At 63.1% G+C, this 55,272-nt stretch carries 49 protein-coding genes, 4 tRNA genes and 6 pseudogenes (1 of these 59 cut by a window edge); 37 read left to right on the top strand and 22 right to left on the bottom strand.

The annotated features are described in order from the left end of the window. On the top strand, positions 1-580 hold the 3' portion of the coding sequence (gene umuC, locus ACIP1G_RS11600) for a translesion error-prone DNA polymerase V subunit UmuC (protein WP_400736761.1). 692 nt of this gene lie to the left of the window's left edge; 580 of the gene's 1,272 nt are visible here — the last part of the coding sequence; its start codon lies off the left edge, out of view; its stop codon occupies positions 578-580. A 76-nt stretch (positions 581-656) separates the two neighbouring features. On the opposite strand, the pseudogene ACIP1G_RS11595 reads toward umuC, so the two are convergent. Both ACIP1G_RS11595 and ACIP1G_RS11590 read right to left on the bottom strand, forming a co-directional pair. Beyond that, positions 657-849 (bottom strand): annotated as a pseudogene (locus tag ACIP1G_RS11595) (helix-turn-helix domain-containing protein). A gap of 163 nt (positions 850-1,012) precedes the next feature. After that, positions 1,013-2,296 carry an arsenic transporter gene (locus tag ACIP1G_RS11590; protein WP_400736758.1) on the bottom strand — a complete coding sequence of 428 codons (1,284 nt, stop codon included), beginning with the start codon at positions 2,294-2,296 and terminating at the stop codon, positions 1,013-1,015. A 310-nt stretch (positions 2,297-2,606) separates the two neighbouring features. On the opposite strand from ACIP1G_RS11590, the gene ACIP1G_RS11585 reads away from it, so the two are divergent. The 5 genes from ACIP1G_RS11585 (at position 2,607) to ACIP1G_RS11565 (ending at position 7,708) form a co-directional block, all read left to right on the top strand. Next, complete coding sequence (locus tag ACIP1G_RS11585; protein ID WP_400736755.1) at positions 2,607-4,841, top strand: TonB-dependent siderophore receptor; 2,235 nt, start codon at positions 2,607-2,609, stop codon at positions 4,839-4,841. A gap of 144 nt (positions 4,842-4,985) precedes the next feature. Next, positions 4,986-5,273 (top strand): iron transporter, encoded by a 288-nt coding sequence (locus tag ACIP1G_RS11580; RefSeq protein ID WP_400736752.1) that lies wholly within the window; start codon positions 4,986-4,988, stop codon positions 5,271-5,273. Next, positions 5,270-6,790, top strand: a complete 1,521-nt coding sequence (locus ACIP1G_RS11575) for a PepSY-associated TM helix domain-containing protein (RefSeq protein WP_400736749.1) — start codon at positions 5,270-5,272, stop codon at positions 6,788-6,790. Before ACIP1G_RS11580 ends, ACIP1G_RS11575 begins: the two co-directional genes overlap by 4 nt. Beyond that, positions 6,787-7,119 (top strand): DUF3325 domain-containing protein, encoded by a 333-nt coding sequence (locus ACIP1G_RS11570; RefSeq protein ID WP_400736746.1) that lies wholly within the window; start codon positions 6,787-6,789, stop codon positions 7,117-7,119. The genes ACIP1G_RS11575 and ACIP1G_RS11570 overlap by 4 nt, the downstream gene beginning before the upstream one ends. Positions 7,120-7,168: 49 nt before the next feature. After that, positions 7,169-7,708, top strand: coding sequence for a histidine phosphatase family protein (locus ACIP1G_RS11565; RefSeq protein WP_400736743.1), 540 nt, complete (start codon positions 7,169-7,171; stop codon positions 7,706-7,708). Positions 7,709-7,711: 3 nt separating this feature from the next. Here ACIP1G_RS11565 and ACIP1G_RS11560 read toward each other — a convergent pair whose 3' ends face one another. Together ACIP1G_RS11560 and ACIP1G_RS11555 are read right to left on the bottom strand one after the other, a co-directional pair. Next, the gene (locus ACIP1G_RS11560) at positions 7,712-8,497 is read right to left on the bottom strand and encodes a sulfite exporter TauE/SafE family protein (protein WP_400736740.1); all 786 of its coding nucleotides are present in this window, start codon (positions 8,495-8,497) and stop codon (positions 7,712-7,714) included. A gap of 124 nt (positions 8,498-8,621) precedes the next feature. Continuing rightward, a complete protein-coding gene (locus ACIP1G_RS11555; protein ID WP_400736737.1) occupies positions 8,622-9,215 on the bottom strand; it encodes a helix-turn-helix domain-containing protein in 594 nt (197 codons plus the stop codon). A 115-nt stretch (positions 9,216-9,330) separates the two neighbouring features. Here ACIP1G_RS11555 and ACIP1G_RS11550 point away from each other — a divergent pair, with 115 nt between their 5' ends. The 3 genes from ACIP1G_RS11550 to ACIP1G_RS11540 all read left to right on the top strand — a co-directional run bounded on the left by ACIP1G_RS11550 (position 9,331) and on the right by ACIP1G_RS11540 (position 12,103). After that, a complete protein-coding gene (locus ACIP1G_RS11550; protein ID WP_400736734.1) occupies positions 9,331-10,467 on the top strand; it encodes an NAD(P)/FAD-dependent oxidoreductase in 1,137 nt (378 codons plus the stop codon). 12 nt (positions 10,468-10,479) lie between these two features. Then, positions 10,480-10,857, top strand: coding sequence for a RidA family protein (locus tag ACIP1G_RS11545; RefSeq protein ID WP_400736732.1), 378 nt, complete (start codon positions 10,480-10,482; stop codon positions 10,855-10,857). Positions 10,858-11,038: 181 nt separating this feature from the next. After that, the gene (locus ACIP1G_RS11540; RefSeq protein WP_400736729.1) at positions 11,039-12,103 is read left to right on the top strand and encodes a hypothetical protein; all 1,065 of its coding nucleotides are present in this window, start codon (positions 11,039-11,041) and stop codon (positions 12,101-12,103) included. A 72-nt stretch (positions 12,104-12,175) separates the two neighbouring features. Here the strand turns inward: ACIP1G_RS11540 and ACIP1G_RS11535 are convergent, their stop codons facing one another. The 3 genes and pseudogenes from ACIP1G_RS11535 to ACIP1G_RS11525 all read right to left on the bottom strand — a co-directional run. Then, on the bottom strand, positions 12,176-12,916 hold the full coding sequence (locus ACIP1G_RS11535) for a methyl-accepting chemotaxis protein (protein ID WP_370290711.1): 741 nt from the start codon (positions 12,914-12,916) through the stop codon (positions 12,176-12,178). Between the two features lie 114 nt (positions 12,917-13,030). Further along, positions 13,031-14,062 (bottom strand): annotated as a pseudogene (gene mcpA, locus ACIP1G_RS11530) (methyl-accepting chemotaxis protein McpA); the annotation flags it as partial. Positions 14,063-14,204: 142 nt separating this feature from the next. Continuing rightward, positions 14,205-14,822: pseudogene (locus tag ACIP1G_RS11525) on the bottom strand (substrate-binding domain-containing protein); the annotation flags it as partial. Here ACIP1G_RS11525 and ACIP1G_RS11520 point away from each other — a divergent pair. After that, positions 14,813-15,142 (top strand): annotated as a pseudogene (locus ACIP1G_RS11520) (PACE efflux transporter); the annotation flags it as partial. The pseudogenes ACIP1G_RS11525 and ACIP1G_RS11520 overlap by 10 nt on opposite strands. 103 nt (positions 15,143-15,245) lie before the next feature. Here ACIP1G_RS11520 and ACIP1G_RS11515 read toward each other — a convergent pair. The 7 genes and pseudogenes from ACIP1G_RS11515 to ACIP1G_RS11485 form a co-directional block, all read right to left on the bottom strand. After that, positions 15,246-16,307, bottom strand: a complete 1,062-nt coding sequence (locus ACIP1G_RS11515; protein WP_400736726.1) for a hypothetical protein — start codon at positions 16,305-16,307, stop codon at positions 15,246-15,248. A gap of 241 nt (positions 16,308-16,548) precedes the next feature. Continuing rightward, positions 16,549-17,217: a GntR family transcriptional regulator gene (locus tag ACIP1G_RS11510; protein ID WP_400736723.1), complete on the bottom strand. Its 669-nt coding sequence runs from the start codon at positions 17,215-17,217 to the stop codon at positions 16,549-16,551. Continuing rightward, complete coding sequence (locus tag ACIP1G_RS11505) at positions 17,214-17,927, bottom strand: FadR/GntR family transcriptional regulator (protein WP_400736720.1); 714 nt, start codon at positions 17,925-17,927, stop codon at positions 17,214-17,216. The genes ACIP1G_RS11510 and ACIP1G_RS11505 overlap by 4 nt, the downstream gene beginning before the upstream one ends. Before the next feature lie 44 nt (positions 17,928-17,971). Then, positions 17,972-19,282, bottom strand: a complete 1,311-nt coding sequence (locus ACIP1G_RS11500; protein WP_400736718.1) for a C4-dicarboxylate transporter DctA — start codon at positions 19,280-19,282, stop codon at positions 17,972-17,974. 337 nt (positions 19,283-19,619) lie between these two features. Next, a pseudogene (locus ACIP1G_RS11495) lies at positions 19,620-19,961 on the bottom strand (Lrp/AsnC family transcriptional regulator); the annotation flags it as partial. Next, a pseudogene (locus ACIP1G_RS11490) lies at positions 19,962-20,243 on the bottom strand (ornithine cyclodeaminase); the annotation flags it as partial. 164 nt (positions 20,244-20,407) lie between these two features. Then, positions 20,408-22,156 carry a sigma-54-dependent Fis family transcriptional regulator gene (locus ACIP1G_RS11485; protein ID WP_400736715.1) on the bottom strand — a complete coding sequence of 583 codons (1,749 nt, stop codon included), beginning with the start codon at positions 22,154-22,156 and terminating at the stop codon, positions 20,408-20,410. A 223-nt stretch (positions 22,157-22,379) separates the two neighbouring features. Between ACIP1G_RS11485 and ACIP1G_RS11480 the strand changes: the two genes are divergently transcribed. The 6 genes from ACIP1G_RS11480 to ACIP1G_RS11455 are packed head-to-tail and all read left to right on the top strand — an operon-like array spanning position 22,380 to position 28,299. Next, the gene (locus tag ACIP1G_RS11480; RefSeq protein WP_400736712.1) at positions 22,380-23,474 is read left to right on the top strand and encodes an ABC transporter ATP-binding protein; all 1,095 of its coding nucleotides are present in this window, start codon (positions 22,380-22,382) and stop codon (positions 23,472-23,474) included. Further along, the gene (locus ACIP1G_RS11475) at positions 23,474-24,571 is read left to right on the top strand and encodes an ABC transporter ATP-binding protein (RefSeq protein WP_400736709.1); all 1,098 of its coding nucleotides are present in this window, start codon (positions 23,474-23,476) and stop codon (positions 24,569-24,571) included. Before ACIP1G_RS11480 ends, ACIP1G_RS11475 begins: the two co-directional genes overlap by 1 nt. Beyond that, positions 24,568-25,431: a carbohydrate ABC transporter permease gene (locus tag ACIP1G_RS11470; protein WP_016714776.1), complete on the top strand. Its 864-nt coding sequence runs from the start codon at positions 24,568-24,570 to the stop codon at positions 25,429-25,431. Before ACIP1G_RS11475 ends, ACIP1G_RS11470 begins: the two co-directional genes overlap by 4 nt. A gap of 3 nt (positions 25,432-25,434) precedes the next feature. Then, positions 25,435-26,235 carry a carbohydrate ABC transporter permease gene (locus ACIP1G_RS11465; RefSeq protein ID WP_039603433.1) on the top strand — a complete coding sequence of 267 codons (801 nt, stop codon included), beginning with the start codon at positions 25,435-25,437 and terminating at the stop codon, positions 26,233-26,235. Between the two features lie 12 nt (positions 26,236-26,247). Further along, on the top strand, positions 26,248-26,520 hold the full coding sequence (locus tag ACIP1G_RS11460; RefSeq protein ID WP_400736705.1) for a DUF2160 domain-containing protein: 273 nt from the start codon (positions 26,248-26,250) through the stop codon (positions 26,518-26,520). A 39-nt stretch (positions 26,521-26,559) separates the two neighbouring features. After that, complete coding sequence (locus tag ACIP1G_RS11455; RefSeq protein WP_400736702.1) at positions 26,560-28,299, top strand: carbohydrate ABC transporter substrate-binding protein; 1,740 nt, start codon at positions 26,560-26,562, stop codon at positions 28,297-28,299. 185 nt (positions 28,300-28,484) lie between these two features. On the opposite strand, the gene folD is transcribed toward ACIP1G_RS11455, so the two are convergent. Then, complete coding sequence (gene folD, locus ACIP1G_RS11450; protein ID WP_400736699.1) at positions 28,485-29,339, bottom strand: bifunctional methylenetetrahydrofolate dehydrogenase/methenyltetrahydrofolate cyclohydrolase FolD; 855 nt, start codon at positions 29,337-29,339, stop codon at positions 28,485-28,487. Between the two features lie 270 nt (positions 29,340-29,609). Between folD and ACIP1G_RS11445 the strand changes: the two genes are divergently transcribed. The 11 genes from ACIP1G_RS11445 (at position 29,610) to ACIP1G_RS11395 (ending at position 39,663) form a co-directional block, all read left to right on the top strand. Next, positions 29,610-29,686, top strand: a tRNA-Arg gene (locus ACIP1G_RS11445). 41 nt (positions 29,687-29,727) lie between these two features. After that, a tRNA-His gene (locus ACIP1G_RS11440) sits at positions 29,728-29,803 on the top strand. Positions 29,804-29,855: 52 nt separating this feature from the next. Next, a tRNA-Leu gene (locus ACIP1G_RS11435) sits at positions 29,856-29,940 on the top strand. A gap of 36 nt (positions 29,941-29,976) precedes the next feature. Further along, positions 29,977-30,052, top strand: a tRNA-His gene (locus ACIP1G_RS11430). A 583-nt stretch (positions 30,053-30,635) separates the two neighbouring features. After that, positions 30,636-30,935: a DUF6388 family protein gene (locus tag ACIP1G_RS11425; protein WP_025338418.1), complete on the top strand. Its 300-nt coding sequence runs from the start codon at positions 30,636-30,638 to the stop codon at positions 30,933-30,935. Positions 30,936-31,182: 247 nt separating this feature from the next. Further along, positions 31,183-32,496, top strand: coding sequence for a trigger factor (gene tig / locus ACIP1G_RS11420; protein ID WP_346642938.1), 1,314 nt, complete (start codon positions 31,183-31,185; stop codon positions 32,494-32,496). 91 nt (positions 32,497-32,587) lie between these two features. Continuing rightward, complete coding sequence (clpP, locus tag ACIP1G_RS11415) at positions 32,588-33,229, top strand: ATP-dependent Clp endopeptidase proteolytic subunit ClpP (protein WP_012271562.1); 642 nt, start codon at positions 32,588-32,590, stop codon at positions 33,227-33,229. 108 nt (positions 33,230-33,337) lie between these two features. Then, positions 33,338-34,621, top strand: a complete 1,284-nt coding sequence (clpX, locus tag ACIP1G_RS11410; RefSeq protein ID WP_167069594.1) for an ATP-dependent Clp protease ATP-binding subunit ClpX — start codon at positions 33,338-33,340, stop codon at positions 34,619-34,621. A gap of 164 nt (positions 34,622-34,785) precedes the next feature. Continuing rightward, positions 34,786-37,182, top strand: a complete 2,397-nt coding sequence (gene lon, locus ACIP1G_RS11405; protein WP_400736695.1) for an endopeptidase La — start codon at positions 34,786-34,788, stop codon at positions 37,180-37,182. A gap of 153 nt (positions 37,183-37,335) precedes the next feature. Next, positions 37,336-37,608 (top strand): HU family DNA-binding protein, encoded by a 273-nt coding sequence (locus ACIP1G_RS11400; protein ID WP_346642940.1) that lies wholly within the window; start codon positions 37,336-37,338, stop codon positions 37,606-37,608. Between the two features lie 183 nt (positions 37,609-37,791). Then, on the top strand, positions 37,792-39,663 hold the full coding sequence (locus ACIP1G_RS11395; protein WP_400736692.1) for a SurA N-terminal domain-containing protein: 1,872 nt from the start codon (positions 37,792-37,794) through the stop codon (positions 39,661-39,663). A 177-nt stretch (positions 39,664-39,840) separates the two neighbouring features. On the opposite strand, the gene ACIP1G_RS11390 is transcribed toward ACIP1G_RS11395, so the two are convergent. Next, positions 39,841-40,881: a patatin-like phospholipase family protein gene (locus ACIP1G_RS11390; RefSeq protein WP_400736689.1), complete on the bottom strand. Its 1,041-nt coding sequence runs from the start codon at positions 40,879-40,881 to the stop codon at positions 39,841-39,843. 178 nt (positions 40,882-41,059) lie between these two features. Between ACIP1G_RS11390 and ACIP1G_RS11385 the strand changes: the two genes are divergently transcribed. The 3 genes from ACIP1G_RS11385 to ACIP1G_RS11375 all read left to right on the top strand — a co-directional run bounded on the left by ACIP1G_RS11385 (position 41,060) and on the right by ACIP1G_RS11375 (position 43,007). Continuing rightward, positions 41,060-41,338: a hypothetical protein gene (locus ACIP1G_RS11385; protein WP_346642943.1), complete on the top strand. Its 279-nt coding sequence runs from the start codon at positions 41,060-41,062 to the stop codon at positions 41,336-41,338. Positions 41,339-41,352: 14 nt separating this feature from the next. Continuing rightward, complete coding sequence (locus ACIP1G_RS11380; protein WP_400736686.1) at positions 41,353-42,132, top strand: CHAD domain-containing protein; 780 nt, start codon at positions 41,353-41,355, stop codon at positions 42,130-42,132. A 77-nt stretch (positions 42,133-42,209) separates the two neighbouring features. Next, the gene (locus ACIP1G_RS11375; protein ID WP_400736683.1) at positions 42,210-43,007 is read left to right on the top strand and encodes an acyl-CoA thioesterase; all 798 of its coding nucleotides are present in this window, start codon (positions 42,210-42,212) and stop codon (positions 43,005-43,007) included. Positions 43,008-43,164: 157 nt separating this feature from the next. Here the strand turns inward: ACIP1G_RS11375 and ACIP1G_RS11370 are convergent, their stop codons facing one another. The 3 genes from ACIP1G_RS11370 to ACIP1G_RS11360 form a co-directional block, all read right to left on the bottom strand. Next, entirely contained in the window at positions 43,165-43,533 is a 369-nt protein-coding gene (locus tag ACIP1G_RS11370; protein WP_400736681.1) for an Mpo1-like protein, read from the bottom strand. Positions 43,534-43,608: 75 nt separating this feature from the next. Further along, positions 43,609-45,087 (bottom strand): methyl-accepting chemotaxis protein, encoded by a 1,479-nt coding sequence (locus tag ACIP1G_RS11365; protein WP_400736678.1) that lies wholly within the window; start codon positions 45,085-45,087, stop codon positions 43,609-43,611. Positions 45,088-45,330: 243 nt separating this feature from the next. Continuing rightward, positions 45,331-46,125 (bottom strand): TatD family hydrolase, encoded by a 795-nt coding sequence (locus tag ACIP1G_RS11360; protein ID WP_400736676.1) that lies wholly within the window; start codon positions 46,123-46,125, stop codon positions 45,331-45,333. Positions 46,126-46,283: 158 nt separating this feature from the next. Between ACIP1G_RS11360 and ACIP1G_RS11355 the strand changes: the two genes are divergently transcribed. From ACIP1G_RS11355 to greB, 4 genes are all read left to right on the top strand, one after another. Then, entirely contained in the window at positions 46,284-47,690 is a 1,407-nt protein-coding gene (locus ACIP1G_RS11355) for a transglycosylase SLT domain-containing protein (protein ID WP_400736674.1), read from the top strand. A 113-nt stretch (positions 47,691-47,803) separates the two neighbouring features. Continuing rightward, a complete protein-coding gene (locus ACIP1G_RS11350) occupies positions 47,804-48,241 on the top strand; it encodes a DoxX family protein (protein ID WP_019097176.1) in 438 nt (145 codons plus the stop codon). A 213-nt stretch (positions 48,242-48,454) separates the two neighbouring features. Continuing rightward, a complete protein-coding gene (locus ACIP1G_RS11345; protein ID WP_400736671.1) occupies positions 48,455-48,763 on the top strand; it encodes a hypothetical protein in 309 nt (102 codons plus the stop codon). 9 nt (positions 48,764-48,772) lie between these two features. Then, positions 48,773-49,246, top strand: a complete 474-nt coding sequence (gene greB / locus ACIP1G_RS11340; RefSeq protein ID WP_400736668.1) for a transcription elongation factor GreB — start codon at positions 48,773-48,775, stop codon at positions 49,244-49,246. Positions 49,247-49,385: 139 nt separating this feature from the next. Here the strand turns inward: greB and ACIP1G_RS11335 are convergent, their stop codons facing one another. Further along, the gene (locus ACIP1G_RS11335; RefSeq protein ID WP_400736666.1) at positions 49,386-51,893 is read right to left on the bottom strand and encodes an ABC transporter permease; all 2,508 of its coding nucleotides are present in this window, start codon (positions 51,891-51,893) and stop codon (positions 49,386-49,388) included. Then, entirely contained in the window at positions 51,893-52,576 is a 684-nt protein-coding gene (locus tag ACIP1G_RS11330) for an ABC transporter ATP-binding protein (protein WP_400736664.1), read from the bottom strand. The genes ACIP1G_RS11335 and ACIP1G_RS11330 overlap by 1 nt, the downstream gene beginning before the upstream one ends. Positions 52,577-52,586: 10 nt before the next feature. On the opposite strand from ACIP1G_RS11330, the gene ACIP1G_RS11325 reads away from it, so the two are divergent. From ACIP1G_RS11325 to ACIP1G_RS11315, 3 genes are all read left to right on the top strand, one after another. Continuing rightward, on the top strand, positions 52,587-53,192 hold the full coding sequence (locus tag ACIP1G_RS11325; RefSeq protein ID WP_400736661.1) for an arylesterase: 606 nt from the start codon (positions 52,587-52,589) through the stop codon (positions 53,190-53,192). A 58-nt stretch (positions 53,193-53,250) separates the two neighbouring features. After that, positions 53,251-53,541 (top strand): hypothetical protein, encoded by a 291-nt coding sequence (locus ACIP1G_RS11320; RefSeq protein ID WP_110745001.1) that lies wholly within the window; start codon positions 53,251-53,253, stop codon positions 53,539-53,541. Positions 53,542-53,654: 113 nt separating this feature from the next. Continuing rightward, a complete protein-coding gene (locus ACIP1G_RS11315; RefSeq protein ID WP_400736658.1) occupies positions 53,655-54,632 on the top strand; it encodes a L,D-transpeptidase family protein in 978 nt (325 codons plus the stop codon). 132 nt (positions 54,633-54,764) lie between these two features. Here the strand turns inward: ACIP1G_RS11315 and oprI are convergent, their stop codons facing one another. Next, entirely contained in the window at positions 54,765-55,016 is a 252-nt protein-coding gene (gene oprI, locus ACIP1G_RS11310; protein WP_003259780.1) for an outer membrane lipoprotei OprI, read from the bottom strand. Between the last annotated feature and the right edge of the window lie 256 nt (positions 55,017-55,272).

Raw genomic sequence — 55,272 nt, 5'->3', positions numbered from 1 at the left:
GGCCGGCACGCCGTGCCTGCAACTGGAGGAGGTTGACCCGCCCCGCCAGGAAATCTGCTGCAGCCGAATGTTCGGCCAACGCCTGACCGAACTTGCTCCACTCAAGGAGGCGGTGGCCACCTATGTGATGCGTGCCTCGGAAAAGCTGCGCCAGCAGCGCTCGCTGGCCCGGCGCATGCGCGTGAGCATCCGTACCGGCATGTTCAACCCGGACGAGCCTCGCTACGCCAATGGCGTGTTGGTGCAGTTGCCATACCCCACCGATGACCTGCGCCTGCTCACGCGCATGGCCCTGGAGGCACTGGAACGGGTGTATCGGCAAGGGTTTCGCTACAGCAAGGCGGAGGTGTTGCTGCTGGACCTGTGCCAGCGTGGCGAGTACACCGGGGATCTGTTCAGCGCACAGCAAACGCAAAGCGCGGAGCGGGTCATGGCGGTGATCGATGGCGTCAACGCGCGCTGGGGTAGGGGCACATTACGCAGCGCGGCAGTGCCGGCGGCAGCGGAGTGGGCGATGCGCCGGGCGTTGATGAGCGACGGCTTCACCACCCAGGTCGCGGGGTTGTGGCGGGTAGGCTGAGCGCAGCGACACGCGCCGAAATTGCCGGGGCCTATCGCAACGAGTGGTCGCCACGACAAGCCAACCCGAGTCGCTATTACCGGTTCTGAAGCACTTCGCGAAACAGGTCTGGACGAGAAGCAGCAATGTGCAGGAGGGATCGAGCGGCACCCGATGGTGTGTGCCGACCTTGCTCCCACTCTTGAACCGTACGTTATGGATTCCAGCAATTCTTCGGCGACATTTCGGCTGGCATCACGCAACATCAGCTCTTTTTCAGTCAGGGGCATGGTTCAGCTCCTTCGCCATCTTGCACAGAATGTGCGCAGGTATATTTTCGGAAGGGATTTTGCTTCGCTCGTCTGGGATCAAAAAGAGTGAGGTTGTATCGAGCGGTTGCTGATCAGTCCATTCGGAGCGTCCTGCCTTGAAGGCAGCGTTGGCCCGGCAATCTCAAACACTCAACCGCAAGGCCAGCGCCGCCAAGGTCACCAACAACACCGGCACAGTCAGCAACACCCCAACCTTGAAGTAATACCCCCACCCAATCACTACCCCCTTGCGCGCCAGTACATGCAGCCACAGCAAGGTGGCCAGGCTGCCGATCGGGGTGATTTTCGGCCCCAGGTCGCAGCCGATCACGTTGGCGTAGATCATCGCTTCGCGCACCACGCCTTGCGCGTCGCTGGCATGAATCGACAATGCTCCGATCAGTACGCTGGGCAGGTTGTTCATTACCGAGGAAAGCAGCGCCGCCACAAACCCGGTACCGAGCGCGGCGGCCCACAGGCCTTGCTCGGCCAGCCCATTCAGCAAGCGGGTTAGCGAGTCGGTCAGGCCGGCATTGCGCAAGCCGTAGACCACCAGGTACATCCCCAGCGAAAACACCACGATGTGCCAGGGTGCTTCGCGCAGCACGCGGCGGGTCATGATCACCTGGCCGCGCGCAGCCACTGCGAAAAGCACCAGCGCGCCGGCAGCGGACACTGCACTTACCGGGATGCCCAGCGGCTCCAGTACGAACAAGCCGGCCAGCAACCCCAGTAGCACCACCCAGCCCACGCGAAAAGTGGCGCGGTCACGCACGGCCAGGGCGGGTAGCTTGAGCGCCTCGGTGGCGTAGCGGGCCGGGATATCACGGCGAAAGTACAACCACAGCACCAGCAGCGTGGCTGTTACTGCCACCAGGTTCACCGGCACCATCACGCTGGCGTAGGTGTTGAAGCCAAGCCGGAAATAGTCCGCCGAAACGATGTTGACCAGGTTCGACACCACCAGCGGCAGGCTAGCGGTGTCGGCGATAAAGCCGGCGCCCATCACGAAGGCGAGGGTTGCGCCAGGGGAGAAGCGCAGCGCCAGCAGCATCGACATGACGATCGGGGTGAGGATAAGCGCTGCGCCGTCATTGGCAAACAGTGCCGACACTGCTGCACCCAACAGCACCATGAAGGCGAACAGCCGGCGCCCATCACCCTGCGCCCAACGTGCCACATGCAGGGCAGCCCATTCGAAGAAGCCGGCCTCGTCCAACAGCAGGCTGATGACGATCAGGGCGATGAAGGTGGCGGTAGCGTTCCAGATAATGGCCCAGACGGCGGGGATGTCGTGTAGCGATACCACCCCAAACAGCAGGGCCAGGATCGCGCCAAGGGTGGCGCTCCAGCCAACGCCCAGGCCTTTGGGTTGCCAGATGACCAAGGTAAGAGTGAGCAGGAAGATCAACGCGGCTGGCAGCATGAAGACTCGGCTCAAGGCATGGAGGGAGGGCAAGTGATCACTGTAGACAGCGCAGAAACCCATTACCTCCGGATCGAGCGATCGTGCAACATTTTTGCATCATGCGAACGGCAACTGCTCTATCCCGGCTTCTGCAAAGTTCCGTTACAAACATGTAAACTTCGTAAATAAGATTTAAACTCATTTGCGAATCCCTATATTTACCACCCCTGTTGGCCGCCAAACTGTGTTTGCGGGGCCGGTGGGCGAGGGCTCCCGGTTTCCGACAGGGATGTGCCTTTTTCGCTCATGAATCGCAGGAGATGTACCCATGCAGTGCAGAACTTCACCCAACAGCCTGGCCCTGGCGTTTGTCGCGCTGGCGTCACCGGCCATGCTGGCCAGCGCGGCCCAGGCCGAAGAAAAGCGCACGGGTGAGGTACTGGAAGTGCCGGTCGCCGATAACGCACTGGTGATTCAGGACACCCTGATCACTGCCGAGCGCGAAGCGCGCCAAGCCCTGGGCTCGTCGATCATCACCGCCGAAGACATCAAGCGCCACCCACCAGCCAATGACCTGTCCGACATCATCCGTCGCGAGCCTGGGGTCAACCTGACCGGCAACAGCGCCAGTGGGGCACGTGGCAACAACCGCCAGATCGACCTGCGCGGCATGGGCCCGGAAAACACCCTGATCCTCATCGATGGCAAGCCTTCCAGCGCCCGTAACGCCGTGCGCTACGGCTGGAACGGCGACCGCGATACCCGTGGCGAAACCAACTGGGTACCGGCCGAAGCGGTCGAGCGTATCGAGATCCTGCGTGGCCCAGCGGCCGCACGCTACGGCTCCGGAGCCATGGGCGGGGTGGTCAACATCATCACCAAACGGCCAACCGATGAGCTCAAGGGCAGCGTCAGCCTGTACACCCAGTTGCCTGAAGACAACGCCGAAGGCGCTAGCCGCCGCGCCAACTTCAACCTGGGCGGTGGCCTTACCGACAACCTCGGCTTGCGCCTGTACGGCGGCCTGGCCAAGACCGACGCCGACGACCTGGACATCAACGCCGGGCATGCCACCAGTGCGCTGGTGGCGGGTCGCGAAGGGGTGCGCAACAAGGATATCAACGGCCTGTTGAGCTGGAAGCTGAACGACGAACACCGCCTTGAAGCCAGCGCCGGCTATAGCCGCCAAGGCAACATCTTTGCTGGCGACACCATGAACAGCAACGGCGGTGGCGATGTCGAGTTCGTTTCCAGCCTGTACGGCCACGAAACCAACGTGATGCAGCGCAGCACCTATGACCTGACCCACCTGGGCGATTTCACCTGGGGTACCAGCAAGACCACGCTGGCTTACGAGTACGTGCGCAACTGGCGCCTCAACGAGGGCCTGGCAGGCCGTACCGAAGGCGCGCCCAGCGACGAAGGTGGGGCCATGTCGCGCCTGCGCAACACGCGTTTGAGCAGTGAAGTGAACCTGCCGTTTGCCATGGGCAGCACCGAGCATGTGCTGACCCTGGGCGGCGAGTACCTGTACGAAGCCCTCAACGACCAGGGTTCGTTGCGCCCGCAAAGTTCCGACCCCACCAGCAATGGCGGGCTGATCGGCTTCGATCGCAGCAGCTCGAAGATGACCGCGCGCAGCTACGCGCTGTTCGTCGAGGACAACATCATTCTCGGCGATACCACCATTACTCCGGGGCTGCGTTTCGATCACCACGAAACCTTTGGCGACAACTTCAGCCCCAGCCTCAACCTGTCGCACAAGCTGACCGAAGCGCTGTCGGTAAAAGGTGGCATCGCGCGCGCTTACAAGGTGCCGAACCTGTACCAGTCCAACCCCAACTACCTGCTGTACAGCCGCGGTAACGGCTGCAGCGTGCAGCAGACCAACAACGGTGGTTGCTACCTGCAGGGCAACGCCGACCTCAAGCCTGAGATCAGCGTCAACAAGGAAATCGGCCTGCTGTACGACCGTGGCACCTGGCGCACCAGTGCCACCTACTTCCGCAACGACTACAAGAACAAGATCATCGGTGATACCGATGTGCTGTACACCATCGGCACCGGCAGCCGCGTGACCCAGTGGGACAACGCCGGCAAGGCGCGGGTGGAAGGTATCGAGGGCAACTTCTTCATCGAGCTGACGCCAACCCTGGACTGGAACACCAACCTGACCTGGATGCTCGACAACGACAACCGCGAGACCGGCGAGCCGCTGTCGGTGATCCCTGAATACACCGTCAACACCACCCTCGACTGGCGCGCTACCGAGCAGCTGTCGTTCCAGGTGGCGGGTACTTACTTCGGCAAGCAGAAATCGCCGACCTACAACTACCGCACCCAGCAGGACTACGACAAAACCGCGCAAGAGGATGTCGAGGCCTATGGCCTGGTGGACGTGAGCGCCGGGTACAAGTTCAACGCCAACTATGACGTGCGGGTGGGGCTGAACAACGTGTTCGACAAGCAGATCCTGCGGGGTGGTAACGCCAGCACCTCGGGGGCCAATACCTATAACCAGCCGGGCAGGGCGGTGTTTGCTGCGCTGAATATCAACTTCTGACAGCGGGGGCCGCTTTGCGGCCCGATCGCGACACAAGGCCGCTCCTACAGGCGATTCGCGTCTCCCTGTAGGAGCGGCCTTGTGTCGCGATCGGGCTGCAAAGCAGCCCCAGATGCCCTCCCTGTACATGCCAAGGAGCCCCTAATGGTCAAAGCCCCCGCCTGGCTACAGATCCTCTCCCGCAGCAGCGCCGCGCTGCTCGGCGGCTATGCCCTCAGCTACGCCGCCAGTGCCTGCCTGGCGCGTATCCTGCCGCTGGCTGCCAGCGACGCGGTCATTGTCGCGACCCTGCCGGCCTTCATCTTCTACACCGCCGCCATCCTGTGGGCCTTCGCCAGCCGTGATGCCCTGCGCGCCTGGGCGCCGCTAGCGCTGGCCGTGCCTCTTGCCTTGATCGGTTTCTGGTCGCAGGCACTGGAGTGGCTGCCATGAAGAACACCTTCACCCAATCAATGGCCTGGCTGCACACCTGGGCCGGGCTGATCTTCGGCTGGCTGCTGTTTGCCATCTTCGTCACCGGCACCCTGGCGGTGTTCGACAAGGAACTAAACCACTGGATGCAACCGGAAATCCCGGCCAACCAGGTGACCCAGGCCGAGGCCGCCCAGCGTGCTATCGCCTACCTGCAGGCCCATGAGCCGCAGGCGGGCAACTGGGGTATCAGCCTGCCGAGCGAGCGCTCGCCTGGGCTGCGCGTGTCTACCGGCGACCGGCGCCACGGCGCAGGCGTACAGCTCGACCCGCGTACCGGCGAAGCCATCGAGGTGCGCGACAGTGTCGGCGGCAACTTCTTCTTCCGCTTCCACTTCACCCTCGACCTGCCGCGTAACTGGGGTATCTTCGTGGTCGGCGCACTGGCGCTGGTGATGCTTGCTGCGCTGGTCACCGGCATCGTCGTCCACAAGAAGATCTTCAAGGAGTTCTTCACCTTCCGGCCGAACAAAGGCCAGCGCTCGTGGCTGGACTTTCACAACGCCAGCGCGGTGCTATTGCTGCCATTCCACCTGATGATCACCTACACCGGCCTGGTGATTTTCATGCTCATCTACATCCCCGCCGGGGTCGATGCGCTGTTCGCTGGCGACACGCGCGCCTACTTCCAGGCCCAGGGCAACGCTCGCCTGGAACAGCCCCGTGGCCTGGTCAGGCAGCCGGCCACGCTGGTCGATGTGGTGCCGCTGCTAGCCCAGGCCGAAGCACGCCTGGGGCCGATTGGCGGCTTGAACATCCGCAACCCCAATACCGCGGCGGCGCGTGTCGAAATCCGTCCGGAGCTGGGCAACCGCATCGCTCTGGCCAAGGGCCAGGCGATGGTCTTCGATGGCGTTAGCGGGCAATTGCTCAGCGACGCACCCGAATGGCGCGCGGCACCTTTGACCCAGCGGGTCATGGTTGGCCTGCACTTCGCCCAGTTTGGTGGCTACCCGATGCGCTGGCTGTACTTCATCTGCGGGCTGGTCAGTTGCCTGATGATCGCCAGCGGGCTGGTGCTGTTCTGCGTGAAGCGTGGGCGCAAGTATGCCAGCGCCACCACCGAGGTTTCGGCGCGGCGCTGGTACCGGGTGGCCGAGGTATGCAACGTGGGCTTCATCAGCGGCCTGCTGTTGGCCTGTGTCGGGCTTTTGTGGGCCAGCCGCCTGCTGCCGGTGGAGCTGGTGCAGCGGGAGAGCTGGGAAATACGTGCGTTCTTTGGCGTATGGCTGCTGGCGCTGTTGCATGCCGGCATCAGGCCGGCGCGCCGGGCCTGGGTCGAGCAACTGCTGCTGACGGCATTGCTGTGCATCGGCCTGGGTGCGTTTGGTGGCCTTGAAGACGCGATGCGCCTGGGGGTGGCGGCCAGTGCGCTGGTGTTGGGTGTACTGCTCGGGCTGGCGGCATGGCGGGTGCGCCAGGCGCAGCCGGTAGCGCAGAAGGCCAGGGCAGGGCGGCACATGGAGGCTGGGGCATGATGATGTGGATCACGGGCGGCGTGTTGTTCGCCTACGCCGGCATGCTCGGGCTGTGCCAAGGGCTGGAGCGGCATTACAAGCAGGTGTGGAACCGGCCCTGCCCGCGTGCAATGCGTATCGGCCTGCGCAGTGCAGGTTGGCTGGCATTGCTGGCCAGCCTGGTGCTGTGTGCCCAGGCCTGGGGCTGGGCCATGGGGCCGGTGGCCTGGTTCGCTGCGCTGTCGCTGGCGGGGATGCTGCTGGTGATGTTGCTGCCGTACAGGCCGCGGCTGGCGGTGGGGTTGGTGCTGACAGTGCCTGTGTGGGGGATGCTGCAGGTAGTTGTCTGAGCTGATCCATGCTAAACCATGCGCCCCAGCCCGCCGCGAGAGAAACCCGGTGAAAGCCACCCGCCTGACCCTGATCTGCCACGCCCTGACCCAGGCCCAGAAGGTCGGGCGCATGCCCAGTGCGGGCGACGGCATCTTGCCGCTAACCCAGCAGCCTTTCACCGACCTGCCCACTGTGCAGGTGCTGACTGCGCCAGAGCAGCGAGCCTGCGAGACCGCGGCGTGGTTGTCGGAAGCGCCAAAACTCGAGCCGGCATTGGCCGATTGCGACCTGGGCAGTTGGCAAGGGCTGGCGCTGAAGCAGTTGCAGGCCGAGCAACCGCAAGCGCTGGCCGAATGGCTGCAGAATCCGGCCAGTGATGTGCATGGTGGTGAATCGTTCGCCGCGCTTTGCCAGCGCGTGGCCGCCTGGTTGGCGGCCTTCGACAGGCCAGGGGAGTGGCTGGCGGTGACCCATCCCATGGTCATGCGCGCCGTGCTGGTGCAGGTGCTGGGCTGCCCAATGGAGGCCAGCCAGCGTATCGATGTGTTACCCCTGTCGCGCCTGGAGCTGAGCTTTACCGGGCAGTGGCGCCTGCGCCTGGGCTGAAGGTCAGAACGCCAGCTTATAGCCGATCAGCAGCAGCATCGCCGCCAGGCAAGGGCGCAGCACGCGGTCGGAGATCCGCCCGGTGAGGTGGCTGCCCAGGTAGATGCCTGGCAGCGAGCCCAGCAGCAGGTAGCCCAGCAGCGACCAGTCCATGTTGCCCATGCCCGCGTGGCCCAGGCCCGCTACCAGGGTAAGCGGCACGGCGTGGGCGATTTCGGTACCGACCAGGCGGCGGGTGACCAGGAACGGGTACAGTAGGAACAGCGCCACGGTACCCAGCGCGCCAGCGCCGATGGAGGTGAGGGTGACCATCACCCCCAGCACCACGCCGGTCAGCACGGTAAGGGTGTTCAGGCTGCGGTCGCTGAGGTGGTAGTGGTCACCGGCATGGCGGTTGGCAAAGGCCTGCAGGCGCGATTTGAACATGATGGCCAGGGCGGTCAGGATCAGTACTACCGCCAGGCCTTGCTTGATGATGCCGTTCAGGGCTGAGGTGTCGGTGTGCAGGGTGCTGAGGAACCACAGGGTAAGCGCTGCTGCCGGCACGCTGCCCAGGCTGAGCAGGCCGGTGATCTTCCAGTCGATGTTCTTGTTGCGCGCATGCACCCAGACGCCACTGGCCTTGGTGATGGCGGCATAGAGCAGGTCAGTGCCGACGGCGGTTGCCGGGCTGATGCCGAACCACAGCAGGATCGGGGTCATCAGCGAGCCGCCACCCACGCCAGTCATGCCGACGATGAAACCCACGACCAGTCCCGCAATGGTGAAACCAAAAGAACCTACATCCATACGCTACTCGACCGCCCAACTTGCCCGTTATCGGATGCAGCCAGCATATAGATTTTTTTATAGCCAAATAGACTTGTTCGTTATTAGGTTATAACCGGGTGCGGCCCTTACAGGCCACACCCGTTCAACGATCAGTCATCACCACCATCACATGCGCATCACCGCCGTCATCACTCTCCGACAAGTAGATATGCCCCACCTGGCTGTCGAAGTACGCCGTCTCCTGCGGCCCGATGCTCACCGATTCACCCGTCTCGAACTCAATCCGCACACGCCCGCTCAGTACCAGCGCGAACTCTTGTCCAGGGTGGCGGATAAAATCATCAAACTGGCCCCGTTCGCGGGCAATGATGCGCGCATAGGCCGGGGTCATGCGCCGCTCGGGGAAGTCGCCAGCGATCGGGTGGTAGTCATAGGTGCCGGTCGAGTAGCCCGCCGCCGCCGGTAACGAGTCGACCACCACGGTGACCGGCACCGGCGCTGCAACCGTGCCGCCGGCACGCAACAGTTGGGCAATGTCGACATTCAACGCCCGGGCAGCGGCAGCGAGCTTTTCGTAGCTGACCGACACCTGCGCCAACTCCATCTTCGACAAGGTGGACACCGGCACGCCACTGGCTTCGGACAATTGCTTGAGGGTCATCTGGCGCGCCTTGCGCACCTGGCGCAGGCGCTGGCCGACTACGGCGCGGTCAAGCAGGGGTAGGGCAGCGGGCATTCAGGGTTCTCGGCATGCGGCGTTGGTCGGGCATCTTACCTTGCGCCCTTGCGTATTTCTAAATTCTCATATATTAGAATTCTCATAAATGATAATTAGCCAGACAGGAGCGTGCATGACCCCGACCTACGACACCCTGATCATCGGCGCCGGCATTGCCGGTGCCTCCCTGGGCTATCGCCTGGCTGGCCAGCAGCGGGTGCTGCTGCTGGAGCGCGAATCGCAGCCTGGCTACCACTCCACCGGGCGCTCGGCGGCGATGTTCATGGAGGCCTATGGCACCCCGCAGATTCAGGCGCTGACCCGCGCCAGCCGGGCCTTCTACGAGGCGCCACCGCAAGGCTTCTGCGAGCACCCGCTGCTGGAACCGCGTGGCTGCCTGTATGTGGCCAGCCAGGAACAGCGCACACTGCTGGAGCAGACCCATGCGCAAAACCTGGCCAACGGCACCGAAGTCAGCCTGCTCGACCGCGATGCCGCCCTGGCCCTGGTGCCGAGCCTGCGTGGCGAAAACCTGGCCGGCGCAGTGCTGGAACCGGGCGCCATGGACCTGGATGTACATGCCTTGCACCAAGGTTTCTTGCGCGGATACCGCGCCGCTGGCGGAGAGCTGCGCTGCAACGCCGAGTTGGTCCAGGCCTGGTACCTCGATGACCTGTGGCAAGTGGAGCTGGGCGATGGCAGCCGGGTGCAGGCGCGCCGACTGGTCAACGCCGCAGGCGCCTGGGCCGACCGCGTGGCCGAGCAGTGCGGTGTGCCGCGCATCGGCCTGCAACCCTGCCGGCGCAGTGCCTTTACCTTTCCCGGCCCGGCAGATCAGGACTTCGCCCGCTGGCCAGCGGTAATTGGCGTCGACGAAAGTTTCTACTTCAAGCCAGATGCCGGTCAGCTACTGGGGTCGCCAGCCAATGCCGACCCGGTCGAACCGCAGGACGCCGCGCCCGAGGAGCTCGACGTGGCCCTGGGCATCTACAACATCGAAGCCATGACCACCCTGGCGATCCGCCGCCCCAGCCACAGCTGGGCCGGGTTGCGCTCGTTCGTCGCCGACGGCGACCTGGTGATTGGTTTCGATACCCACGCACCCGCGTTCTTCTGGCTGGCGGCCCAGGGTGGCTATGGCATCCAGTCTGCTGCCGGCGCCTCACGCCTGGCTGCCGACCTGCTGCTCGGCCAACCCCTGTGCCCTGGCCTTGTCAGCCAGGGGGTGGCGCCCGAGCGCCTGTCCCCGGCCCGTTTCCAGCAACCCTGAAAGGAGCATCCCATGAGTAATGACATCCAGCGTTTCCCTAGCAGCCTGCCGTTCCCGTTTTCCCGCGCGGTAAAGGCCGGTGGTTTTCTGTTCCTCTCCGGGCAGGTGCCGATGAGTGCCGGCGGTGAGGTAGTACGCGGTGATATCCAGACCCAGACCCGTGCTGCCTGTGAGCGCATTGCCGAAAGCCTGGCGGCCTGTGGCGCGCGTTTCGACCAAGTGGTCAAAGCCACCGTGTGGCTGTCGGACATGAGCCACTTTGCCGGCTTCAACGAGGTGTACAAGGAGTTCTTCGGCGCGGCGTTGCCAGTGCGCTCGACCGTGGCCTCGGCGTTGGCGCTGGGGGTGGATGTGGAGATCGAAGTGCAAGCATTCGTCGGCGATTGCTGACTGAATAGCGAGCCCGTGTAGGAGCGGCCTTGTGTCGCGATGGGCCGCAAAGCGGCCCCAGGATTTCAACTTCGCAGCCTATATTGCCGGGGCCGCTTTGCGGCCCGATCGCGACACAAGGCCGCTCCTACAAAAGCTATGCGGTGGCAGTAAGACAACAACAATAAATCCAGAGGTGCACATGCAAGAGCAGCTGAAGATTGCCGGCGCATTTGTCGGCGTGATCGTGGGGGCGGGGTTCGCTTCGGGGCGGGAACTGTTGTTGTTCTTTGTCGATTTCGGTGTGTGGGGGCTGGTTGGCGCGTTGGTCAGCGCAGCCTTGTTCACCTTCCTTGGCATGGCCCTGGCGGGGTTGGGCAACCGCCAGCAGGCCACCTCGCACAAGGATGTGATCCAGGCCATCTGCGGCCGCCACCTGGGCCTGTTCGTCGACTGGCTGATCACCTTTTTCATGTTCGCCGTCACGGTGGTCATGCTGGCTGGCGGTGGTGCGCTGCTGGAGCAGCAGTTCGGTATCCCGGCGTTGACTGGCAGCGTGCTGGTGACGCTGGTGGTGGTGGGCATCGTGTGCCTGGATGTGCGCAAGGTGATCCTCGCCATTGGCGCCATCACGCCGCTGCTGATTCTAGTGGCGTCGGCGATTGCACTTTACGCCGTGTTCACCCGCGAACAGAGCTTTGCCGCACTCGACCAGCTAGCCAGCCAGCAGCAGGCCGGCACCCGCCACTGGTTGCTGGGGGCGTTCCTGTATGTGTCGTACAACATCGTCGCCGGCGCGCCGATCCTGGCCATTCTCGGCGGTTCGGCCAAGGGCGAGAAAACCGCAGTGTGGGGTGGCCTGCTTGGCGGCGCCGCGTTGGGCGGGCTGATGCTGGTGATGAGTGCCGGGCTGTTGTCGCGCCTGGACAGCGTGGCCGATTTGCCGATGCCGATGCTGTCGATTGCCAACGAAGTGTCGCCACTGTTGGGGCTGGTGATGTGCCTGATCATCTTCGGCATGATCGTCAACACCGCAGTGGGTACGCTGTTTTCCTTCCTCTCGAGGTTGTTGCCGGCGGGGACGGCGAAGTTTCGCTGGGGCTCGGTGGTGACCGGGGCGGTGGCGTTCGGTTGCAGCCTGGTGGGCTTCATCAGCCTGGTGGGTGAGGTGTACCCGCTGTTCGGCTACCTGGGCTTTGTGCTGATGGCGGCGGTGTTGCTGGCCTGGGTGCGGCGGAGTAAGGCTGTAAAAGCGGCAGTGGCTTAAGGGGCTGCTGCGCAGCCCAATCGCCGGTACAGGCGACAACAGGCAATGGCCGTTGCCGCCTGATTGCAGCGCTTAGATCCTGAAACTGCCCACCAACTGCTTCAAACGCCCAGCCTGCTGGGCCAGCTGGTCGCAATGGCGCAGTGTCTCGTTGAGGTTCTCCACCCCTTGCTGGTTCAGGGCATTGATCTGGGTGATGTCCAGGTTGAGGCTCTCGACCACGGCGGTCTGTTCTTCGGTAGCCGTAGCCACCGACTGGTTCATGCCGTCGATCTCGCCAATGCGCTGGGTCACACTGGCCAGGCGCTCGCCGGCCTGGTTGGCCACCTGCACGGTCTGCTCGCTGGACACCTGGCTGGTGTTCATGGTGTGCACTGCCTCGCGCGAGCCCACCTGCAGGCTGGTGATCATGCGGTGGATTTCTTCCGCCGACTCCTGGGTACGGTGCGCCAGGTTGCGGACTTCGTCGGCCACCACGGCAAAGCCACGGCCAGCCTCGCCGGCACGCGCCGCTTCGATCGCTGCGTTCAACGCCAGCAGGTTGGTCTGCTGCGAGATGCCTTTGATCACATCGAGGATCTTGCCGATTTCGTCGGTGCTGGCGTTGAGCGTTTCAATCTGCGCGCACGACTCGCTGATGCGCTGGGACAGGGCGGTCATGGCGCTGATCGCTTCTTCGACCACTTCACGGCCACCGTGGGCCTGTTCGCTGGCACCGCTGGCATGCTGTGAGGCATCGGCGGCGTTGCGGGCGATTTCCTGGGTAGCAGCGCCCAGTTCGTTGATGGCCGCCGCCACGCTGTTGGTGCGCATGCTCTGCTCTTCAGAGCCGTTGATCGAAGCGTTGGAGGCACTGACTACCTTTTCCGACAAGTCATGCACCAGGCGGGTGGCCGAGGACACTTCGCTGATCGAAGCATGAATGCGTTCGACGAAACGGTTGAACGAGGTGGCCAGTTCGCCGAATTCGTCCTTGTTCTGCACGGTCAGGCGGCGAGTAAGGTCGCCTTCGCCTTCGGCGATGTCGCGCATGGCGCGGCCCATGGTGGTCAGCGGGCTCATCAGCACCGGGATCAGCAGGCCGAGCAGGCCAGCGATGGCGGCCACGGCGATCAACATGGCGATGATCGCCGAGGTGCGGAACTGGCTGAGTGCGGCGTAGGCCTTGTCCTTGTCGATCGACAGGCCGATGTACCACTGCGCCGAAGGCAAGCCGGCCACCGGGGCAAACGAAATGATCCGCTCCTGGCCATTGAGGGAGACGTCCTGCATACCGCTGGCGACCCGCAGGTTGCTGCCGGGGTAGATGTCCTTGAGGTTCTTCATCAGCTGGTCTTTGTCGGGGCTGACGATCACCTGGCCATTGCTGTCGGCCAGGAAGGCGTGACCGATGCCGCCGAAATCGACCGAGTTGATGATCTCGACCAAGGTATCAAGGGTAACGTCGCCACCGACCACACCAATCAGTTCGCCATTGCCCTTGCCCTTCACCGGCGTGGCGATGGTCACCATCAGGCCGCCGACCGCACCTTGGTAGGGGGCGGTCAGCACGGTTTGCCCGGCGCTGGCGGCGGCGCCGTACCACGGACGCTGGCGTGGGTCGTAACCGGCGGGCATCTGGGTATCGGGGCGCTGGGTGAACACCCCGTTGGCCTGGCCCAGGTAGGTGAACAGGAAATTACGCGTGTAGGACGGCTGCTCGATCAGCCCGGCCAAGGTCTCGCCAGCACCCTGCTGGGCAATGTCCTGGGCCAGGTTTTCCAGTACCAGGATGCGCCCGCTCATCCAGTTCTGCACGCTGCTGGCGGTCAGTGCACCGGACTGCTGCACGGACGCTTCGATGTTCTGGCGGATGGTGTTGCGTTGCAGGTAGTCGTTGTAGAGCGTGAACAGGGCAAATGCCAGGACCACGACGCTGCAGGCGCTGAGCAGGATCTTGTGGCGAAATTTCAGGTTCATGTTTCGAGACCTTGAGCCAATGAGGGGAGGGCGCAGCGCGCTTGTGACGCACTGCGGGGCCTGTCGACCGGGATATCGGCTCAAGGGGTAAAAGGTTGATGTGCCTACAGAAATTTCTTACATACGTTTCGACAGACGGCATTCACCGGTTACACAACTGTTCGATCAACAGGCGTGCGGCCTGCTGCAGCGGCTGTTGCTTGCGCCAGAAGATGTGTACGGGCAACTGCAATTCGTTGTGGGTATTGCGAAAGTCCAGGCGCACCAGGCGCCCGCTGGCCAGCAGGGGCGCTACCCGGGTCAATGGCAGGTCGCCCCAGCCCAGGCCGGCTTCCACCATCTGCAGGGCGAGGTCGAAGCTGTCGGTGGACCAGTGTGTGGCGCCGATCAGCGGGCGCGGGTCTGCCAGCGGCAGGTCGCGGCTACGCACCAGGATCTGGCGTACCTGGGTCAGGTCTTCCAGGTAGTGAATACGGCCCTCGCACAAGGCCGGGTGGGCCGGTGACAGGGTGGCCACCAGCGACTCCATGCCGATGTGCTGGAAGCCACGGCGGGCATCGACCTGCAGGCCGGCAAAGGCCACGCAGAGGTCGGCGCGGCCGCTGTCCAGCAGGTGCAGGGCTTCTTCCTGCGGGGCGCTGAGCAGGGCGATGTCCAGCAGCGGGTGGCGCTCACCCAGCCGGGCGATGGCCGCCAGCAGCGGGCGGTGGTCGATGTCTGGCACCACCGCCAGGGTCAGGCTGCTCTCCAGCCCCTGGGACCGGGCCGCTGGCGGTGATGATCACCACCATCGCCATGCTCTGGAACCTGGTCTACAACACCCTGTTCGAATATTGGGAGAGCCGCCAGGCCAAGCGCGGGCGCAGCGTGGCGCGGCGGGTGGCGCATGCCATCGGCTTCCAGCTGACCCTGGTGGTGTATTTGATCCCGCTGATTGCCTGGTGGCTGGGCATGACCCTGGTGGAGGCGTTGCTGGTGGACATGGCGTTCATTGTGCTGGTGCCTTGCTACACCTTTGCCTACAACTGGGCGTTTGACCGGGTCTTTGGGTTGCCGAGCTCGGCCATGGCTACAGCCTGATGTCGCCTGTACCGGCCTCTTCGCGGGTAAACCCGCTCCTACAACGGTGGCGTGCATCTTGTAGGAGCGGGTTTACCCGCGAAGAGGCCAGCACAGCCAACCACTAAGGCGGCAGGCGAATGATCAGGGGCTCCTGCTGCTGCCTCACCTGCTGCTCCACCGGTTGTTCCACCGGCCGCGGCATGCTGGCCAGCAAACTGTCCTCAACCTGCCCCGACAGGTAATACACCCCTGCCATGGCCCCGCTCTGGCGGTTCTCCATCAGCTCTTGCCATTCCTGGTTCAACGCCACGTTCAAGATCACCCGCAACTGCTCGACCATCTGCGGGTGATCGCGGTCATGGGTCATCATCCCGTAGCCGGCTGCCGCAATCGAAATCATCGCCCCCGCCACCTTGCCCACTGCCGATGCCACGGCGCTGGCGATGCCGCGTGGGGCCAGGGTGGCGCCGAGCTTTTCGCTGGCCTGGTTGGCCACCGAGTTCAGCCCGACATCAGTCTTGCCGGGGCCTTTGCTGGCCTGCTGGTGCAAGTGCTGGCGCATGGCTTGCCAAGCCGGTTCCTGGTCCAGCGACTTGGCCCGTAGCAACTGATAGAGGCTGGCATTGCGCGCTTGCGGCGGCCCCAGGTGGATGGCGGGGATGCTGTTGAGCCGCTGGCTGACCTGCTCGGGTGGCGCGTTGTAACGGCTGATAATGGCCGGCAACTGCTGGCCGAACAATTGCACGTACAACTCGCAGGCACGGTCACGGATGCCCTCGGGGTTGATCTGCTCGGCCACCGGTTCGATCACCCGCTGGTGGTACTGCTCCTGCAGGTACAGGGCCAGACGCTTTTCCGCAGGTTCCCGGCCTTCGCCGCTGTCGAGTTTGTACCAGGCCACCTTGAGGGTCAGCCACTGCTGGGTCCAGTAGCCGGTGAACCAGGGGATGAAATCGCTTTCAGTGCGTTGCTGCACCTGCTCCTTCCATACCCGCATGGAGCGCCGGGCATAGTCGTTGGCCGATCCGGCGGCGCCGACCGAGGCATCGATCAGCTCCTGGTCGATGCGCTGCCAGGCGGCAGCGGTGAGCACGACGGGCGGCGGCGGGGCAGGCGGGCGCTTGCCCGCGCAGCCGCCAAGGGCCAGCAAAAAGCACAACAGTAGGAGGATTCGAACGCTCACGCAGCCGCCTCCCTGATAGAGGCTTGGTGGTTCTTGAAGTATAGGGTGGGGGGCGGGCGGCTGCCGTGCAGCCCATCGCCAATCGCCCAGGCAACACGGTCCCTGTAGGAGCGGCCTTGTGTCGCGATGGGCTGCGAAGCGGCCCCAGGATTTCAGCTTCGCAGCAGACATTGCCGGGGCCGCTTCGCGCCCCATCGCGACACAAGGCCGCTCCTACAGGGACTGTGTCAGCTTGTGCGGGTTATTCCAGGTCGAGTTTTTCTTCCAGGCGGTCAAGGTGTTTGTGCATCAGCCCCAGCGCTGCCTCGGCATCACCTTGCTCCACGGCATCGATGATCGCCGCATGCTCCTCCCAGGCACAGTGGTTGCAGCATGGCGACTCGTAGCGGGCGATGATCAGCGAGGTCATCGGCACCAGGCCGTTGAGGAAACGCGCCAGTGGCGCATTGGCGGCCACTTGCGCCAGTTTCAGGTGAAACTCGCCGCCCAGGCGGATCGCCGCGCAACGTTCGCCGCTTTCATGGTGCTGGCGCTCGCGCGCCACCAATTGCCGCAACTGGCGCACCTGCGCCGGCCGCGCACGTTGGGCGGCCAGGGTGATCAGCGTGGTTTCGGCCAGGCGCCGGGCGCTGAGTACCTGGCGTGCCTGGTCCGGGTCGGGCGCGGCCAGGTGTGCTGTGTGGCTGGGGCGCTGCACCACCACCTGCTGGTCGGAAAGGCGCCCAAGCACGCGGCGGATCACCGTACGGCTGACACCAAAGGCATGGCCCAGCGCCTGCTCGGGCAACAGGCTGCCGGGCGGCAGGCGCTGCTCGAGAATGGCGTCGAACAGCCTTGGGTAGATCTGCTCAGCCGATAGGCGGGTTTCCCCGGCCGCAAGCAGGGCAGGCAAGTGGGGGGCGGCGTTCATGGTCGCTCTCCTGGGTTCATGTCGTCCGGGATGTTCAGCGGGACGCCCGTGCGCTGCCCTTCGGCGAGGATGTGCTGGCGCATCTGCGCACTGGCCTGGGCGCTGTTGCGTTCACGGATGGCGCGCACCACCGCTTCATTTTCCTTGAGCCGTGCCGCCAGGTGCTCCGGCGAGTTGCGCAGCATGTCGGCGCTCTGCTTGAGGGCATTGCCGGTCTGCTGCACCACGCTTTGGAAGATCGGATTGGTGGTCAGGGCGAACAGTGCTTCATGGAAGGCAATGTAGGCCTTGACCCCGGCTTCGCTGTCATCGGCCTCCAGCGCTTCGCGCATGTCCATCAGGGTCAGGCGCAGTTGGCCGATGTCGTGGCTGTTGGCCGACTGCGCCACCAGGCCGACGATGAAGGGTTCGAGGGTGTAGCGCAGCTCCAGCACGTCGGCCAGGCTGGCCGCGGCGCTGGTGTCCAGGCCCGGTTCCTGCGCGGTGGCATCGGCGTCCAGCACCAGCACGCCCTTGCCCGGCAGTGAGCGCACCAGGCCCAGGGTTTCCAGCACGGTCACCGCCTCGCGCAGGCTGGGGCGGCTGATGCCCAGTTGTTCGGCCAGCTCGCGCTGGCCCGGCAGCATGTCGCCGGTACGCCATTGGCCGCGGGCCAAGGCCTGGCGCAGTTTTTCCACCACTGAGGTGACAACGGTCGATGAGCTGATCACGGTTCGCTCCTGGAAGGGCCGGCATCAATGCCGGCCACGTTCGCTCAGAATTCCTGTTGATGGGCGTTGGGCTGTTTGCGTGGCGTGGGGGCGAAGCCGGGCTTGCCGTCAAGCACGTTTTGCGCGCGCTCCAGGTCGATGTCTTTCTCCCAACGGGCGATGGCCACGGTGGCCACGCAGTTGCCGATAAGGTTGGTCAACGCCCGGCCAATGCCCATGAACCAGTCCACCGCCAGCACCAGCACCAGGCCGACCACCGGAATCGCCGGCACGGCGGTCAGGGTGGCGGCGAGGATTACCAACGCCGAGCCTGGGATGCCGTGAGCGCCCTTGGAAGTCACCAGCGATACCAGCAGGATGGTCAGCAGGTCAGTCATTTCCAGCGGCGTGCCGGTGGCATTGGCAATGAACACGATGGCCAGGGTCAGGTAGATGGAGAAGCCATCGAGGTTGAACGAGTAGCCCGTAGGGATCACCAGGCCGACGGTGGAGCTGCCGATGCCCAGGTGCTCCAGCTTGCGCATGATCTGTGGCAGCACGGCGTCGGAAGAGGCGGTACCAAGCACGATGGTCAGCTCTTCACGCAGGTATTTGATAAACGGCAGCAGCTTCAGGCCCGACAGGCGCATGACCGTGCCCAGCACGACCAGTACGAAGCCGGCGCAGGTCAGGTAGAACAGCGCCACCAGCCCGCCCAGATGTTGCAGCGATTCCAGGCCGTACTTGCTGGTGGTGAAGGCGATGGCACCGAACACGCCGATGGGGGCCAGGCGCACGATCATGCCCATGATGCGGAAGATCACATGGCTCAGTTCGTTGATCAGCCGCGAAATGCCCGCTGCCGAATCACCCACCAGGTTCAGCGCGCTGCCGAACAGCACCGAGAACAGCAGCACCTGGAGTATGTTGTTGTCGGCGAAGGCACCGATCACCGAGGTGGGGATCAGGTCCATGAAGAATGCCGTGGCACCGTGAATGTGCTGGCCACGCTCGGCCAGGCCGTTGGCGTCGGCGCTGGACAACTGGTCCAGGTGAATATTGGCACCGCTGCCGATGCCGCTGCTGAAGGCAAACACCAGGCCGATGACCAGGGCAATGGTGGTCAGCACTTCGAAGTAGATCACTGACTTAAGCCCGATGCGCCCGACCTTTTTCAGGTCTCCGGCGCCCGAGATACCGCTGACCACTACACAGAACACGATCAGGCCGATGAGCATCTTGATCAGCTTGATGAAGCCGTCGCCGAGGGGTTTGAGTTGCAGGGAGAGGTCGGGGAAGCTGAGGCCGCAGGCGATGCCGAGGGCAAGGCCGAGCACGACTTGCAGGAATATCGAACGCGAGCACCATTTGAGCATGGGAGGAGTCTCAGATCGGTGTCCTTGCTTCGGTAGCCGCACGGGGCGAAAGAGCGCAGGACTTAATTATTGTGGTCTTACCGGTTTGTTCAGCGCGAGCTTATAAAAGCGCGAAAAATCTGACATTGCAAGGCTTTTTGGCCTTACCGGTCTGACCAGTTATGGGGCAATCCGGCCTGCCAGGCTCTAGTTCGGTGCGTGCCGTGAATGGGCTACATGCGAATCAGAGCAGGCTTTGGCCAGCGCCTGGCACTCTGTAGCAAGCAGCTTGCCAAGCGACTGACCAATCAGGGTCGCCTGGTCTGACCGGGGGGTTGGCCTGGGCGTTGCTGCCTGGTTAGCTGACCGTGAGTTTGACCTCGGCCAGCACCGGGTGCGCCACCAGTTTGTCGATGTGCAGGGTGTCGTCGTTCATCCAGCTTTCGCTGAGCAGCAGGTAGTGCTCCATATCGCGGCAGCGCAGGCTGTAGTCGAAGTGGCCGCTGATCAGTTGGCATTCATGGACTTCCGGGCAACTGCGCAGGGTGGCCTCGAAGGCCTTCTGGGCGGCGCACCCGCTTTGGTTTGAGAGGGCGACCAGCACCAGCAGTGACACCCCGGGCGCTACCTTCTGCTGGTCGATGATTGCCCCTTAGCCGCGAATCACGCCACGACGCTCCAGCTTGCGCACGCGCTCCATGACACTGGCCAGGGCACCGAAGGCCATCACCGTGGGCAGGCCATGGCGGGTGTTCTTCGGGTGGCCGTTGACGTACTTGAAGGCGTATTGGCTGGCATCCGAGACCGGCATCAGCTCGATCACTCCGTCCGCTGAATGGTTGGCCACCCGGGCGCATTTGTCGAAGTCGGGCCAGCGCAAGTAGTCCTGGCGGATGTACTCGGCCATTTCCAGCAGGCAGGTGGGCAGGCCTTTGCGATTGACCAGGCGGGCCAGGTCTTGCACATCGATATAGCGGGTCATGAGGGGGCTCCCTGCGGCGACGCTTCCAGAGTGGGCACTGGGTTCATTGTGCGGCGGGCGGGGGGGTAAAGCTGGCTGTAATGGGTCGTGGTGGCAGCGGTTTTGGCTGGTTTAATGGTTGCGTCAGCCGAATCGGCTGTGGGTGCCTGTACCGGTCAAGGCAATCATTGCTCACGCAAGCGCTTGTACAGGGTGGTGCGGCTGATGCCCAGCCCGCGCGCCACCGCCGACAGGTTGCCATTGGCCTGCGCCACCAGCGTCTGCAAGTCGGTATCCTCAGCCGCCACCAGCACAGGCACCTGCAACTCGGCCAGAAATCCCCCAGGCAGGTGCTCGACACCGACCGGTCCATCACCCGCCAAGGCCAACGCCACCTGCAGCACACTCACCAGTTCACGCAGGTTACCCGGCCAAGGGTGCTGATCGAGCAGGTCGATAATGGCCGCAGGCAGCCGCGCAGGTTGCCCGGGTTCGCGGTAGCGGGTATGGACCTGTTCGATCAGCTGCCGCCGGTCACTGCGCTCGCGCAACGGTGGCAGCACCACCGCCAGCCCGGCAATGCGGTAATACAGGTCCTGGCGAAAGCGCCCGGCACGCACCTCTTCGGCCAGGTCACGGTTGCTCGCCGACACCACGCGAATGTCCACTGCCACCGGCTCGCCACTGCCCAGTGGCTGGATGCTGCGTGACTGCAGCACTCGCAGCAGGCGGGCCTGGGTGGGCAACGGCATGTCGCCAATTTCATCCAGGAACAAAATGCCGTGGTCGGCCTTGCGGATCAGCCCCAGGTTGCCTTTGTGGTGGGCACCGGTGAATGCCCCCTTGTCGTAGCCGAACAGCTCCGACTCCACCAGTTCGGCCGGGATCGCCGCGCAATTGACGGCCACCAGAGGCTGGTTGGCGCGGCTACTGGCTTGGTGCAGGGTGTTGACGAACACCTCCTTGCCCACACCGGTTTCACCTTGCACCAGCACCGGGATGTCCTTTTCCAGCAGCAGGCCGGCCTGCGCCAGGGCCTTCTCCAGGCGCGGCTCGCTAGTGCCTGGCGCGGGGCGGCGGGCGGCCGCGCGCGGGGGCTGCCACTGGCAATGAAAGCGGTTGCGGCCGGTGGCCTGCAGGGCGAAGGGCTGTTGCCGGGGATGGCTGAGCAACTGGTGCAGGGGCAGCTGGAACAGTTGCTCGATGTTCTGCCGCAGCGGGTTGCCGCCGAGCAGGCTGTCGGCCCGGTGATTGGCGGCCAGCACCTGGCCATTCTCATCGAATACCAGCAGGCCGGCCCAAGGGCTATCGAGGTTGTCCGAGGCGCTGTTGAACATCAGCTGGGCATGCTGGTCGGCATGTTCGGCGAGGATCAGCCGGTTTTCCAGGCTCTGGCCCATCATGCGCACCAGGCCCAGGGTCTGGCTGGCCGGCAGGTAGCCGTCGCTGGCCACGTCAAGCACCCCGACCAATTGCCGCGCGGCGTCGAACAGCGGCGCGGCGGCACTGGACAGGTAACGGTTCTGGCGCAGGAAGTGCTCGTCCTGGCCAACGTGAATCGCCTCTGCGCAGATCAGTGCGGTGCCCAGCGCGTTGGTGCCGACGCCACGCTCCTGCCAGTGGGCGCCAGCGCTGAAACCATGCTGCTGGCGCGGTTCGATAAAGCGCCGCGAGCCCCAGGTGTCGAGCAGGCAGCCACTGGCATCGGCCAGCATCACCAGGTAGCTGGCATTGCCCAGCAGGTGCGCGTACTGCGGCAGTACTTCCTCGCGGGTCAAGCGCAGCAGGGCCTGGCGCAGTTCCAGCAGGGCGCTCAGCTCGGCGCGGGTCAGGCAGTCGAAGTCCGGCGCGTGCTGCGGTTGCAGGCCATGCTCGCGGCAGCGGGCCCAGGAAGCCTGGATCAGTTGGGCGTGGGTCGAAGCGGATGCGGCCATGGGCCTGTCCTGTGTGGTTGTTGTTATGGGCCGACCGCTGTTCAGTGTTGTCCACGGGTGTTCATTGTCAAACCGGCAAGTGTTCAGTTGTTCAGTGAGTGTGTTCACTTGTGAACCCGCGATATGCCAGCGCTGGCGCCCAGCGCCCGGGCCAGAGCGCTGGGGCGCAACTGGCACGGAACTGGCTGTGCCCGGCAGACCACAACTACAAGAAGGCCAAGCCATGGCATTGGTGCTGGAGCAGGTCAGCCGCAGCGTCGACAACCAGGCGTGGATAATCGATGCCTCACTGCGTTTCGAGCCCGGTTCGTTCAACGTGCTGCTGGGCCGTACCCTGGCGGGCAAGACCAGCCTGATGCGCCTGATGGCCGGGCTCGACCGCCCGGACCGCGGGCGGGTGCTGATGGATGGCCAGGATGTCACCGGTGTGCCGGTGCGCCAGCGCAATGTGTCGATGGTGTATCAGCAGTTCATCAATTACCCGACTTTGAGCGTGTACGAGAACATCGCCTCGCCGCTGCGCCAGGCGCGCATGGCCGAGCCACAGATCCGCCAGCGGGTGCAGGAAACCGCCGAGATGCTGCGCATCGAAACCTACCTGCAGCGCCTGCCGCTGGAGCTGTCCGGTGGCCAGCAGCAACGCACGGCGATGGCCCGGGCGCTGGTCAAGGATGCTTCACTGATCCTCTTCGACGAGCCCTTGGTCAACCTCGACTACAAGTTGCGCGAGGGCTTGCGCCAGGAGCTGCGTGAACTGTTTGCAGCGCGCCACTGCATTGCCGTATACGCCACCACCGAGCCCAACGAGGCGCTGGCGCTGGGCGGCACCACCACCCTCGTGCACGAGGGCCGTATTGTGCAAAGCGGGGCCACTGCCGAGGTCTACCAGCGCCCGGGCAGCGTGCTGGCCGCCGAGCTGTTTTCCGAGCCGCCGATCAACCTGGTGCCAGGCCGTATCAGCGCTAACGAAGTGAGCCTGGCCCAGGCCGTGCACTTTGCCCGCAATGCCGACTTGCAGCAGCTTGCCGAGGGCGAATACCGCTTCGGCGTACGCCCCAGCCATATCACCCTGGTACCAGCCCATGACGATGACCTGGAGTTGGCGGTGCTGGTGGAGCTTGCCGAGATCAGTGGCTCGGAAACGTTCCTGCATGTGCGCAACGAACACTGGCGCATGATCCTGCACCTGCCCGGGGTGCACGAGTACCAGGTGGACACGCCGATCCGCGTGTTCATCCCCACCCACAAGCTGTTCGTCTTCGACAGCGCCGGGGCGCTGGTGCAGGCCCCAGGGCTGCGCCAGGCAAGGAGAGGCTGATGGCCGAGATCCGCCTGCGCCAACTGGCGCACAGCTACAGCCGCCAGCCCACCAGCGACGCGGACTATGCCCTGCATGCGCTGGAGCATGTGTGGGAGCAGGGTGGCGCCTACGCTTTGCTCGGGCCTTCGGGCTGCGGCAAATCGACGTTGCTCAACATCATTTCCGGGCTGCTGACACCGTCCCACGGCGAGGTGTTGTTCGACGGCAAACCGGTCAACCAGCTGTCACCGCAGGCGCGCAACATCGCCCAGGTTTTCCAGTTTCCGGTGGTGTACGACACCATGACGGTGTTCGACAACCTGGCCTTCCCGCTGCGAAACCAAGGGCTGGACGAAGCCCGGGTGCGTGCCCGGGTGGAGGAGATTGCCGAGGTACTCGACCTGGCCAGCGTGTTGCGCAAGAAGGCGCGCAACCTCAGTGCCGACGAAAAGCAGAAGGTCTCCATGGGCCGTGGCCTGGTGCGCGATGACGTGTCGGCAATCCTGTTCGACGAGCCGCTGACGGTGATCGACCCGCACCTGAAGTGGAAGCTGCGGCGCAAGCTCAAGCAGATCCACGAGCAGTTCAACATCACCATGATCTACGTCACCCATGACCAGCTTGAGGCCTCGACCTTCGCCGACAAGATCGCGGTGATGCATGGCGGGCGCATCGTCCAGTTCGGCACCCCGCGCGAGTTGTTCGAGCGGCCACGGCACACCTTCGTCGGCTACTTTATCGGCAGCCCGGGCATGAACCTGATCGAGGTGCGCGCCGAAGCGGACGGGGTGATGTTCGGCGATATTCACCTGGCATTGCCTGACGGCTTGCGTGAGCGCCTGGCGGCGACAGCGGGCGGGCGCCTGCAAGTGGGCATCCGCCCGGAATTCGTGCAGCTGTGGGACAGCCCGTTCGATGACGCCTTCCCGGCACGGGTGCTGGATGTCGAGGACCTGGGTACTTACCGCATCGTCACGCTTGAGCTGGGCGGCGTGGCGCTCAAGGCACGGCTTGGCGAGGATCGCCCGTTGCCTTTGGAGCAGGCCTGGGTCAGCCTGCCGACGCGGTGGCTGATGCTGTATGTCGACGATGTGCTGCTGGAGGCCGCGCCATGAACAAGGTGCCGAACAACAAGGCCTGGTGGCTGGTGTTGCCGGTGTTCCTGCTGGTGGCGTTCAGTGCCGTGGTGCCGATGATGACGGTGGTCAACTACTCGGTGCAGGACATCTTCGACCAGTCCAACCGCTACTTCGTCGGCGCCGACTGGTACCGCCAGGTGCTGCGCGACCCGGCGCTGCATGACGCGCTGCTGCGCCAGTTCATCTACTCCGCTTGCGTGCTGCTGATCGAGATCCCGCTGGGCATCGGCATTGCCCTGACCATGCCGACCAAGGGGCGCATGGCCTCGGTGTGCCTGATTGTCATGGCCATCCCGCTGCTGATCCCGTGGAACGTGGTCGGCACCATCTGGCAGATTTTTGGCCGCGCTGATATCGGCTTGCTCGGCGCTACCCTGGCCAAGCTCGGTGTCAGCTACAACTACGCTGGCGACCCGTTCGACGCCTGGCTTACGGTGCTGGTGATGGACGTGTGGCACTGGACGTCGCTGGTGGCGTTGCTGTGCTATTCGGGGCTGCGTGCCATCCCCGACGTGTACTACCAGGCCGCGCGCATTGACCGCGCTTCGGGCTGGGCGGTGTTCCGCCATATCCAGTTGCCGAAGCTGAAGAACGTGCTGCTGATTGCGGTGATGCTGCGCTTCATGGACAGCTTCATGATCTACACCGAGCCGTTCGTGCTGACCGGTGGCGGGCCCGGCAACGCCACCACCTTCCTCAGCCAGACCCTCACACGCATGGCCGTGGGGCAGTTCGACCTGGGCCCGGCGGCGGCGTTCTCGCTGGTGTACTTCCTGATCATCCTGCTGGTGTCGTGGCTGTTCTACACAGCCATGACCCATGCCGACAAGGACTAGGCCATGAGCACGCGCAAAACGCTGGCCCTGCTGCTGTATTTCTTCTTCCTGCTGGTGCCGATCTACTGGTTGCTGAACATGTCGTTCAAGAGCAACACCGAGATCCTCGGCGGCCTGACCCTGTGGCCGCAGGCGTTCACCCTCGACAACTACCGGGTGATTTTCACCGATGCCAGTTGGTACAGCGGTTACATCAACTCGCTGTACTACGTATGCCTGAACACACTGATATCGCTGCTGGTGGCGCTGCCGGCGGCGTATGCCTTCTCGCGCTACCGCTTCCTTGGTGACCGGCACCTGTTCTTCTGGCTACTGACCAACCGCATGGCGCCGCCAGCGGTGTTCCTGCTGCCATTCTTCCAGCTGTACTCGTCGATCGGCCTGTTCGATACGCATATCGCCGTGGCCCTGGCTCACTGCCTGTTCAACGTACCGCTGGCAGTGTGGATCCTGGAGGGTTTCATGTCCGGCGTGCCCAAGGAAATCGACGAAACGGCCTACATCGACGGCTACAGCTTCCCGCGGTTCTTCGTGAAAATATTTATTCCGCTGATTGGCTCTGGCATCGGCGTCACGGCGTTTTTCTGCTTCATGTTCTCCTGGGTCGAACTGCTGCTGGCGCGCACCTTGACCTCGGTGAACGCCAAGCCGATTGCTGCGGTAATGACCCGCACCGTGTCGGCCTCGGGCATCGACTGGGGCGTGCTGGCGGCAGCGGGGGTACTGACCATCTTGCCGGGCATGCTGGTCATCTGGTTCGTGCGCAACCATGTAGCCAAGGGCTTTGCCCTGGGCCGGGTGTGAGGAGGGCAACGCATGGAATGGATGGCCTGGACCTTGCCAACGGCACTGTTTTTCGCCGCCGTTGGCGTACTGCTGCTGGGCATGACCCTGCTCGAACTGCGCCGCCCCTGCGTGGAGCGGCGGGGTTTCCTTCCGCTGGTCACCAGCCGCGGCGATCGCTTGTTCATCGGCCTGCTGGCCAGCGCCTACCTGCATTTGCTGGTGGTCGGCGTCAGCGAGTGGCCACTGTGGGTAGCCTCGCTGCTGTCGCTGGCGTGGCTGGTGCTGGTGCTGCGCTGGGGCTGAGCGAGCGGCCCTGTGGAATAACTGAAACGGGAGATCACAATGTTCGATAACAAGCACAACAGGCGACATTTGACCCTGGCCGCGTTGCTGGTACTGGCCAGCGTGCAGGGCTCTGCCTGGGCCGACCAGTACGAGGACGCGGCAAAAAAATGGATCGGCAGCGAGTTCAAGCCATCGACCCTTACCCCTGAACAGCAGCTGGCCGAGTTGCAGTGGTTCATCAAGGCGGCCGAGCCGTTCCGTGGCATGAAGATCAACGTGGTGTCGGAAACCATCACCACCCATGAATACGAATCCAAGGTGCTGGCCAAGGCCTTCAGTGAAATTACCGGTATCCAGCTGACCCACGACCTGTTGCAGGAAGGCGACGTGGTGGAAAAACTGCAAACGCAGATGCAGTCGGACAAGAACATCTACGACGGCTGGGTCAATGACTCCGATTTGATCGGCACGCACTTTCGCTACGGCAAGGTGGAATCGATCACCGACCTGATGGCCAACGAGGGCAAAAACTACACCTCGCCGACCCTGGACCTGAAAGACTTCATCGGCATTTCCTTCACCACCGCGCCGGACGGCAAGGTCTACCAGTTGCCCGACCAGCAGTTCGCCAACCTCTACTGGTTCCGCGCCGACTGGTTCGAGCGGCCCGAACTGAAGGCCAAATTCAAAGAAAAGTATGGCTACGAGCTGGGTGTGCCGGTGAACTGGTCGGCCTACGAGGACATTGCCAAGTTCTTCAGCGAAGACGTCAAGGAGATCGACGGCAAGCGCGTCTACGGGCACATGGACTATGGCAAGAAAGACCCGTCGCTGGGCTGGCGTTTCACCGATGCCTGGTTCTCCATGGCCGGCGGTGGCGACAAGGGGCTACCCAACGGCCTGCCGGTGGACGAATGGGGCATTCGCGTGGAGGACTGCCATCCGGTGGGCTCCAGCGTGACCCGTGGCGGCGACACCAACGGGCCGGCCGCCGTCTACGCCACGCAGAAGTACGTGGACTGGATGCGTGCCTACGCGCCCAAGGAAGCCCAGGGCATGACCTTCTCTGAAGCAGGCCCGGTGCCGGCCCAGGGCAACATTGCCCAGCAGATCTTCTGGTACACCGCGTTTACCGCCGACATGACCAAGCCTGGTCTGCCGGTGGTGAATGCCGACGGTACACCGAAGTGGCGCATGGCCCCTTCGCCGAAGGGGCCATACTGGGAGGAGGGGATGAAGCTGGGCTACCAGGACACCGGCTCGTGGACCTTCTTCAAATCCACCCCCGAGAAACAACGCCTGGCGGCTTGGCTGTATGCCCAGTTCGTCACTTCCAAGACCGTGTCGCTGAAAAAGACCATCGTCGGCCTTACGCCGATTCGCGAGTCGGACATCAACTCCCAGGCCATGACCGAGCTGGCGCCCAAGCTGGGCGGGCTGGTGGAGTTCTACCGCAGCCCGGCGCGGGTGCAGTGGACACCGACCGGCACCAACGTGCCGGATTACCCGCGGCTGGCGCAGTTGTGGTGGAGCCATATCGCCGAAGTAGCCAGTGGCGAGAAGACCCCGCAGGAAGCCCTGGATGGCCTGGCCCGCGACCAGGACCGCATGATGGAACGCTTGCAGCGCTCCAACGCCCAGGCCACCTGTGCGCCCAAGCTGAACCCGGAAAAGGATGCCCAGTACTGGTTCGACCAGCCCGGTGCGCCGAAGCCCAAGCTGGCCAACGAAAAGCCCAAGGGCGAGACGGTCAGTTACAACGAACTGTTGAAGTCGTGGGAGGCGGCGCGCAAGTGACCGGCTAAGTACGCGCTGGCTTCTTCGCGGGTAAACCCGCTCCCACAGGGATATCACTGTCCTTCTGGGCAGCGCGGACCCTGTAGGAGCGGGTTCACCCGCGAATAGGCCGGCAAAGCCAATGCATTACCGTCAGGCAAAAAAAACGGCACCTGCCAGAGGTGCCGTTTTCATTTCACACGCTATTACTTGTGCAGCTCTTCCGCCGCATACAGCGTGTTCTCCAGCAGGCACGCCCGGGTCATCGGCCCGACGCCACCCGGCACCGGCGTGATCCAGCCGGCGCGCGGCAGGGCGGTCTCGTAGACCACATCGCCAACCAGCTTGCCGTCGTCCTGGCGGTTGATGCCCACGTCGATGACGATGGCGCCTTCCTTGACCCACTCACCCTTGACCAGCCCCGGCTTGCCGGCAGCCACGACCACCAGGTCGGCGCGGCCGACATGGCCGGCCAGGTCTTTGGTGAAGCGGTGGCAGACGGTCACGGTGCAGCCGGCCAGCAGCAGCTCCATGGCCATCGGGCGACCAACGATGTTGGACGCACCGACGATCACTGCGTTCATGCCATACAGGTCCTGACCGGTGCTTTCCAGCAGGGTCATGATGCCTTTCGGCGTGCATGGGCGCAGCAGCGGGATGCGTTGGGCCAGGCGACCGATGTTGTACGGGTGGAAGCCGTCCACGTCCTTGTCCGGGCGAATGCGCTCGAGCAGCAGCGAGGCGTCCAGGTGCGCCGGCAGCGGCAGCTGCAGCAGGATGCCATCGACGGCCGGGTCGTCATTGAGGCGATCGATCAGCTCGGTCAGGGCCTGCTGCGTGGTTTCGCTAGGCAGGTCGAACGCCTGCGAAATGAAGCCGACCTCTTCGCAGTCCTTGCGCTTGTGCGAGACATAGACTTGGGAGGCGGGGTCGGTGCCGACCAGGATCACTGCCAGGCCCGGCGTACGCAGGCCTTGCTGGCGACGCTCCACGACACGTTGAGCGATCTGCTGGCGCAGGCTGGCGGCGATTGCCTTGCCATCGATTAGGTGTGCAGTCATAGACGCGTGATTAACCATCGAGAAGGAAACAATAAAGAGGGCGCATTCTCGCACGACACGGGCCAAGGGCAAAGGCGGGTGGTCGGGCAAATCCCCTAACCCCTTAAATAATTTAAATTTTTTTGAAAAAGGTGTTGACGGTTTTCAGGGTCGCCTATAAGATTCGCCGCACTTGTCGGGCACAGCCTAGCACTGGTTGGCTAAGTCGGGCAGAATGAGTGGTTTAGCAGTTACCTGTTAAATGCTTGTTCGGTTAGGCTTCAAGCTTAAGCGCCCGTAGCTCAGCTGGATAGAGCATCCGCCTTCTAAGCGGATGGTCGCAGGTTCGAGTCCTGCCGGGTGCGCCATTAGGCAGCTTTGGCAAGCAAGTAGGCTGTAATGCGATATGGTGGGCGTAGCTCAGTTGGTAGAGCGCCGGATTGTGATTCCGGTTGTCGTGGGTTCGATTCCCATCGTCCACCCCATATTCTTCAAGGGCGCCTCGATAGCATCTGGCGCCTTTGTTTTAAGCGTTACGCGGACGTGGTGAAATTGGTAGACACACTGGATTTAGGTTCCAGCGGCGCAAGCTGTAAGAGTTCGAGTCTCTTCGTCCGCACCATGCTTCTGTAAGGTTGTACCGTAACACCGCAATATGGTGGGCGTAGCTCAGTTGGTAGAGCGCCGGATTGTGATTCCGGTTGTCGTGGGTTCGATTCCCATCGTCCACCCCATATTCTTGAAAAGGCGCCTTGATCGTGAGATCGGGCGCCTTTTTGTTTTTGGGTTTTTGGGTTTTTGGGTTGATGTGTGGTTGTGGTGTGCATGCCTTTAGAGATTTGGCGCCTGTAAGATCGAGCGCCGCCCGCGCGGCGCTTCGCGGGTAAACCCGCTCCTACGTTTGTTTCGGGCCAGTCCATCCTGTGCCGGGCGCGCGCGACCGCCTTGTTTGTACGACGCGATATCGAGGCGTGCGCCAAGGCGTTCGCGCGCAAATGCCACAGGAATGATTGGCCCGAAACAAACGTAGGAGCGGGTTTACCCGCGAAGCGCCGCGCGGGCGGCGCTCGATCTCACAGGCGCTGCAAGGCTCAAATCGTTCACCCTACAGGCGCTGCAAGGCTCAAATCGTTCACCTCACAGGCGCTGCAAGGTTCGGATCAGGCACTTCGCAGGCGCCAACCCGCCCCAAGCCAATCTATCGCCAGCCATATCACACTCCCGCCCCTTGCAATCCTCTGGTGACACCCCAATAAAAGCTGTTAGATTTCAGCCGGTTGAAACGCCGGCCCAGTTGGCCGACAGAGGAACACCCCAATGATTGCAAAAGAAGCCCGTCAGGCCCTGGCGCTGCAGCGCTTTGCCGAAGCCAATCCGCAGTTGCTCGAGGAGATCCGCGAGCTGGATGCGCGCGAGCAGGCCCAGCAGATCGAGTGGGCGTTCGAGGACGCTGCCGAGGAGCAGGGTATTCAGCCCTGGGAGCTGGCGCTGCAATTGATCGCCGAAACCCCGGAGCAGCTTCAGGCCATGCGCCTGGAAACGCACCGTGAGGTGGCCGAGGCGCTGGGGATGGAGTGGGAAGAGTACTGCCAGTTCAACGAAATCGACCCTGAATAAAGGAAGCGAATTCGTTGCTGGCAGTTGTTTGACAAGGTATTTCGGCCGCAAGTCGCCCCAGGCGCCGTGCGGCCCTTATTGAAGCAGGCCTGGCGGCAAGCCGTGCGGGCCTTGAAAGTTAATCGACCGGCGTGGTTTCTCGTCGTCCCGAGTGGGGTGACTTCTGCTGCGCGACTCACTAGAATGCTTGCCCTTGATTCTGGAGTCGGGCTAACGCCGGCTAACGTCTGTGCAACGAGGAATATCCATGCAAGTTTCTGTTGAAAACACTTCCGCTCTCGAGCGCCGCATGACCATCGCCGTTCCGGCCGAGCGCGTCGAGAACGAAGTCAACAAGCGTCTGCAACAGACTGCCAAGCGCGCCAAGGTTGCCGGCTTCCGCCCAGGCAAAGTGCCAATGAGCGTGATCCGTCAGCGCTTCGAAGCCGATGCCCGTCAAGAGGCTTTCGGTGATCTGGTCCAGGCTTCCTTCTACGAAGCCATCGTCGAGCAGAAGCTGAACCCGGCTGGCGCCCCTGCCGTTGAGCCGAAGTCCTTCGAAAAAGGCAAGGACCTGGAATTCGTCGCCATCTTCGAAGTGTTCCCAGAGTTCACCGTTGCCGGCCTGGAGTCGATCAATGTCGAGCGCCTGAGCGCCGAAGTGGCTGACGCCGACCTGGACAACATGCTGGAAGTGCTGCGCAAGCAGAACACCCGCTTCGAGGCCGTCGAGCGCGCCGCGCAGAACGACGACCAGGTCAACATCGACTTCGTCGGCAAGGTCGACGGTGAAGTGTTCGCCGGTGGTTCGGCCAAGGGCACCCAGCTGGTACTGGGCTCCGGCCGCATGATCCCAGGCTTCGAAGACGGCCTGGTTGGCGCCAAGGCTGGCGAAGAGCGCGTTGTCAACGTGACCTTCCCAGAGGACTACCAGAACCTGGACCTGGCTGGCAAAGCTGCCGAGTTCACCATCACCGTCAACAGCGTTTCGGCTCCCGCCCTGCCAGAACTGAACGAAGAGTTCTTCGCCCAGTTCGGCATCAAGGAATCGACCCTGGAAGGCTTCCGCGCCGAAGTTCGCAAGAACATGGAGCGTGAACTGCGCCAGGCGATCAAGACCAAGGTGAAGAACCAGGTCATGGACGGTCTGCTGGCCGCCAACCCGATCGAAGTGCCGAAAGCCCTGCTGGAAAACGAAGTCAACCGTCTGCGCGTGCAGGCTGTTCAGCAGTTCGGTGGCAACATCAAGCCTGAGCAACTGCCAGCCGAGCTGTTCGAAGAGCAAGCCAAGCGCCGCGTAGTGCTGGGCCTGATCGTTGCCGAAGTGGTCAAGCAGTTCGAGCTGAAGCCGGACGACGCCAAGGTTCGCGAGATGATCGAAGAAATGGCTTCGGCTTACCAAGAGCCTGAGCAGGTCATCGCCTGGTACTACAAGAACGACCAGCAACTGAACGAAGTGCGTTCGGTTGTGCTGGAAGAGCAAGTTGTAGATACTGTTCTGCAGAAAGCGACTGTGACCGACAAATCGGTCTCGTACGAAGATGCCGTTAAACCAGCCCAGGCTCCTGCCGACGCTGAGTAACAGGCTTCTCTCGTAGGAAACCCCCACAAGCCAGCCTTCGAGCTGGCTTGTGCGTATTCAAGCCATGACTATTTGGGAGTGAGCGCAGGACATGTCCCGCAATTCTTATATTCAGCAGAGCTCTGACATCCAGGCCGCAGGCGGTCTGGTCCCGATGGTTATCGAGCAGTCCGCCCGTGGCGAACGCGCCTACGACATCTACTCGCGCCTGTTGAAGGAGCGAGTGATCTTCCTGGTGGGTCCTGTAGAAGACTACATGGCCAACCTGGTAGTGGCGCAGATGCTGTTCCTTGAGGCGGAAAACCCGGACAAGGATATCCATCTTTACATCAACTCCCCTGGCGGCTCGGTGACGGCTGGCATGTCGATCTACGACACCATGCAATTCATCAAGCCGGACGTCTCGACCATCTGCATCGGCCAGGCCTGCAGCATGGGTGCCTTCCTGTTGACTGCCGGTGCCAAGGGCAAGCGTCACTGCCTGCCTAACTCGCGGGTGATGATTCACCAGCCGCTGGGCGGCTTCCAGGGCCAGGCTACCGACATCCAGATCCACGCCCAGGAAATCCTCAGCATCAAGGCGCGTCTCAACGAGCTGCTGGCTTACCACACCGGCCAGGACCTCGAGACCATTCAGCGTGATACTGAGCGTGACAACTTCATGAGCGCCTCGCGCGCGGCCGAGTACGGCCTGATCGACTCGGTCTACGACAAGCGGCAACTGGCCTCCTGAACCGGGGTGTCAGAGCAGGTAGGCGCGGAAAGCGCCTACCTGCGGACTTGAAAAAGCCCGCAATTGCCTTCATCTTGTGTTGCAAGCCTACCGGATTGGATCGATCGAATGACTGACACCCGTAACGGCGAGGACAGCGGCAAATTGCTCTATTGCTCCTTCTGCGGCAAAAGCCAGCACGAAGTGCGCAAATTGATTGCCGGGCCCTCGGTATTTATCTGCGACGAGTGCGTCGACCTGTGCAATGACATCATCCGTGAGGAGGTGCAGGAAGCCCAGGCCGAGAGCAGCGCGCACAAATTGCCTTCGCCGAAAGAAATCAGCGGCATCCTGGACCAGTACGTCATTGGTCAGGAGCGCGCGAAGAAGGTGCTGGCCGTAGCGGTGTACAACCACTACAAGCGCCTGAATCAGCGTGACAAGAAGGGTGACGAAGTCGAACTGGGCAAGAGCAACATCCTGCTCATCGGGCCGACCGGCTCGGGTAAGACCCTGCTCGCCGAAACCCTGGCACGCCTGTTGAACGTACCGTTCACCATTGCTGACGCCACCACCCTGACCGAAGCCGGTTATGTGGGTGAGGACGTCGAGAACATCATCCAGAAGCTGTTGCAGAAGTGCGACTACGACGTGGAAAAGGCCCAGATGGGCATTGTCTACATCGACGAAATCGACAAGATCTCGCGCAAGTCGGACAACCCGTCCATCACCCGTGACGTCTCGGGCGAGGGCGTGCAGCAGGCACTGCTGAAACTGATCGAAGGCACCGTGGCCTCGGTTCCGCCGCAAGGCGGCCGTAAGCACCCGCAACAGGAATTCCTGCAGGTTGATACCCGCAACATCCTGTTCATTTGCGGTGGCGCATTCTCGGGCCTGGAAAAGGTCATCCAGAACCGCTCCACCAAAGGTGGTATCGGTTTTGGCGCCGAAGTGCGCAGCAAGGAAGAGGGCAAGAAGGTTGGTGAGTCCCTGCGTGAGGTCGAGCCGGACGATCTGGTGAAGTTTGGCCTGATCCCGGAATTCGTCGGCCGCCTGCCGGTGCTGGCGACCCTCGACGAGCTGGATGAGGCTGCGCTGATGCAGATCCTCACCGAGCCGAAGAACGCCCTGACCAAGCAGTATGCCAAGCTGTTCGAGATGGAAAGCGTCGACCTCGAGTTCCGCAGCGATGCGCTCAAGGCCGTAGCGCGCAAGGCCCTGGAGCGCAAGACCGGCGCCCGTGGCCTGCGTTCGATCCTCGAAGGCGTGCTACTCGACACCATGTACGAGATCCCTTCGCAGAAGGATGTCAGCAAGGTGGTGATCGACGAAAGCGTCATCGAAGGCACCTCGCAGCCGCTGATGATCTACGAAAACAGCGAGCCGCACGCCAAGGCCGCGCCAGACGCCTGATTCAGGCAATGGCCGGTTGACGGTTGCAAACCAGAAGGGGGCCTACGGGCCCCTTTCTGCTTTTCCTGCGCTAGCGCTTGTAATTTCCCAAGCGTGCCCCCACATTAGGTCCAAGCATCATTTCCACCGGTTTCCGGCCATAAGGCCGCTGTAGAGGCGAAATCATGAAGACCACCCTCGACTTGCCTCTTTTGCCATTGCGCGATGTCGTTGTTTATCCGCATATGGTTATCCCGCTGTTTGTGGGGCGCGAAAAGTCCATCGAAGCCCTCGAGGCAGCGATGACGGGCGAAAAGCAGATCCTCCTGCTGGCCCAGAAAAACCCAGCCGATGACGACCCGGGCGAGGACGCCCTGTACCGCGTCGGTACCGTTGCCACCGTGCTGCAACTGCTGAAACTGCCTGATGGCACCGTCAAGGTGCTGGTCGAGGGCGAGCAGCGTGGCGCCGTCGAGCGTTTCACCGAAGTTGAAGGGCACATCCGTGCCGAAGTCTCCCTGATCGACGAAACCGATGCCGCCGAGCGCGAGTCGGAAGTGTTCGTGCGCACGCTGCTGTCGCAATTCGAGCAGTATGTGCAGCTGGGCAAGAAAGTCCCTGCCGAAGTGCTGTCTTCGCTCAATAGCATCGAAGAGCCAGGGCGCCTGGTCGACACCATGGCCGCACACATGGCGCTGAAGATCGAGCAGAAGCAGGAAATTCTCGAAATCGTCGACCTGACCACCCGTGTCGAGCACGTGCTGGCACTGCTGGATGCCGAAATCGACCTGCTGCAGGTCGAAAAGCGCATTCGTGGCCGGGTCAAGAAGCAGATGGAGCGCAGCCAGCGCGAGTACTACCTGAATGAGCAGATGAAGGCCATTCAGAAAGAGCTCGGCGATGGCGACGAAGGCCACAACGAGGTCGAAGAGCTGAAAAAGCGCATCGAAGCCGCTGGCTTGCCCAAGGATGCCCTGGCCAAGGCTCAGGCCGAGCTGAACAAGCTCAAGCAGATGTCGCCGATGTCGGCCGAGGCCACCGTGGTGCGTTCGTACCTCGACTGGCTCGTGCAGGTGCCGTGGCAAGCCCAGAGCAAGGTTCGCCTGGACCTGACCAAGGCCGAGGAGATCCTCGATGCCGACCACTATGGCCTCGAAGAGGTCAAGGAACGCATCCTCGAGTACCTTGCCGTGCAGAAGCGCGTCAAAAAAATCCGCGGCCCGGTACTGTGCCTGGTCGGCCCGCCTGGCGTGGGCAAGACCTCGCTGGCCGAGTCGATCGCTGCTGCCACCAACCGCAAATTCGTGCGCATGGCCCTGGGTGGCGTGCGTGACGAGGCCGAAATCCGCGGCCACCGCCGTACCTACATCGGTTCCATGCCGGGCCGCCTGATCCAGAAGATGACCAAGGTAGGCGTGCGCAACCCGCTGTTCTTGCTCGACGAAATCGACAAGATGGGCAGCGACATGCGTGGCGACCCGGCCTCGGCGCTGCTGGAAGTGCTCGACCCAGAGCAGAACCACAACTTCAACGACCACTACCTGGAGGTCGACTACGACCTCTCGGACGTGATGTTCCTGTGCACCTCGAACTCGATGAACATCCCGCCGGCGCTGCTCGACCGGATGGAAGTCATCCGCCTGCCGGGCTACACCGAGGACGAGAAGATCAACATCGCGGTCAAGTACCTGGTGCCCAAGCAGGTCAAGGCCAACGGCCTGAAGAAGGACGAGCTGGAAGTCGATGTGTCGGCCATTCGCGACATCATCCGCTACTACACCCGCGAAGCCGGTGTGCGTGGCCTGGAGCGGCAAATTGCCAAGGTCTGCCGCAAGGTGGTCAAGGAACATACCGGGCAGAAGCAGGTCAAGGTCAAGGTCGCGAGCGAGCAGCTGGAGCACCTGCTGGGCGTGCGCAAGTTCCGTTACGGGCTGGCCGAGCAGCAGGATCAGATCGGCCAGGTTACCGGCCTGGCCTGGACCCAAGTGGGCGGCGAGCTGCTGACCATCGAAGCCGTGGTCATCCCCGGCAAGGGCCAGTTGATCAAGACCGGTTCGCTGGGCGATGTGATGGTCGAGTCGATCACCGCCGCGCAAACCGTGGTACGCAGCCGCGCCCGCAGCCTGGGTATTGCTGCCGACTTCCACGAAAAGCATGACGTGCATATCCACATGCCGGAAGGCGCCACGCCGAAGGACGGCCCAAGCGCTGGTGTCGGCATGTGCACCGCGCTGGTGTCGGCGCTGACGCAGATTCCAGTACGTGCCGACGTGGCCATGACTGGCGAAATCACCCTGCGTGGCCAGGTACTGGCCATTGGCGGGCTGAAGGAAAAACTGCTGGCGGCACACCGTGGCGGGATCAAGACGGTGATCATTCCCGAGGAGAATGTTCGCGATCTGAAGGAGATTCCGGAAAATATCAAACAGGATCTGCAGATCAAACCGGTCAAATGGATTGACGAAGTCCTGCAAATTGCGCTGCAATACGCCCCGGAGCCCTTGCCAGATGTGGCTCCGGAGATTGTCGCGAAGGATGAAAAGCGCGACGGCGATGCTAAGGAAAGAATTAGCACGCATTAAGTAGTTTTTGGCTGGGGGGCTTTCCTTGACAGTTTTTTCGGGGCCTTGCTATAAAGCGGCACGCTATTGTCATCAGGCCACCCAGCGCACGTTTCATAAGCTTTTCATTACATACTTAGAAACAAACTCAATAGAGAAATAAGGGGACTTAGAGTGAACAAGTCGGAACTGATTGACGCTATCGCCGCATCTGCTGACATCCCGAAAGCTGTAGCCGGCCGCGCGCTGGACGCAGTAATTGACTCCGTGACCGGTGCCCTGAAAGCAGGCGACGACGTCGTTCTGGTTGGCTTCGGTACCTTCTCGGTCAAAGAGCGCGCAGAGCGCACCGGCCGTAACCCGCAAACCGGTAACGCGATCAAGATCGCTGCCGCCAAGGTTCCAGGCTTCAAGGCTGGCAAAGGCCTGAAAGACGCCGTCAACTAAGTCGTCTCTTTCAGCCGGACCAGGCTTGGCCAGGTCCGAGCACGGTGATGGCGGGTCGCAAACGTTCCCGCCTGACACGTTTGCTAAGAAAAGGCGCATCCTCGGATGCGCCTTTCTTTTATCAGGATTCTACCCACGCTCCGCGGTTGTCGACGCAGTGGTACAGCCGTTTCTGGGGGACGCATGCTGCAAAATATCAGGGACAATTCACAAGGTTGGATTGCCAAGACCATCATCGGCCTTATCGTCGTGTTGATGGCGTTGACCGGCTTCGAAGCCATTTTCCAGGCCGCCACCCATAGCCAGGACGCCGCCAAGGTGAACGGCCAGACCATCAGCCAGAACGAGCTGAGCCAGGCGGCCGACATGCAGCGCCGTCAGCTGATGCAACAGTTGGGCAAGGATTTCGATCCGGCGCTGCTGGATGACAAAATGCTGCGTGAAGAGGCGCTCAAGGGCCTGATCAGCCGTAAGCTGCTGCTGCAAGGCGCTGAAGATGCCAAGTTCGCCTTCTCCGAGGCTGCGCTGGATCAGGTGATCCTGCAGACACCGGAGTTCCAGGTGGACGGCAAGTTCAGTGCCGACCGTTTCGACCAGGTGATCCGCCAGATGGGTTACGGGCGCATGCAGTTCCGCGACATGCTCGGCGAGGAAATGCTCATCGGCCAGCTACGCACCGGCCTGGCCGGCAGCAGCTTCGTCACCGACCAGCAGGTTGAGGCGTTTGCCCGGCTGGAAAAGCAGACCCGTGATTTCGCCTCCCTGACCTACAAGGCCGACCCGGCCGCGGTCAAGGTCAGCGATGAAGAGGTCAAGGCGCACTACGACCAGCACGCCAAGGAGTTCATGTCGCCTGACCAGGTGGTGATCGACTACGTCGAGCTGAAGAAGTCGGCGTTCTTCGACCAGGTCAAAGTGACCGACGAAGAGCTCAAGGCGCAGTACGAGAAGGAAACCGCCAACCTCGCCGAACAGCGTCATGCCGCGCACATCCTCATCGAGGTCAACGACAAGGTCACTGACGCCCAGGCCAAGGCCCGTGCCGAAGAGATCGAGCAGCGCCTGGCCAAGGGTGAAGACTTTGCCGCGCTGGCCAAGGAGTTCTCCCAGGACCCAGGTTCTGCCAACAGCGGTGGTGACCTTGGCTTCGCCGGCCCGGGCGTGTACGACCCGGCGTTCGAAGAGGCGCTGTACAAGCTGCAAGGTGGCCAGGTCTCTGCGCCGGTGCGCACCGAGTTCGGTTATCACCTGATCAAGCTGCTGGGCGTGCAGGCGCCAGAAGTGCCGAGCTTCGCCAGCCTGAAGGACAAGCTGACCCGCGACCTGAAGACCCCGCTGGTCGAGCAGCGTTATGTCGACGCCAGCAAGCAGCTGCAAGATGCCGCCTACGAGGCTTCCGACCTGGCTCAGCCGGCCCAGGACCTGAACCTGAAGGTGCACACCTCTGCAGCGTTCGGCCGTGAGGGCGGTGAAGGCATCACTGCCAACCGTTCGGTGGTGCAGGCTGCGTTCTCCGAAGAAGTGCTGGATGAAGGTGCCAACAGCACCGCCATCGAGCTCGACCCGGAAACCACCGTGGTACTGCGCGTCAAGGAGCACCGCAAGCCGGAGCAACTGCCGCTGGAGGCCGTGGCCAAGAACATCAGCGAACACCTGGCCAAAGAGAAGGCGACTGCCGAGCTCAAGACCAAGACCGACAAGCTGATTGCCGGCCTGCGTGACGGCTCCATCGCAGCGGGCAGCGTGCACGAAGGCCAAGGCTGGAAAGCCTACGAAGCAGTCACCCGTGGTGAGGACGGCATTGATCCGGCCGAACTGCAGGCGCTGTTCCGCCTCGGCAAGCCACAGGCCAAGGACAAGCCTGTGTATGGCAGCGTGGTGCTGCGTGACGGTAGCCTGGTAGTGCTGCAGCTCAAAGGCGTCAACGAAGGCGCTGCCGCCACCGACGAAGAAAAGCAGCAGATCCGCCGCTACCTCGCGTCGCGTGCTGGCCAGCAGGACTTCGCGGCCTATCGCAAGCAGCTGGAAGCCAATGCGGACATCACCCGTTACTAAGGTGATCTTCGTATGAAGAAACAGGCCGCCTTGTGCGGCCTGTTTCATTTCTGCTGCCTGGGCCGGCCTCTTCGCGGGTAAACCCGCTCCTACAAATACCGCGCTGGATTCAGGCCCGGCTCAATACCTGTAGGAGCGGGTTTACCCGCGAAGAGGCCTGCACAGGCGCTACAAGGCCTATCGTTTCACCCCTTCATAGTTATCCAGCGTATCCCGCGCAATCTCCCGCCCCAGGGCGATCAGCTCTGGCGCCTTGTAAAACTCGAAAAACCTGCACACCCGCTTGGGCACGTTGATCAGCACATCCGGTGGATAGCCGGCAATCTTGTACTGTGCCAACGAGGTCTGCATGACCTCGAAGCTCTGGTTGATCAAGTCCAGCAGCGAAGCGGGCCCCACGTTGTCGATGATGAACGAGCCGGTCGCCGACTTTGGCGCGCCCTCGCGCTCCGGTGCCGCCGCAGGTTGCTGGGCCTCCGGGTCGGCGGCATCGGCCAGCCACGGGTTGGGTGGCGCCAGCCCTTCGGCGACGATTTCCTGTTCGATGCGGATCAGCTCCTCTGCCGGCTTGCGGCGGAATGGCAAGCGTGAGCCCAGCGAGCTCAACAAGGCGTCAAAACGCATCTTGAACGCCGCCGGGCGCTCGATCACCGGCAACTGGTACTGCTTCTGGTTGGTGGCGTTGAGGTTGACCGCGATGATCATGTCGCAGTGGCTGGACACCACCGGCACGATCGGCAGCGGGTTGAGGATGCCGCCGTCGACCAGCATGCGGTTGCCTTGCATCACCGGCGTGAACAGGCTGGGGATTGCCGCCGAGGCGCGCATGGCCTGGTGCAGGCAGCCCTCCTGAAACCAGATTTCCTGCTGGTTGGTGAGGTCCGTCGCAACCGCTGTGTAGGGGATGCGCAATTGCTCGATGTTGATTTCGCCGACGATCTTGCGGATCTGGCCGAACACCTTGTCGCCACGAATCGCGCCCAGGCGAAAGCTGACGTCGACCAGGCGCAGCACATCCAGGTAGTCGAGGCTCTCGATCCAGTTGCGGTAGTTTTCCAGCTTGCCGGCAGCGTAGATGCCGCCAATGACCGCCCCCATTGAGCAGCCGGCGATGCAGGCGATGTCGTAGCCGCGGCGCTCGATTTCCTCGATCACGCCGATGTGTGCATACCCCCGGGCTCCGCCCGATCCCAGTACCAGCGCCACACGTTTACTCATGAACATTCCCCGGCCAGTGCAACCATGGTCCTACAATGCACCCATCGCTGCCTGTGCTTCAATGTAGATCGCGCTGAGCTACTGTAATAAAGCTGGCTGGGCAACGCTGGCCGGGCAGGGCACTTTTCAGCTGCCGGGGCGTCGAACAGCCACCGTTTTTTCCATTGAGGAACTACCCATGAAAGCCTGGATCTGCCTTCCACTGATTGCCTTGGCCCTTGCGGGCTGTGCAGGCAAGACGGCCTACCGTGACAGCTGCGCAACCCAGCTGGATGCCGCCTGGAAGGAGCTGGACCTGGCCAAGGCCGAAGGCTTTGCCGGTGCCGTGAGTTACTCCAAAGCCTTGTCGCTGCTGACCGGGGCCAAGACCCAGCAGCAGTTCGAAGGGTATGAAAGCTGTACCAACAAAGCCGAAAAGGCGCGCTTCTACATTCGTGAGTCTCGCGCCGGGCGCTGACCAAGGAGCGTCTCATGTCTGCCATGCTCGATCATGTGGTTGCCCAGCTCCTGGCCTTGCAGGTGCGCCTGCTGGCCTGCCGTGAGCGCCTGGCTGCCGATACCGACAGCGAAGCCTTGCACGACCTGCGCACCACCTTGCGGCGCCTGCGCAGCCTGCTGCGGCCACTGCGCGGGCTGCCTGGGGTGGAGCAGCTGGAGGATGCCGCCAGCGCGCTGGGTACCTTGACCACGCCGTTGCGTGACCGCGAGGTGTTGGCGGCCGAACTGATCGGACGCGGTTATGCCGCAGCCGGGCAGCGGCGCCTGGAAGGGCGTGGCAGGACCTTTGCCAGCGTCGCAGCCAGCCCACAGCTGACCCGGGTGCTGGCGATTGTCGACGCGTTCCCGCTGTTCCTGCGGGCGGCGGGCCGCGAAGGCCTGGTCAAGGCGCTGGAAAAGCGCATCGACAAGCGTTTGGTCAAACAGTGGCGCAAGCTATATAAAGCGCTGCAGGACCCTGCTCACGATCGTCATCGCTTGCGCTTGCTGATCAAGCGTGCGCGGTACGGCGATGAGGCTTACCCGCAACTCGACCATGCTGGCAAAAAGCTGCAGCGCTTGCTGAAAAAGGCGCAGGGCGACCTGGGCGATTGGCACGACCGTCTGCAGTGGCTGCTGCAGGTGCGCGAGCATGCCGACCTGGCACCGTGCAAAGTGGCCTGGGAGCAGGAACTGCACGAAGCCGAGCGCCAGTCAGATGTGACGCTGGATGCCCTGCAGCAGGCGTTGGCGCGGCACAAGCCCGAACAATGACCGATATGCGGGCTGATCGCCTGCGGTTTGCTGGCTAGGATGGGCAGACCTTTTTCGCTGTAGGCAGGAGCCGGCCAATGAATTTCAACCAACTGCTTGACGCCGTACGGGCCAACCCGGACGGCGTCAGTGTCCCGCCCAGCTGGGCCCAGGGCCGTGCCGCCTTTGGCGGGCTGATGGCGGCCATGGTGTACGAGGCCATGCGCCTGAAACTCTCCGACAGCCGCCCTGTGCGCTCGCTGGCCATCAGCTTCGTGGCGCCGGCAGCGGCAGATGTGCCCATCCGCTTTGAAGTGGAGGTGCTGCGCGAAGGCAAGGCGGTCAGCACCCTGTTGGGGCGCGCCATTCAGGATGGCCAGGTGGTGACCCTGGTGCAGGGTAATTTCGGCGCCGGTCGTCCTTCGGTGGTCGAGGTGCCAGCGTTACCGGCCATGGAAATGAAAGCGCTTGAAGACGCGGCCCCTGAGCTGCCCTACATCAAAGGTGTCACGCCTGAGTTCATGCGGCATGTGGCCTTGCGCTGGGCGGTGGGTGGGTTGCCGTTCAGTGGTAATCAGTCGCGCAAGATGGGTGGCTGGGTGCGGTTGCGTGATGTGGCCGAAGAGCAGGTTACCGAGGCGCACTTGTTGGCCTTGGTCGACGCCTGGCCGCCAAGCTTGATGCCGTTTCTCAAGCAGCCCGCTGCCGGCAGTACGCTGACCTGGACCATCGAATTCATCCAGCCCACGGCGAAGTTGTCGACGCTGGACTGGTGCCGGTATTGCGTGGAGACGGAGCATGCGCGGGATGGCTATGGGCATGCGGCTGCAGCACTGTGGACGGCGGACGGCGAGCTACTGGCCTTGAGCCGACAGACTGTGACCGTGTTTGCTTAACAGGCAGACACAATCCCCTGTAGGAGCGGCCTTGTGTCGCGATAGGGCCGCAAAGCGGCCCCGGCAATCTTTACTGCGAAGCTGCAATCGTGGGGCTGCTGTGCAGCCCTATCGCGACGCAAGGCCGCTCCTACAGGGATTGCGCATGATCATAGGATCAATGGCGATGCTTATGCCGCTCCCGCCAGGCCTTCCACCAGGCCCCGCTCAGCACAAAGCGCGGGAAGGTGATGAACTGCTCGGTCAGCAGGCGCTGCACGGCATCCTGGCGGTTGGCGAACGGCTCGGGCTGTGCGGCCTCCAGGCGGTGGCCATGGCGCTGCAGGCCCAGGCCGGCGATCAAGGCAATGATGCCGATCGCTATCTGGCCCAGGTCCAGGCCGAACAAGCCGGATAGAATCAGCAGCGCACCCAGAATGAACAACGGCACGGCGATCAGGTGCAGCACCAGGTTGGTCGGGTGGCGATGGTTATGGTGGTAGCCGCGCCATTGCCAGGCGGGCAGGTTGGGCAGGCGTTTGCTCATGGGCATTTCCTCATCGTCATGCCCCAAGCTTAGTGCGGCCCCCGGGCAGGGGCCAATCGAGGCTGGCTATGGCGACTATAGCTTGAGCTGGCCAATGGCTTTGTTCAGTTCGCCAGCCAGGGTCGCCAGTTCGCTGCTGGTGGTGGCCGAGCCCACCGTCTGTTGCACAGTCTGTTCGGTCACATCGCGGATGCTCACCACGGCGCGGTTCATCTCCTCGGCTACCTGGCTTTGCTGCTCGGCAGCTACGGCAATCTGGGTGTTGCTTTCGCGCATCTGCGCCACGGCGCCGGTAATTTCGGCCAGTGCTTCACCGGCTTCCTGGGCCTGCCGGACGCAATCGTCGGCCTTGTAAGAGCTTTCTTGCATGAATTCCACCGCATCGCGGGTGCCCGATTGCAGGGCCGAGACCATGGTGGTGATCTCGTCGGTGGAGGTTTGTACGCGCTTGGCCAGGTTGCGCACCTCATCGGCCACCACGGCAAAGCCGCGGCCCAGGTCGCCGGCGCGGGCCGCTTCGATGGCCGCGTTGAGTGCCAGCAGGTTGGTCTGTTCGGCGATGCTGTGGATCACACTGACCACGCCGTTGATTTTCTGGCTGTCTTCGGCCAGCTGACGAATCATCTCGGCAGTTTGCTGCACGCCGCTGGACAGCCCGGAAATCGAGTCCTGCACCCGGCTGACGACTTCTTTGCCGCTGCCGGCCAGGTTGTCGGCGGTTTGTGACAGGTCGCGGGTGGCGCCGGCATGCTGGGCAATGTGATACACGGTCGCCGACATTTCGTTGATGGCGGTGGCGGCCTGGTCGGTCTCGCTCTGCTGGCCGAGCATGCCGTGGCGCACGTCACTCATGCTGGCGGCCAGGCGCGCGGCGCCCGAGTCCAGTTTTGCGGCAGTGTGGGCGACGGTGCTGACCACGCGGTGGTAGGTTGCCTGCATGGCGTTGAAGGCCCCGGCCATCTGCCCGACCTCGTCACCACAGGCCAGCGGCACGCGGGCAGCCAGGTCGCCGGTTTTTTCCACGTGCAGCATCACGTCCTTGAGGGTGTTGAGCTGGCTGAGCAAGAAGCGGATCAGCAGTTGCGACGCCCCGAGCATGGCCAGCATCAGGATCAGCACGCAAACCGCGTAATTGCTGAAGCGGTCGAAGAACACCTGGCGCAGGCTTGGCGACTGGGCCAGTACCGCCACTTGCTGGTCGCCGCTGCGCAGCACCTGTGCGCCATGTAACGGGTTGTTGCCGAGGATCCGGGCGGCAGGCAGTTCGACCCAGCCCTGGGCGTTGCGCAGGGCTTCGAGCGGTTCACCCGCGAAGGTAGGCGTTTGCCCGGCCGACCAGCTGATGATGTTGGCCGGGCGGGGCAGCGGCTGCCCGGCTGGCCAGGCGGCCAGCAGCTGGGCTTGTGCCGCTGCCTGGGCCTGCGCCGCCTCGGCGCGGGCGCGTTGCTCCAGGTGCACGGCGTAGAGCACCAGCAGCAGGGTCGTGACAAAGGCCACCGCATTGACGGCCCAGAACTTGTACTTCAGGGAAACATTGCTAAGCCAGGCACCCATGGGCAGGTCTTCTCTGAGTTGAGCGGAAACAATATTGGCAAGGTGCCATCATTGTGCCTGCCCAAGCCAGGTTCTTTCTTGATATGTATCAAGAAAGATCCGCCGTGTTTCATGCGCGATATCCAACGGCTTGCGCAAATCCCTGTAGGAGCGGCTTTAGCCGCGAACACCGGCGCAGCCGGTGCCATCTATCGCGGCGCCTGATTCGCGGCTAAAGCCGCTCCTACAGGGATGGTGTCAGCTTCAGAGTTGGAAAAACGCCCGCGCTGTCGCCGTGGTATGGGCTGCGGTGTGCTCGATCGACTCCCCCCGATGCAAGGCCACCTCGCGCAACACCTCCGGCAGGAACGCCGGCTCGTTGCGCCCGTTCTTTGGCTTGGGCCGCAGGCTGCGCGGCAGCAGGTAGGGCGCATCGCTCTCCAGCATCAGCCGCCCTTCGGCGATGTTGCCCACCAGCGGATGCAGGTGCGTTCCGCGGCGCTCGTCGCAGATCCAGCCGGTAATGCCGATGTGCAGGTCCATGTCCAGGTAGGCGAACAGCGCGTCGCGCTCGCCGGTAAAGCAGTGCACTACCGCACCGGTCAGGTGGTCGCGGTAATCCTTGAGGATCGCCAGCAGGCGTTCGCTGGCATCGCGTTCATGCAGGAACACTGGCAGGCGCAGCTCGGCGGCCAGGGCCAGCTGGGCTTCCAGGGCTTTTTCCTGCAGCGGGCGAGGGGAGAAGTCGCGGTTGAAGTCCAGGCCGCATTCGCCTACCGCGCGTACACGCGGCTCATTAAGCAACTGGCGCAACTGGCGCTCGCTGCCGGTATCCCAAGCCTTGGCATCGTGGGGGTGTACACCCGCCGTGGCAAACAGGTGCGCGCCGCTCGCATCGAGCTGTTGGCAAAGCTCCAGCGCCTGTTCGCTGACTGCCAGGCTGGTGCCAGTAAGCACCATTTGCGTGACCCCAGCCTCAAGGGCACGCTCGACGATTGCCGCCTGCTGGTCGTGGAAACTGCTGTTGGTCAGGTTGACGCCAATATCGATCAGTTGCATGGTGTTGACTCGTGCCGCGGGGCGGCCAGCATAGCAAAAACCGCGTTTTTCTGAAAAAACCAAGAACTTCATGCTGTTGCCGTGGTCTTTTACCGTCATTTCTCACTTGGCGGTGCAACCCCATGGATGCCGGCCACCGACCACGGACACGTTTTCGCATGCTGCGATGCTGGCTTATCTTCCTGCTGTCGCTTGGGCTGGCCATGGCGGGCCCGGCCCACGCGCGCCTGCCGGGGCCACAGCAGAACATTCCCCCCGCCAAGGTGCGAGACCTGCAACAGATTCGCACCAGCAAGGTGCTGCGGGTGCTGGTCAATCAGAGCCGCAACAGCTCCGGTGAAGTCAAGGGCGAGCCCGTCGGCATCGAGTACTATCGCCTGCGCGCACTGGAGCATTACCTAAACGCCCGCGCCGGCGATGGCCAGCAGGTCCAGCTAAAGCTGATTCCGCGCGCCAAGGAGCAGCTGCTGGGCGCCTTGGCACGCGGTGAGGGTGACCTGGCCGCGCCGGGCGAGTTGCTCGATCCGAGCCTGGTGCGCGGTGTCAGCAGCAGTGCGCCAATACTCGACCAGGTGCCGCTGTTGTTGGTGGGGCGCAAAGGTGAGCGCAGCTTCAGCCATGTCGAACAGCTGTCTGGGCGCACCGTAGCCTTGACCAGCGCCAGTGCCGCCGGCCCGCTGATCCAGCAGGTCAACCAGCAACTGGCACTGCGCAAGCGGGCGCCGATCAAGGTGGAATGGGTGGACTCGACGCTGGCGGTGGAGGATGTGCTGGAAATGGTCCAGGCCGGCATCTATCACCTGACGGTGGTCGAGCAGCCGATTGCCCGGCGCTGGGCTCGGGTGATGCCGCGCCTGCGCCTGGATAGCCGCGTACACCTGGGGGCGCCACAAGCCATGCGCTGGTATGTGGGGCGTAATGCACCGCAATTACTGGCTACGGTTGATCGCTTTTTGCAGGGCTACCGTGCGCCGGACAACCAGGATGCCGCGTTCGAGCGCATCTACCGCCGCCAGTACCGGGTGCACAACCCGTTGGCCAGCAAGGACCGCCAGCGCTTGACCTCGCTGCGGGCGGTGCTGCAGAAGCACGCGCAGGCGCAGCAGATCGATTGGCTCAACCTGGCCGCGTTGGCCTTCAAGGAGTCCACGCTCAACCCGGCTGCGCGAGGCACTGGAGGCGCCCATGGCCTGATGCAGATCACCCCTTCGGCGGCCCAGCGCGTAGGGGTGAGCAACACCGCCACGGTGGATGGCAATGTTCAGGCTAGCGCCCGCTACCTGGCGCTGATCCGGCGCAAGTTCTTTGCCAGTGCCAAGATCAACGAGCGTGAGCGCATGGCCTTTGTGCTCGCGGCCTACAATCTGGGCCCCGAGCGGGTCCAGGCCATGCGCGCCGAAGCCCGGCGGCGCGGGCTGAACGGTAACCAGTGGTTTTTCCAGACCGAACGCATTGCCATGGAGCAGGTGGGCATGGGGCCGGTCAACTTCGTCAACAGCGTCAACAAGTACTATTTGGCGTTCAACCGCGAGCGTGCCGTGCTGGAGCGAGTAGCAAAGCGCTGACAAATCTATTTTGTCGATAGTTATGTTGGGTTTTTTGCGATTTTCATATCTATTGAATTGATTATGATGACGCCCATCCCAACACAACTTCTTCGCTTCAAGGACGCTTCGACATGAACAACACTACCCTCAACGCCCTGTTCTCCACCCGTGCTGGCGCTGGCCTCAGCGTTATCCGCATCCTGGTTGGCATCATCTTCATGGCGCACGGCGCACAAAAACTGTTCGGCCTGTTCGGCGGCTATGGCCTGGAAGGCACCGGCCAGTGGATGGAAAGCATCGGCCTGGCCCCCGGTTACCTGATGGCGCTGCTGTCCGGCAGCGCCGAATTCTTCGGTGGCCTGGCCCTGGTGATCGGCCTGCTGGCCCGCCCGGCGGCCCTGGCGCTGACCGTTACCCTGGTGGTGGCAATCTTCTCTGTGCACATCGGCAATGGCCTGTTCATGTCCAACAACGGCTACGAGTTTGCCCTGGCGCTGCTGGCTGGCACCGTTGCGGTAATGATCGAAGGTGCTGGCCGCTTCTCGCTGGACCGCCTGATCGCTCGCTGATACGCCGCCACTGGCAAGATACAGGCCTCATACTGATTGAGGCTTGTATCTTGCCGCTTGTAGCTCTAGCATACCGCCTGCGCCGATTTAAACAGCTACTTGCGGGGCGCAGGAAAGCCCCACCTCCGGGCCATCCGAAATACCGCTAAAGCGCTGGTTCGGTGACGCCTCCCACCGCTGCCCAGCGGGATTCGCGAGGCGGAGAGAAACTCCATGAGTTGCCCACGTACCAGTGTCTGTTTGAGCCCTTTGCCTGCCAGCCAGGCGTCCCGCACACCGCGCATTCTGCTCGGCGGCCAGCATCAGCCCACTCTTTTGCGACACCTCGAAGGCCTGTCCCGGCGCAAGGGCCAGGCGCGTGCGTTTCTGATCCAGTTCGCCTATACCGGCTGCCACCTCGGGCAATACGGCAATGACCGTTTTGACCTGGCCGTAATCCAGGCGCCGGCGCCGGAAGAGGCCGCTGAAGTCATCGGCCACCTCACCCGCATCGCCCGCCAAGGGCTGATTACCCGCCGCTGAGGAGCGCTTTTGAGCACCAACATCATCACCACGGAAGGCCACGAGGCGCTGAAGAAAGAACTGGACCACCTGTGGCGGGTGTATCGCCCGGAAATCACCCAGAAGGTTGCCTGGGCGGCGTCGCTGGGTGACCGCAGCGAAAATGCCGACTACCAGTACAACAAGAAGCTGCTGCGGGAGATCGACCGCCGGGTGCGGTACCTGCGCAAGCGTCTTGAGGACGTGAAGGTGGTGGCTTACTCGCCGCAGCAGGAGGGCAAGGTGTTTTTCGGTGCCTGGGTCGAGATCGAGAACGATGAGGGCGAGACCATGAAGTTTCGCATCGTTGGTTATGACGAGATCTATGGGCGCAATGACTACATCTCGATCGATTCGCCCATGGCCCGTGCCTTGCTGAAGAAGGAGGAGGGCGATGAGGTGTTGGTGCACACGCCTACCGGTGACGCGACCTGGTATGTGAACAGCATCACCTACGGCCAGTGAATTGATGTTGCCTGTGCGGGCCTCTTCGCGGGTAACCCCTCCCACAGGAGTTGCACAACCTTCAAGGATAATGCAGCACCTGTGGGAGCGGGTTCATCGAGGCGTCGAACCGCCGCGAAGAGGCCCGCACAGGTAACCCTCAGCTTTCGCGCAACACCGCCAACGGGCTGGCATTCAACGCCCGCCGCGTCCCCAATACCCCCGCGCCACCCACCAGCAGCGCCCCCGCCAGCGGCAGCATCAGCAGCCATGGGTGCGGGCTCCATTGCAAATCGAAGGCATAGCGGTACAGCACCAGGGTGATCAGCTCGCAGCCCACTGCCGCCAATAGCCCGCTGGCCGCACCCAGCAAACCGAACTCGATACGCCGCGCCTTGACCAGCAATGGCCGCGCCGCCCCCAGCGCACGCAGCAAGGCACCTTGGCGAATGCGCTCGTCCAGGGTTGCCTGCAAGCCGGCGAACAGCACCGCAAGCCCCGCCGCCAGCACGAACAGCAGCACATACTCCACCGCCAGGGTGACCTGGGCGAGGATGCTGCGCAGCTGATCGAGCAGCGCATCCACCTGCAGAATGGTCACTGCCGGGAACGCCCGGGATAGCGCCACTACATCCAGGTCATGCCCCGGTGCCAGGTAGAAGCTGGTCAGGTAGGTGGTCGGCAGCCCTTGCAGCGTGCCGGGCTGGAAGATCATGTAAAAGTTTGGCTGGAAGCTGTCCCAGTGCACACTGCGCACGCTGCTGACCCGCGCCTTGCGCTGCTGGCCGCCAATGTCGAAAGTCAGCAGGTCGCCCATTTGCAGTTTCAGGCTGCTGGCCAGTTGCGTCTCCACCGACACACCGGGGATTTCATTGTCGGCTGGCAAGGCCTGCCACCAGCTGCCTGCCGTCAGCACGTTGCCTTCGGGCAGTTCGGCGGCCCAGGTCAGGCTGAGGTCGCGCTGCACGGCGCGTTCGCCTGCTGAGTCCTTGCTGACAATCTGCTGCACCGGTTGATCGTTGATTTGCACCAGGCGCCCGGGCGTTACCGGATACAGCGGTGCCGATGCGGCGTTGACCTGGTGCAGGCGCTGGGTGAACGGTTCACGGTCATCCGGCAGGATGTTCAGGGCGAAATGGTTGGGCGCATCCTTGGGCAACTGCGCCTGCCAAGTGTCGAGCAACTCCGCACGCAGCAGGGCGACCAGAGCCATGGCCAGCAGTATCAGGCCGAAGGCCAGGGCCTGGCCGGCCGCCGCCATGGGGTGGCGCAGCAGTTGGCCCAGCCCCAGGCGCCAGGTCAGTGGCGCCCCGGCCAGCAGCTGGCGCAGGCTGCGCAAGCCGAGCAACAGCAAGCCACCGAGCAGCAGCGCGGCAACCAGGCCGCCGCCCAGCAGGGCGAAGGTGAGTAGCAGGTCGAGGCTCAGGCGCCACATGATCAGGCCCAGGGCGAGCAGGGCCGCGCCGTACACCATCCAGCTGCTGGGGGGGATCGGCAGCAGGTCACGGCGCAGCACCCGCAATGGCGGCACCTGGCCCAGGGCGGCAATCGGTGGCAGGGCGAAGCCGGCCAAGGCAACCAGCCCGGTAGCGATGCCGGCCAGGGCCGGGACGATGCCGCCGGCCGGCACCTCGCTTGGCAGCAAGCCATGCAGCAAGCGGAACAGGCCCAGCTGGGCCAGCCAGCCGAGCAGGGCGCCGGCCAGGGCGGCGACCAGGCCGAGCATGGCCAACTGCAGGCAATACAGGCCCAATGCCTGGCGGCGCGACAGGCCCAGGCAACGCAACAGGGCGCTGGCATCCAGGCGCCGTGCAGCATAGCGGCTGGCCGACAAGGCCACCGCCACCCCGGCCAGCAACACCGCCACCAGGCTTGCCATGTTCAGGTAGCGTTCGGCCTTGCCCAAGGCGCCGCCGATCTGCTGGTTGCCATCGCGGGTGTCGCGCAGCCGTTGGTTGGCGGCCAGGTCTTTTTCTACAGTCTGGCGGTATTTGGCCAGCGCCTCGGCATCACCGCGCCACAGGTCGCGATAGGTGACCCGGCTGCCCGGCTGGATTACGCCGGTGGCTTGCAGGTCGGCCAGGTTCATCATCACCCGCGGAGTAAGGCTATAGAAGTTGTTGGCGCGGTCTGGCTCATAGGTGAGTACGCGGCTCGTGCGCAGGGTTTTCATGCCCACGTCGATGCTGTCGCCAACCGCCAGCCCCAATGCGGCCAGCAGGCGCGGTTCGACCCACGCCTCGCCTGGCGCCGGGCCGCCGCCAGGCGTTTCTTCGGCATAAGGCGCCGGGGCACTGCGCACTTGCCCGCGCAATGGGTAAGCGCTGTCGGCAGCCTTGACGCTGGACAGCTGAATACCCTTGTCGCCGCCCACCACGCTGGTGAACTCGACCACCTGCGCATGGCGCAAACCCAGCGCAGTGCCGGCGTCGACCTGCTGCTCGCGGGCCGGGGCGCTGCCTTGCAGTACCAAGTCGGCGCCCAGGAACTCGCTGGCACGCAGTTGCATGGCGCCGTTGAGGCGGGCACCGAAATAGCCGATGGCGGTGCTGGCCGCTACCGCCACCAGCAGGGCGAAGAACAGCACGCGCACTTCACTGGCGCGAATGTCGCGCAGCAACTGGCGCAGGGCCAGGCCGCACAGGCGGGACAACGGCATGTGGGTCATCAGGCCTCCATCGGCGCCACCAGGCGGCCCGCGTCCAGGCGGATCTGGCGCCGGCAGCGCCGGGCCAGGCGTTCGTCGTGGGTGACCAGCACCAGCGTGGTGCCGCGCTCCTTGTTCAGCTCGAACAGCAGGTCGCTGATGCGCTCGCCGGTGTGGCTATCGAGGTTGCCTGTGGGTTCGTCGGCGAACAGCACTGCCGGTTGTGCAGCGAAGGCGCGGGCGATGGCCACCCGCTGCTGCTCGCCCCCCGACAACTGGCGTGGCGTGTGGCTCAGGCGTTTGCCCAGGCCGACCCGCTCCAACAAGGTGCGGGCGTGTTCGCGCGCATCGCGGCGGCCGTCCAGTTCCAGTGGCAACATGACATTTTCAAGGGCGTTGAGGCTGTCGAGCAGCTGGAACGACTGGAACACGAAGCCCACATGTTCGGCGCGCACCCTGGCGCGCTGGTCCTCGTCCAGTGGCCCCAGGTCGTGGCCGGCGAGGATGACCTTGCCAGCGCTGGGCCGGTCGAGGCCGGCGAGCAGGCCAAGCAGGGTCGACTTGCCCGAGCCCGAGGCGCCGACGATGGCCAGGCTGTCGCCTTGGGCCAGGTCGAGGGAGAGCGCGTGCAGGATGGCCAGGTCACCTTCCGCGCTGGGGACCACTTTGCTAAGGTTCTGCGCAACGAGAATGCTGGGGCCCATGGAGAATCCAATGCGAGTGTGGTGGTTGAGTGCCGGTCTGGCCCTGTATTGCCTGGCCCAGAGCGCGGCGGCGGGAACACTGCTGGTTGTCGGCGATAGTATCAGCGCCGGTTTTGGCCTGGATAGCCGCCAAGGCTGGGTGTCTTTGTTGCAGACCCGCCTCAGGGATGAAGGTTTCGATGACAAAGTGGTCAATGCCTCGATCAGTGGCGACACCAGTGCAGGTGGCCAGGCGCGGCTGCCGGCGCTGCTTGCAGAGCACAAGCCAAGCGTGGTGGTGCTGGAGCTGGGCGGCAACGATGGCCTGCGCGGGCAGCCGCCAGCGCAATTGCAACAAAATCTTGCCTCGATGATCGAAAGCGCGCGCAAGGCCGGCGCCAAGGTACTGCTATTGGGCATGCGCCTGCCGCCAAATTACGGCGTGCGCTACACCAGCGCCTTCGCCCAGGTGTATGTAAAGCTGGCGGCGGACAAACAGGTGCCTTTGGTGCCGTTTTTCCTCGAAGGGGTAGGGGGCGTGCCTGAACTGATGCAGGCTGATGGTATCCACCCAGCGCAGGGCGCCCAGCAGCGCTTGCTGGAAAATGCCTGGCCGGCGATAAAACCCTTGCTGTGACGCTTTAAACGGGGACGGCTTTCGGCTAATGTTGCGCCCCCCGTTTCGAGTGCCCCCGATGCCGCGCCCTGCCTGGTCCCTGTACGCCTATCAACTGATCGAGCCCGATGAGCAGCTCGACCTGTTCGCTTGCCAGGAAATCCGCGTCCACCTGGTGGCCCGCCAGCTTGAGCTGGGCGTGCCGGTCGACCGTACCCTGTGCGGCGGCCTGTTGCCGGCGCAACCTCGTTGGTCGGGGGTGCCGCGTTCGATCTACCGCGACGGCCGCTTGTGTGACCTGTGCCGCGCCATCCTCGATGCCCAGCGGCGGGGCATGCGCCCGGTGTGGCCGGAGCTGCACGGCAGCTGAACACAAGGCACCTTTCATCATCTGAAACGCTTGCATGGCGCCAATGCCTCCCGCTTGCATCGGCGCGGGTGTACAATCGTTCCTCTTGACCCACCTTTCGAAGGATTTACCGGATGTTGCCGCGCTTTCCTGCCGTCACCCGTAGCCTGTCCCTGGCCGCCCTGCTGGTAGCGGGCCCCGCTACTGCGCTGGAGCTGCCACTGCCACCGCCTGGTGAAGACATCGTCGGCCAGGTGCATGCGATCAAGGCAAAATACGAGGATACGTTCGCCGATATCGGCACTGCCAACGACCTCGGCTACCTGGAAATGATTGCCGCCAACCCGGGCGTCGACCCTTGGCTGCCAGGTGCCGGCACCGAAATCATCCTGCCGACCCGTTACATCCTGCCGCCGGGCCCGCGAGAAGGTGTCGTCATCAACCTGGCCGAGTACCGCCTGTACTACTTCCCGAAAGGGCAGAACGTGGTGCACACCTTCCCGCTGGGTATTGGTCGTGAAGGCTGGGGTTCGCCGATCGCCAACACCAAGATCACCGCCAAGACCCCGAACCCGACCTGGACCCCGCCCGCTTCGATCCGCAAAGAGCACGCGGCGGACGGTGACATCCTGCCGGCCGTGGTGCCGGCCGGCCCGGACAACCCGCTGGGCCCGTTCAAGTTCACCCTGGGTGTGCCGGGCTACCTGATCCACGGTTCGAACAAGAAGTTCGGTATTGGCATGCGTACCAGCCACGGTTGCTTCCGCATGCTCAACAACAACGTGCTGGAACTGTCGAAGATGGTGCCGGTGGGTACCCCGGTGCGCATCATCAACGAGCCTTACAAGTTCGGCATCAGTGGCGGCAAGGTCTATCTGGAGGCGCACACGCCGCTGGACGACCAGGGTAATCCGTCGGTGGTCGATAAACACACTGCGGTTATCAACGCCTTGCTCAAGCGGGAAGACCTGGCCAATAACCTGCGCATGAACTGGGACATGGTGCGTGACGTGGTCGCCGCAGAAGATGGCATGCCGGTAGAGATTGCCGTACCAGCCGAAAACCAGGGTGGCGCACCGATGGTTACGAGCATTCCGCCCGAACTGCAGTAAGCTGATAGCGACACACCCAGGCCTGCCTTAGTGCAGGCCTTTTTGTTTCTGTCTGGCGCGTTTGCCTTATGCGCAGGCAATAAAAAAGCCGACCCACAAGTGGGTCGGCTCCTTAACAATCCGTGAGGATTATTACTTGCGGCTGGCTTTGTCCAGCATACGCAGAGCGCGCTCGTTGGCTTCGTCAGCGGTCTGCTGAGCCTTCTGAGCGGCTGCCAGTGCGTCGTCAGCCTTACGGTAGGCTTCGTCTGCACGAGCTTGAGCGCGAGCTGCTGCGTCTTCAGTCGCAGTCAGACGAGCTTCGGTTTCTTTGGATACGCTGCTGCAACCGGTAGCCAGAACTGCGGCCAGAGCCAGAGCAGAGAATTTCAGAACGTTGTTCATCGTGTTCCCCTTCAAGGACTTTCTATTAAATAGCCATCTCTCGGAAAAGAGAAACTGGCCGGCGTACATAGTACCCATTACTTGTAGTAAGTAAACTGACTGAGCGCAAGAACTGCAAAAAAAATGTTGCTTGACGCCTCGCCGACAAGATTTGCGACGCGCATGTGAAAAAAATGTGCAGGGTGCGCAAGCGATTGTAGTACGGGAACTTTTTTGTTGAACTAACGGTGACTTTAACTGTCCCTCAGCGTCTTAA

Origin of the sequence: Pseudomonas sp. NPDC089392 (genome assembly GCF_044749595.1) — a bacterium.
In the GTDB taxonomy this organism is placed as follows: domain Bacteria; phylum Pseudomonadota; class Gammaproteobacteria; order Pseudomonadales; family Pseudomonadaceae; genus Aquipseudomonas.
The sequence above is the reverse complement of the archived record's forward strand: the minus strand, read 5'-3'. Positions and strand labels throughout refer to the sequence as shown.

What these genes read in the sequence shown, in the direction of transcription:
- ACIP1G_RS11590 (WP_400736758.1), bottom strand. Translation starts at nt 2,296, where the DNA reads ATGCTGCCAGCCGCGTTGATCTTCCTGCTCACTCTTACCTTGGTCATC.
- ACIP1G_RS11585 (WP_400736755.1), top strand. Translation starts at nt 2,607, where the DNA reads ATGCAGTGCAGAACTTCACCCAACAGCCTGGCCCTGGCGTTTGTCGCG.
- ACIP1G_RS11580 (WP_400736752.1), top strand. Translation starts at nt 4,986, where the DNA reads ATGGTCAAAGCCCCCGCCTGGCTACAGATCCTCTCCCGCAGCAGCGCC.
- ACIP1G_RS11575 (WP_400736749.1), top strand. Translation starts at nt 5,270, where the DNA reads ATGAAGAACACCTTCACCCAATCAATGGCCTGGCTGCACACCTGGGCC.
- ACIP1G_RS11570 (WP_400736746.1), top strand. Translation starts at nt 6,787, where the DNA reads ATGATGATGTGGATCACGGGCGGCGTGTTGTTCGCCTACGCCGGCATG.
- ACIP1G_RS11560 (WP_400736740.1), bottom strand. Translation starts at nt 8,497, where the DNA reads ATGGATGTAGGTTCTTTTGGTTTCACCATTGCGGGACTGGTCGTGGGT.
- ACIP1G_RS11555 (WP_400736737.1), bottom strand. Translation starts at nt 9,215, where the DNA reads ATGCCCGCTGCCCTACCCCTGCTTGACCGCGCCGTAGTCGGCCAGCGC.
- ACIP1G_RS11550 (WP_400736734.1), top strand. Translation starts at nt 9,331, where the DNA reads ATGACCCCGACCTACGACACCCTGATCATCGGCGCCGGCATTGCCGGT.
- ACIP1G_RS11545 (WP_400736732.1), top strand. Translation starts at nt 10,480, where the DNA reads ATGAGTAATGACATCCAGCGTTTCCCTAGCAGCCTGCCGTTCCCGTTT.
- ACIP1G_RS11540 (WP_400736729.1), top strand. Translation starts at nt 11,039, where the DNA reads ATGCAAGAGCAGCTGAAGATTGCCGGCGCATTTGTCGGCGTGATCGTG.
- ACIP1G_RS11535 (WP_370290711.1), bottom strand. Translation starts at nt 12,916, where the DNA reads ATGCGCACCAACAGCGTGGCGGCGGCCATCAACGAACTGGGCGCTGCT.
- ACIP1G_RS11510 (WP_400736723.1), bottom strand. Translation starts at nt 17,217, where the DNA reads ATGAACGCCGCCCCCCACTTGCCTGCCCTGCTTGCGGCCGGGGAAACC.
- ACIP1G_RS11500 (WP_400736718.1), bottom strand. Translation starts at nt 19,282, where the DNA reads ATGCTCAAATGGTGCTCGCGTTCGATATTCCTGCAAGTCGTGCTCGGC.
- ACIP1G_RS11485 (WP_400736715.1), bottom strand. Translation starts at nt 22,156, where the DNA reads ATGGCCGCATCCGCTTCGACCCACGCCCAACTGATCCAGGCTTCCTGG.
- ACIP1G_RS11480 (WP_400736712.1), top strand. Translation starts at nt 22,380, where the DNA reads ATGGCATTGGTGCTGGAGCAGGTCAGCCGCAGCGTCGACAACCAGGCG.
- ACIP1G_RS11475 (WP_400736709.1), top strand. Translation starts at nt 23,474, where the DNA reads ATGGCCGAGATCCGCCTGCGCCAACTGGCGCACAGCTACAGCCGCCAG.
- ACIP1G_RS11470 (WP_016714776.1), top strand. Translation starts at nt 24,568, where the DNA reads ATGAACAAGGTGCCGAACAACAAGGCCTGGTGGCTGGTGTTGCCGGTG.
- ACIP1G_RS11465 (WP_039603433.1), top strand. Translation starts at nt 25,435, where the DNA reads ATGAGCACGCGCAAAACGCTGGCCCTGCTGCTGTATTTCTTCTTCCTG.
- ACIP1G_RS11460 (WP_400736705.1), top strand. Translation starts at nt 26,248, where the DNA reads ATGGAATGGATGGCCTGGACCTTGCCAACGGCACTGTTTTTCGCCGCC.
- ACIP1G_RS11455 (WP_400736702.1), top strand. Translation starts at nt 26,560, where the DNA reads ATGTTCGATAACAAGCACAACAGGCGACATTTGACCCTGGCCGCGTTG.
- folD (WP_400736699.1), bottom strand. Translation starts at nt 29,339, where the DNA reads ATGACTGCACACCTAATCGATGGCAAGGCAATCGCCGCCAGCCTGCGC.
- ACIP1G_RS11425 (WP_025338418.1), top strand. Translation starts at nt 30,636, where the DNA reads ATGATTGCAAAAGAAGCCCGTCAGGCCCTGGCGCTGCAGCGCTTTGCC.
- tig (WP_346642938.1), top strand. Translation starts at nt 31,183, where the DNA reads ATGCAAGTTTCTGTTGAAAACACTTCCGCTCTCGAGCGCCGCATGACC.
- clpP (WP_012271562.1), top strand. Translation starts at nt 32,588, where the DNA reads ATGTCCCGCAATTCTTATATTCAGCAGAGCTCTGACATCCAGGCCGCA.
- clpX (WP_167069594.1), top strand. Translation starts at nt 33,338, where the DNA reads ATGACTGACACCCGTAACGGCGAGGACAGCGGCAAATTGCTCTATTGC.
- lon (WP_400736695.1), top strand. Translation starts at nt 34,786, where the DNA reads ATGAAGACCACCCTCGACTTGCCTCTTTTGCCATTGCGCGATGTCGTT.
- ACIP1G_RS11395 (WP_400736692.1), top strand. Translation starts at nt 37,792, where the DNA reads ATGCTGCAAAATATCAGGGACAATTCACAAGGTTGGATTGCCAAGACC.
- ACIP1G_RS11390 (WP_400736689.1), bottom strand. Translation starts at nt 40,881, where the DNA reads ATGAGTAAACGTGTGGCGCTGGTACTGGGATCGGGCGGAGCCCGGGGG.
- ACIP1G_RS11385 (WP_346642943.1), top strand. Translation starts at nt 41,060, where the DNA reads ATGAAAGCCTGGATCTGCCTTCCACTGATTGCCTTGGCCCTTGCGGGC.
- ACIP1G_RS11380 (WP_400736686.1), top strand. Translation starts at nt 41,353, where the DNA reads ATGTCTGCCATGCTCGATCATGTGGTTGCCCAGCTCCTGGCCTTGCAG.
- ACIP1G_RS11375 (WP_400736683.1), top strand. Translation starts at nt 42,210, where the DNA reads ATGAATTTCAACCAACTGCTTGACGCCGTACGGGCCAACCCGGACGGC.
- ACIP1G_RS11370 (WP_400736681.1), bottom strand. Translation starts at nt 43,533, where the DNA reads ATGAGCAAACGCCTGCCCAACCTGCCCGCCTGGCAATGGCGCGGCTAC.
- ACIP1G_RS11365 (WP_400736678.1), bottom strand. Translation starts at nt 45,087, where the DNA reads ATGGGTGCCTGGCTTAGCAATGTTTCCCTGAAGTACAAGTTCTGGGCC.
- ACIP1G_RS11360 (WP_400736676.1), bottom strand. Translation starts at nt 46,125, where the DNA reads ATGCAACTGATCGATATTGGCGTCAACCTGACCAACAGCAGTTTCCAC.
- ACIP1G_RS11355 (WP_400736674.1), top strand. Translation starts at nt 46,284, where the DNA reads ATGCTGCGATGCTGGCTTATCTTCCTGCTGTCGCTTGGGCTGGCCATG.
- ACIP1G_RS11350 (WP_019097176.1), top strand. Translation starts at nt 47,804, where the DNA reads ATGAACAACACTACCCTCAACGCCCTGTTCTCCACCCGTGCTGGCGCT.
- ACIP1G_RS11345 (WP_400736671.1), top strand. Translation starts at nt 48,455, where the DNA reads ATGAGTTGCCCACGTACCAGTGTCTGTTTGAGCCCTTTGCCTGCCAGC.
- ACIP1G_RS11335 (WP_400736666.1), bottom strand. Translation starts at nt 51,893, where the DNA reads ATGACCCACATGCCGTTGTCCCGCCTGTGCGGCCTGGCCCTGCGCCAG.
- ACIP1G_RS11330 (WP_400736664.1), bottom strand. Translation starts at nt 52,576, where the DNA reads ATGGGCCCCAGCATTCTCGTTGCGCAGAACCTTAGCAAAGTGGTCCCC.
- ACIP1G_RS11325 (WP_400736661.1), top strand. Translation starts at nt 52,587, where the DNA reads ATGCGAGTGTGGTGGTTGAGTGCCGGTCTGGCCCTGTATTGCCTGGCC.
- ACIP1G_RS11320 (WP_110745001.1), top strand. Translation starts at nt 53,251, where the DNA reads ATGCCGCGCCCTGCCTGGTCCCTGTACGCCTATCAACTGATCGAGCCC.
- ACIP1G_RS11315 (WP_400736658.1), top strand. Translation starts at nt 53,655, where the DNA reads ATGTTGCCGCGCTTTCCTGCCGTCACCCGTAGCCTGTCCCTGGCCGCC.
- oprI (WP_003259780.1), bottom strand. Translation starts at nt 55,016, where the DNA reads ATGAACAACGTTCTGAAATTCTCTGCTCTGGCTCTGGCCGCAGTTCTG.